Below are 55710 nucleotides of genomic sequence, written 5' to 3' on the forward strand. Positions count from 1 at the left end.
CCGGGTGACCGCTCCGATCGTGGTGGAGGCCGCGAACGCTGCCACCACGATGGATGCCGAGCTCGACCTCACCGCTCGCGGCATCGCCGTACTACCCGACTTCGTGGCCAACGCTGGCGCCGTGGCCTGGGCATGGTGGCTCATTCTCGGTGAAGTCGACGAACAGCCTGAGTCTTCTTTCCTGCGACTCAGCAGGGAGATGACGGCCAAGGTCGCAGATCTTCTCACCGGGTGGGTGCCCGCCGACGGCCCGCTGCGCTGGGCGGCTGACGTATCAGGCGTGGTCCGTCAGGTCCCTCCGATTACGGTTCCCTGACGGAGTCGTCAGCGGTCGAGCGGGGCCTCGGAATCGCCGTTCCCGCTCGCGATCGCGTTGTGCAGGCGTGCGCGCCGGGGCGAGTCGTCGGTGCCCAGGATGAGGTCGATGGTCATACCGAGCCGGGCGCTGACGTCTGCGGCCGTGGAGCGCCGGGTCAACCAGGAGACGAGGTTGGACATCCACACGTCCGAGATGACACGTGCGATCGACAGTTGCACCTCGTCGGGCTCGCCCTGGGCCATCGCGCGGGCGATCATGCGGTCCATGTAGAAGGCCACTTCTTCGACCTCGGTGGCCACGGACGCGTCGGCGAACATGAACGCGCGGGTCATGGCCTCGGTGAGGTTGGGCTGGCTCTGCATGGACTTGGTGATCATGTCCACCACGACCTTCATGCGTTCCTGGGCGGTGTCGCCGGGCGGGGCGCTGCGCTCGGTGCGCTGGTCCAGCCGACGGAACTCGCGGGCCAGGGCGGAGGTCAGCAGATGCACCTTGGAAGGGAAGTAGCGGTAGAGGGTGCCCACGGCGACCTCGGCCTTCTCTGCAACGGCGCGCATCTGTACGGCCTCGTACCCGCCCTTGGCGGCGAGGGCGAGCGTGGCGTCGAGGATCCGACGACGACGCTCCCGCTGTGACGACGTGGAAGGCTCGTCACCCCGGGTGGCGGGGCCCGACGGGGTGGGGTCGGAGCCGGTCTCGATCGAGCTCTTGGTCATCCAGAACCTTCTGCGCTGTCGGATCAGTGTGATGGTCTGTGTGTGGGGCCCGGGTATACAGGTTTGGCCCCGCTCGTGCATTCTAGAACACGTTTCCTAGAACAGGTTCTATTATGTCGAGGAGAGCGTGGACCGGAGTGTCCACGTAGGTCAGGTACACCACCCCAGTCGCGCCGAGGAGCACCCCGTGAGCATCGCCACCACCCCGGATCAGACCGAGATCCAGAACTCGATCAAGGCCTGGGCTAAGTCCGCCAATCCAGTGGACACGGTACGCGCCCAGGAGAACGACCCCGACGCCTGGAAGGCCTTGTGGTCCCAGCTGGCCGAGCTCGGCCTCTTCGGGGTGGCGGTGGCGGAGGAGTTCGGTGGTGCCGGTGCCGAGATCGTGGATCTCGCCTGCATGCTCGAGGCCGCGACGGCTCGCATGGCACCCGGCCCGGTTCTGTCGACGGCCGTGACCGGCGTGCTGGTCTCCCGCGCCGGCGGTGCGGTGGCCCAGGCGCTCGGGGAGAAGATCGCCGAAGGCGGCCTGCCCGTCGGCATCTGCCTGGGCATCGGCGTGGCAACTCTGGACGGATCTGGCGCGGTCACCGGTGACCCGGGCCTCGCCTACGGCGGCACCACGGGCGGCGGTCTGCTGCTTCCCGTCGAGATCGACGGCGGCACTCGCTGGGCGCTGCTCGATGCCGGAACCGAGGGTGTCAGCGTGACCGCGGCGACCCCGTTCGACATCTCCGCTTCTCTCGGTCACGTGAGCCTGGAGGGCGTGCAGGTCCCGGCAGACCGGATCCTCGAGGGGATCACCACGGACGACGTCCATCAGCTGTTCGTGACCCTCGCTGCCGCCGAAGCCGCCGGTGTGGCCGAGTACACGCTCACCACCTCGGTGGACTATGCCAAGATCCGCGAACAGTTCGGCCGCACCATCGGCTCCTTCCAGTCCATCAAGCACCTCGCCGCCGACATGCTGTGCCGGACCGAGCAGGTCCGAGCGCTCGCCTGGGATGCAGCCGTCGCGGCCGAGGACATGGGCACCGAGGACTCCGAGTTGGCCGTGGCCGCGTCGGTGGCCGGTGCGCTCGCTTTTGACAACGCCGTGCGTAACTCACAGGACTGCATCCAGATCCTCGGCGGCATCGGGTTCACGTTCGAGCACGATGCCCACTTCTACATGCGCCGGGCGAGCGCACTACGCCAGGCGATCGGTGGTGCATCCCGCTGGCGCCGCTCGCTCGCCGACCTCACGCTGGCGGGCAGGCGACGCCACCTGGACATCGATCTCTCCGAGATCGAGGGCATCGACGCCAAGCGCGAGGAGATCAAGGCCCTGGTGGCCAAGGTCGCCGCCGTGGACGGCGACGAGCGCAAGCAGGCTCTGGCCGACACCGGGCTGTTCATGCCCCACCTGCCCGAGCCGTGGGGCCTGGGTGCGTCGCCGGCCGAGCAGCTCATGATCGACGAGGAACTCGAGGCCGCGGGAGTGGCCCGCCACGACATCACCATCGGCGGCTGGGCCGTCCCGACGATCCTTCAGGCGGCTCCCGAGCACGCCGATCTCCTGGTCCGCGACACCATGGCCGGGAAGGTCAAGTGGTGCCAGCTGTTCTCGGAGCCCGGCGCCGGCTCAGACCTGGCCGCGCTGCGCGCCACCGCGGAGAAGGTCGACGGTGGTTGGAAGCTCAACGGTCAGAAGGTGTGGACCTCGCTGGCACGCGAGGCCGACTGGGCCATGTGCCTGGCGCGCACCGACAAGGACGCGCCCAAGCACAAGGGCATCACCTACTTCCTCGTGGACATGCGCTCCGAGGGCATCCGCACCTCGCCGCTGCGCGAGATCACAGGCGAGGCGCTGTTCAACGAGGTGTACCTCGAGGACCTCTTCGTGCCGGACGAATTCCAGGTGGGCACGGTCAACGAAGGGTGGAAGATCGCCCGCACCACGCTCGCCAACGAGCGCGTGGCCATGGGTGGCGGCTCGTCGCTCGGTGACGCGGCCGAGGAGATCATCGGCCTCATCGAGACCGCCGGGGTCGCCGGCGACGCACTGGTCTTGGACGAGCTCGGCAAGCACATCGCCGACGGCGTGGTGGGGAACCTGCTCGACCTGCGGACCGCCCTGCGCAGTCTCACCGGGTCCGGCCCGGGCGCGGAGTCCTCGGTCCGCAAGATCGTGGGCGTGCGCCACCGCCAGGACGTTGCGGAGTTCGGGCTCGAACTCACCGGAACCCGCGGCGTCGAGTTCACCGAGCAGGGGCGCAAGTTCCTCATGGTGCGTTGCCTCTCGATCGCCGGTGGCACCGAGCAGGTGCTGCTCAACGTCGTGGGCGAGCGCATCCTCGGCCTGCCGCGCGACTAGTTCGCCAACCTCTTACTGCACACCCCTCCCAGACCCGAACAGGACTGATCCCCCGTGGACTTCACCCGTACCGAGACCCAGGCAGCCGTCGCCGAGGCCGTGGCAGGCGCGCTCTCCACGGCCGCCCCGGCCGAGGAACTGCTCACCGCACTGCCCAGCCGCAGCGTCGAGGACGCGGGCTACGACGAGCGCCTGTGGACCGCGTTCGCCGAGTCAGGACTGCTGTCCCTGGGGCTGCCCGAGGCACTCGGTGGCGATGACCTCAACGCCGCCGATATCGCCGTGGTGCTGGAGGAGGTCGGCCGAGCCGGCGTCGTGATCCCCGCCCTGGAGACGCTGGGTTTCGGTGTCCTGCCGATCATCGCTCTGGGCTCGCCGGCGCAACAGGAGCGACTGCTGTCCGGGATCGAGGACGGGCGCATCATCACCGCGGCAGTCGCCGAGCCGGGTAGCCCGCTCCCGCTCGAGCCCACGGTGCGTCTGGACGGAGGGAAGCTCACGGGAACGGTCACCGCCGTGCGGTACGCGGCCCAGGCGAGTTCTGTGCTGGTTCCGGCGACAACGTCCGAGGGGACCGCCCTCGTCGTCGTCGCCCCGGACGCTCCGGGAGTCACCCTGACCCCCACCCTCGGCTCGCTGGGGGTGCCCGAGTACGCGATGCGGCTCGAGGCCACCCCGGTCGATGACGACGAGGTACTGCGCGGCGCGGGATCAGAGCCCGCCCTCGAGGTGTTCCGACGTCTCGTCCTGTCGGCCTGCATCGCGCACGGCGACGGGCTGATCGCCGGCGCGTTGGACATGACGGCGGGTTACCTCAAGGACCGGGTGCAGTTCGGTAAGCCGCTCGGATCGTTCCAGGCGGTCCAGCAGGAACTCGCGGACGTCTACATCATCTCGCAGACGCTGCACGTGATCGGACAGTCGGTGGCGTGGCGCGTCTCCGAGGGACTGGCCGGACCGGGTGACCGATACGAGACCGACCCGGCGATCGGTGCCTACTGGTTGGCGACCGAGGGGCCACGGGCGGTGCAGATCCTGCATCACCTCCACGGTGGGGTCGGGGTGGACGTCACCTACCCGATGTTCAAGTTCTCCTCCGCGGTCAAGGATTTGGCCAGGTTCGTCGGCGGCGCGCAGCTGCACCTCGACGCACTCGGTAAGGCGGTCGCCGCGGACCCGGTCGAGCAGGTGGCGCCCGCCGCCACCGACGCCGGCGCGGCCTCGGAGGGCGCGTTCATCGACCTGACGCCCGAGCAGCGGGCGCTCCAGGCGGAGCTGCGCGAATACTTCTCTACACTGATCTCGCCGCAGGAGGCGGCGGACATCGCCACCACCCGCCACGGTGACACCTATGCCGAGATCGTCAAGCGTATGGGCCGCGACGGCTGGCTGGGCGTCGGATGGCCCACCGAGTACGGCGGGAAGGGTTTCGGGCACATCGAGCAGCTGATCTTCACCAATGAGGCCACCCGCGCCGACATCCCGTTGCCCTCGGTGACGCTGCAGACGGTGGGACCGACGCTGCAGAACTACGGGACCCAGGCCCAGAAGGACAAGTTCCTGCCCGGGATCCTTTCCGGTGAGATCCACTTCGCGATCGGCTACTCCGAGCCCGATGCCGGCACCGACCTGGCCGCTCTGCGCACGACCGCGAAGCGCGACGAGGCCACCGGCGACTGGATCATCAACGGTCAGAAGATGTGGACGACCGGCGGGCACCACGCAGACTACGTCTGGCTGGCAGCCCGCACCGGCACCCCGGATTCCCGCCACCGCGGGCTGACGATCTTCATCGTGGACACCACCGACCCCGGCTTCTCGTTCACGCCGATCATCACCTGCGACGGCGCCCACCACGTCAACGCCACCTACTACACCGACGTGCGCGTCCCGGCGGACATGGTGGTGGGCGAGGTCGACGGTGGCTGGAAGATGCTCACCACCCAGCTCAACCATGAGCGCGTCATGCTGGCGCCGTCCGGTCGTCCGGGCGGGTACTACGACGCGCTGGCGTCCTGGGCCCGGGGCACCGGCCCGGACGGGGTGCGCTATCTGGACCGGCCCGAGGTTCGCGACGGCCTGGCCGAGATCTTCTCGATCGTGCGGCTCAACGAACTCGTCAACTGGCAGGTCTCCTCGGCCGGCGACGACCCCTCGATGGCCGACTCCGCAGCCTCCAAGGTGTTCTCGACGGAGCAGATCCAGCACCTGGGCCGGATCGTCGAGGAACTCATCGGGAGGTTCGGCGACCCGACCCATCCCCGCATCGCGGAACTGCAGCGTTACTTCGACATGATGAACAAGCGCAACGTCGTGATCACCTTTGGTGGCGGCGTCAACGAGGTCATGCGCGAACTGGTCTGTATGGGAGGTCTCGGCATGCCCCGCACCTCCCGCTAGACCCCCTCCCACAACCGAACGAGAAGGCACCCATGAGTGACGAGCAGGCCGGCCGCATACTCGCCGCGGCCGAGGAGGTCCGCGCCTCCGGCGGTAGCGCCCCCCGTGCGGGCCGCGACCCCATCAACATGCCGATGATCCGGAACTGGACCGAGGCGATCGGCGATGCCAACCCGATCTACGAGTCCGAGGACGCGGCCGTCGCGGCCGGTCACGGCGGACTCGTGGCGCCGCCCGCGATGGCGCAGGTGTGGACCATGCGCGGACTCGGCAAGACGCGCGAGTCCGACGACCCGCTCGGCCGGATGACGGACCTCCTCGACGCCGAGGGCTTCACATCCGTCGTGGCCACCAACTGCGATTCGACCTACCACCGCTACACGAGGCCCGGCGAGGAGGTGACGATCTCCTCGGAACTGACCGACGTCGTGGGTCCCAAGAAAACCGGCCTGGGGGAAGGCTGGTTCTTCACTACTCGCAATTACTGGAGTGTGGGCAACGAGGTGGTGGCCGAGATGGATTTCCGGATTCTCAAGTTCCGTCCGCCGGCCAAGGAAGCACAGACACCCGCGTCCGCCGCCGATCAGATCGTGGCGAGCTCCTGCTCGGCCACCGACGACCTAGTGGTGGGCAAGGTCATGCGCCCATCCGTCTCTCAGGACACCCGCTTCTTTTGGGACGGCGTTGCCGCTCATGAACTCCGCATCCAGAAGCGCGAGGACGGCTCGCTGCAGCACCCGCCCGTGCCAGCGCTGTGGAAGGACAAGACCGAGCAGACCGACTACGTCGTGGCCTCCGGTCGCGGCACGGTGTTCAGTTTCGTCACCCATCACGCCCCACGGGTCCCGGGCCGCACTCGGTTCCCATTCGTGATCGCTCTGGTGGAGCTGTCCGAGGGCGTACGGATGCTCGGCGAGCTGCGCGATGTCGACCCTGCCGAGGTCACGATCGGCATGGAGGTCGAGGTGGAGTTCCTCGACATGCCCGGAGACACCAGCGAGGACGCCGCGTTCGGCACCGAGCCGTGGACGCTGTACGCGTGGCGGCCCGCCGGGGCCCCGCCCATCGACCGTCAAATGCCCGAAGTCGCGGAAGGTGGCGCCAAGTGAGCGAGAACAGTGCTGTGACCGACGCGGTCTGCCCGGCCGAACCGCCGACCGTTGCGGTGGGGGACGCTCTCCCCGAACTGCAGGTCGAAGGCACCCCCACGTTCATCGTGGCGTCAGCCCTGGCGACGCGTGACTTCCAGGATGTTCACCACGATCGTGACCTGGCCCATCAGAAGGGCTCCAAGGACATCTTCGTCAACATCCTCACCGATACCGGCCTGGTGCAGCGGTACGTCACCGACTGGGCCGGACAGAAGGCGCGGATCACCTCCATCAAGCTCCGCCTCGGCGTGCCCTGGTACGCCTACGACACCCTCATCCTGACCGGCGAGGTCACGGAGATCGCGGCAGACGGCCTAGTCACTTTGAAGATCGTCGGCAATGACTCCCTGGGCGCACACGTCACCTCGACCGCGACCCTTTACATGAATGGAGACCCGCAGTGAGCACCCTTGCCGACAAGGCGGCGATCGTCGGTATCGGCGCCACCGACTTCTCCAAAAACTCCGGCCGCTCTGAGCTCCGATTGGCAGCGGAGGCCGTGCAGGCCGCAGTGGCTGACGCCGGGCTCAAGCCCTCGGACGTCGACGGCCTGGTGTCGTTCACCATGGACACCAACACCGAGATTGCCGTGGCCCGCGCCGCCGGCATCGGCCACCTCAACTTCTTCTCGCGAATCCATTACGGAGGCGGCGCGGCGTGCGCCACCGTGCAGCAGGCAGCCATGGCCGTTGCCACGGGCGTCGCGGAAGTGGTCGTCTGTTACCGCGCGTTCAACGAGCGCTCCGGAATGCGGTTCGGGCAGGTCAACTCGGCACTGGTGCAGCAGGTCAACTCCTCCGGCACCGACAACGCCTTCTCCTACCCGCACGGTCTGTCCACGCCCGCCGGGTTCGTTGCCATGGTGGCCCAGCGCTACATGCACGAGTACGGGGCTACCAGCGAAGACTTCGGCCGCGTTGCCGTGGTGGACCGCAAGCACGCCGCCGCCAATCCGGCCGCGTTCTTCTACGGCAAGCCCATCACGCTCGCCGACCACCAGAACTCCCGCTACATTGCGGAGCCGCTGCACCTGCTGGACTGCTGCCAGGAGTCGGACGGCGGCCAGGCGATAGTGGTGACTACTCCCGAGCGGGCCAGGGATCTGCCGCACAAGCCGGTCTCGATCGCCGCCGCGGCCTCGGGCTCGGGCCCGGATCAATACATCATGACCTCGTACTACCGGCCGGAGCTCGCGGGACTGCCCGAGATGGGCATCGTCGGCGACCAACTGTGGTCCCAGTCGGGCCTGCGTCCTGAAGATATGGACATGGCGGTCCTGTACGACCACTTCACGCCCTACGTCCTCATGCAGCTCGAAGAACTGGGCTTCTGCGGCCGCGGGGAGGCCAAGGACTTCGTCCGTGAGCCCGGTGCTCTTGAAGTGGGCGGTCGATTGCCACTGAACACGCACGGCGGCCAGCTGGGCGAGGCGTACATCCACGGCATGAACGGCATCGCCGAGGGGGTCCGGCAGCTGCGCGGTGAGTCGGTGAACCAGGTCGACGGCGCCGAGAGGCTCGTCGTGACCGCCGGTACGGGCGTGCCGACCTCGGGGCTGGTGCTCACCGTCTGAGTGGCTGCCGGGGCTGCCTGCGCGGTCAGCCGCGCAGGCAGCCGCGCACGAACGACCCGATGTCGCGCACCGCGAGCTTGGCCTCCGGGACCAACGGGTGGAACACCTGGAACACGTGGAACTGGTGAGGCCACAGCTGGAACTCGTGGATCACGTCGTGCTCGGCGAAGTTCTCGGCCATCGTCTCGATCCCGCCGCTGAAGATCTCCGCACCACCGCACTGGATGAGGAACGGCGGCCAGTCCGGCGAGGGCGTGTACTGGATCGGGGAGATGGCCGGATCTGCGGAGTCCACGCCCGGCGCGTACTGGGCGCGGCACAGCTCCGCGAGCCCGAGAGCCAGGAACGGGTCCTTCTTGGCCTTGTCGCGGGCGGTCATGTCGGTGAAGTCCAGGTCCACCCACGGGGAGAGGAGGACTACGCCGGCTGGCATGTCCCCTCCGGTTCTCTCGAGATGGGCCACCAGTTGAATGGCGAGGTTGCCGCCGGCCGAGTCGCCCGCCACCACGATGTTCTCCGCCGGGAAGCCCATGTCGATGAGCCACTCCCATCCGGCGACGGCGTCTTCCGTGGCCGCGGGGTGCGGGTTCTCGGGGGCGAGCCGGTAGTCGGGTAGGAAAACGGGGACGCCGGTCTCCGCAGCGATCCGCGAGGCCAAGGGCTTGTGCGACCACGGTGATCCGAACGTGAATCCGCCGCCGTGGAGGTGGTAGATCACCTTGTCCGAGTCGAAGAACCGCTTGCGGCCCACCCACAGTCCGGGCACCGGGCCGTCAGACGACCAGTCGTTGGTCGTCTCGAGCGCAGCGGCCCGGCCCGCGCCCGATGTCAGGGCACGTAATCTGTTCAGGGAGACATCAGTGGCGGGCATGCGGTCGAGGGCGGGTCGAACGAACAGTCGCAGGCCTCCGGCCAATCCACGCGAGCGCAGGGTGCCATGCTCGCCCGGGCCGCCCAGTGCGGGCTTCCGGTGGGACGGGCGGTCGGCCTCCCGGTCTGCTGCCCACTTGCCGTCCTGGGGAACGTCGCCGGATCCCGTCGACCGGGGTAGTTGCAGACCTCCGTCAGAAGACGTTCCGGCACGCCGGGACCGCGATCCACTCATGAGGGAAATGTAGGCGGTCGGGGAGAGGGGGGCGGGACGAATCGCCGGGGACCCCACCATTGGCCGTAGAACGTGTTTCTGTTATAAACGATTATCGCAGGCCAGATAGGCCGTGTAGACATGAGAACAAGTTCAGGTCACAATGTGAGAACAGCCACATCTCACCCCCTCGAAAAGGACTCTTCCCGATGACCGACGCCGTTGCCGATAAGTCGAACGACCCACTCGCCGGAACCAACCCGGACATGAACCAGGCCGCGGTGTTCGAGGCCGTTGTGGACAAGACCCCTGACAACCTGCTTCTCACCGTGGACGGGGTGGATCACACTTATCGACAGGTCGACGATCTGGCCAACCAGATGGGGCACATGCTCAAGGCGCACGGCGCCGAGCCGGGCAGCCATCTTGCGCTGTACATGAAGAACAGCACGACGCACATGGCCGCGATCATTGCCACCATGAAGATCCGGGTCGCGGGCATCAACGTGAACTATCGCTACACCCCGGCCGAGTTGGTCTATCTCTTCAACGACTCGCAGTCGTCCGGCGTCATGGTGGACGCCGAGTTCGCCGAAACGATGGCGGCCGCGGTGCCCAAGCTCGAGACCGTCCGGACGATCTACTCCGTGGGCGGAGTGCCCGAGGTCCTGGCCGCCGCGTGTGCAGAGCACGGTCTCGCGCTGGTCGACGTGGACGCCGAGATGCCCACCCATTCCACCGCGCGGGACTTCGAGCCCGCCCGGGGCGACGACAAGTGGATCGTCTACACCGGCGGCACCACCGGCTTCCCCAAGGGAGTGCAGTGGAACCACTCGGACTACTACTACGCATGCCTGTCCGGCGGTAACCCGTACGGCGACAAGCGCCACAGCCCGGCCGAGGTCGCAGAGCACGTATCGGCCGAAGGCGGTGGCCTCAAGGTGGTCGTCTCGGCGCCGCTCATGCACGGTGCCGGACTGTTCACCCTGCTCACGTTTGTCAACCTCGGTGGGCACCTGCTCATGTTCCGTGACTTCGACGCGGAGGAGATCGTCCGCACGGTCGCCGAACGTCAGGGACAGATCCTGGTGTTCGTGGGCGACGGCATGGCCGTACCCATCACCGACGCGATCGTGGCCAACAAAGACACGCTCGACTTCAGCTCACTGTTCATGGTCGCGTCGGGTGGCGGTATCTGGTCCAAGGCCACGCGTGACCGTCTCCTCGAGGTCCTGCCCAACATCATGACGCGCGACAACTTCGGTGCGTCGGAGTCGGGTAACGACGGCGAGCTGGCGATCACCGACAAGTCCGAGCTGACGATCCCGTCCAGCGCCAGGATCGGCCTGATCGACGAGTCGAACAACCCGATCAGGCCCGGCTCGGACGAGATCGGCTACATCGTGCGTCGCGGACACATCCCCGTGGGCTACTGGAATGATCCGGAGAAGACCGCCAAGACGTTCCCCGTGGTCGAGGGGCACCGCGTATCGGTGCTCGGTGACATGGGGCAGATCCGCGAGGACGGCACCATCGTGTTCCTCGGCCGCGGCTCGGGCACCATCAACACCGGTGGCGAGAAGGTGTTCCCGGAGGAGGTCGAGCAGGCGCTCAAGGCCCACCCGGCGGTCCACGATGCCCTGGTCGCCGGAGCTCCCGATGACCGCTACGGCCAGAAGGTCGCCGCCGTGGTGTCGTTCCGGGAGGGCCAGTCGGCCTCCGATGAGGAGCTCACCGAGTTCCTGCGCGGGTCGCTCGCCAATTACAAGGTCCCTAAGACGATCGTCGATGTGCCCGAGATTCGGCGTTCGCCCGCAGGTAAGGCCGACTACAAGTGGGCCAAGGAGCAGATCTCGTCCGAGTAGCTCGCTCGCCCGGCCAGGCGGTCCGGCGCAGTAGGATTCCGGGTATGCGGAGGTTCGACCCGGTGGGCACAGTGCGCGGCCTGGAGCGGTCGTACAGGGGGAGGCACGGCCGACGCGCGGCGGCGCTCGCGGCACTCCTGGACGGGGCCGACGACGAGGTGGTCATCCGCCCCTGGGAGGTGCGCCTTCCCCGGTTGGTCATCCTGGCGGCGGCCCGGAGCAGGGGACTGGAAGCCGTCGGAGGTCTCCAGTCCCTCGCGCTGCAGGGCCCGTGGGTCGAGCCCATGCACTTCAGGAGGCAGCAGTGAACGCGGGCTGGGTGCTCGTGGTCCTGGCGCTGCTGCCCCTGACGGCCTGGCTTGCCGCGTTCGCCGCGGTGGCTGTCCGCGGTGTACTGCGTCGCCGGGGCGACGAACAGACGCGTCGTCTGCGACTGATCAGGATGTTGGGACGTGCGGACCTCGTCGTCGTCCCCACCTCCGACGTCGATCTGCCCGAGCACACCGTCCGCGACGTGGCCGCCGAGGTGGGCTTCCGCCTTCTCGGATACGAGCGCACGGAGTCGCCACTGCGTCGTCGGGTCGGCGTGTTCGTGCGGGAAGGCGGCGCGGTCGACGCGGTGATCGAAGGAGCCCGGGCGCCCCGGTAGTGTCGACCACATGCGCATCGGAATGACCCTGAACTACAGCGGCGGCTTCGCCGAGACCGCGGCCGAGGCCGCCGACCTCGAGCGGGCGGGTCTGGACATCGCCTTTGTCCCCGAGGCCTATTCCTTTGACGCCGTGAGCCAGTTGGGCTATCTCGCGGCCCGCACCTCGACCATGGAACTAGCGTCGGGCATCCTGCAGATCTACACGCGGACGCCGACCCTCACCGCCATGACGGCCGCGGGGCTGGACTTCGTCTCCGACGGCCGCTTCACCCTTGGTCTGGGCGCTTCCGGTCCGCAGGTGGTGGAGGGCTTCCACGGCGTCAAGTACGACGCACCGCTGGCCCGCACTCGCGAGATCATCGAGATCTGCCGCAAGGTGTGGCGTCGCGAGAAGGTGGTCCACGACGGCGCGAAGTACCAGATCCCGTTACCCGCTGATCAGGGCACCGGCCTGGGCAAGCCGCTCAAGCTGATCAACCACCCAGTGCGGGAGAACATCCCCATCGTGCTGGCCGCGCTGGGTCCGAAGAACGTGGAGCTCGCCGCCGAGATCGCGGACGGCTGGCAGCCCATTTTCTACCATCCGGAGAAGGCGCACCTGGCGTGGGGCGACCCGCTGGCCAAGGGGCTCGCCAAGCGTGATCCGTCCCTCGGTGAGCTCGAGGTGTACGCCGGCCCGCCGTTGGCGATCTGCGAGGAGAACGAGGTGCCGGGGTACCTGGACTTCGTCCGCCCGCATCTGGCCCTCTACATCGGCGGTATGGGTGCGCGTGGCAAAAATTTCTACAACGAGCTCGCCTGCCGCTACGGCTACGAGGCCGAGGCCAAAGAAATCCAGGACCTCTTCCTGGACGGGAAGAAGGACGAGGCCGCGGCGGCTGTCCCCGACGAGTTGGTGCGCTCGGTCTCGCTCATCGGTCCCGCCTCGTATGTGGCGGAGCGGGTCGAGGCGTTCCGCGAGGCGGGAGCCACCACCCTCACCGTGGTCCCCATGGCCATGGATGCGCCGGGTCGCATCAAGCTGGTGGAGCAGTTCCGCGAGCTCTGCTGAACCAGCTCCGCAGCCGCCACCGGCGATGAACTCCCGCCGCCGCCGGGGCGCACGCGCGAGTTCATCGCCGGTGGCGGATAGCTGGCGCACACCCGAGCTGAGGGAGTGGCGCATCGAGACTGCGGAGCTTCCCAGTCGAGGAATACGACAACACCCCGCGACTCTGGGCCGCGGGGTGTTGATCGATGAGATTCGACGTTCAGGCGAGGTCGACCACTACGTTCTTGAGAACGGGGGCGTCGTCGCGCTCGACGACGGTCGCCGCCACGAGCAGGCGCGAGTCGTCTTCCCACACGCGGATACGCATGGTCTCGCCGGGGAAGAAGATGCCGCCGAAGGTCACGCCGTAGCCGCGGACCTTGTCGACGTCGCCGCCCAGCACGTTGTCGACGACCGCCCGCAGCACGAGCCCGTACGAGCAGAGACCGTGCAGGATCGGCCGCGGGAACCCGGCTGCCTCAGCGAACGCGGGATCGGAGTGCAGCGGGTTGCGGTCGCCGCACAGGCGGTAGAGAAGCGCCTGCTGCGGGAGGCTCGCCACCTCGATGGTGTGGTCGGCCTCGCGCTCCGGGTACTGGACCTTCTCGGAGGTTCCGCGTTCGCCCCCGAAGCCGCCCTCGTCACGGGCGAAGATGCCCGAGCGGGCCGTCCACAGCTTCTCACCCTCAGCGGAGACCGTCTCGGACTCCTGGATGATCACCGCAGCCGAACCCTTGTCCTGGATCTCGGCGATCCTGGTGGTAGTGGTGGCGGTCCCGGCGGCCGGGATCGGGCGGTGCAGCTGGACGTACTGGCTGCCGTGGACGACCTTCGCCAGATCGATCTCGACACCGGGGAACGAGACCCGCGGTGCCTCGGTGACGTTCATCGTGGCGGCGACGGTGGCGAACGAGGGCAGCACCTTGGGCGCGGAGTCGTCGATGTACGCCAGTCCGGCGGTGTCCATGGGGTCGGCGGCCGCGCCCACGCCGAGCGCGTACAGCGCCACGTCGGAGGCTGTCCAGGAGAACTCCTGCGACGGCAGTTCGGCGCCGAGGGCCTTGTTCAGGTCGATGGGCACGTCAGACTCCCGTCTTCTCGGTGGGGGTGGAGGCCAGCATGTTCTCGACGGCCAGGTAGCCGAACACGAGCGCGGGGCCGATGGTGGCCCCGGGGCCCGCGTAGGTGTGGCCCATGACCGGCGACGACGCGTTACCGGCGGCGTAGAGCCCCTCGATCACGGAGCCGTCCTCTCGCAGGACACGACCGTGTACGTCGGTGTTTGCGCCACCCTTGGTACCCAGGTCGCCCGGAACCATCTTGGCGGCGTAGTACGGCGCCTTGCGGACCGGGCCGAGGCTCGGGTTGGGCTTGTTGGTCGGGTCGCCGTAGTAGTGGTCGTACCCGGACTCGCCACGGCTGAAGTCCTCGTCAACGCCCCGTGCTGCAAAGTCGTTGAATCGCGCGGTTGTCTTCTCCAGCGCTTCCGCCGGCACGTCGATCAGCGCAGCCAGTTCGGCGAGGGTGTCTGCCTTGTGGAAGTTCTCCGACTCGAGCCACTTCTTGGGCAGCGGCTGCTTGGCCTGGAGTCCGGCGAAGAGGTACCGGTTCTTGTACTCCTGGTCAAACACGATCCAGGCCGGGACGTTCTCTCCGGGGCCCTCGCCCTGACCGAACTCGCCGCCGTACATTCTGTGGCCGGCCTCGACGTAGGGCAGGGACTCGTTCATGAACCGCTCGCCACGTCCATTGACCATGAAGGAACATGGCAGTGACCGCTCGGCCAACGCGAACCACGGTCCGCGCGGCATGACGATGGTCGGGCCCCACCAGGAGTCCTCCATGAAGGACAGGGCGGCGCCGGTCTTCTCCATGTACTCGATGCCCTCACCGGTGTTGGCGGCGGCGCCGACCGACCACGAGGTGGGGATGGGCTGACGCTGGTACTTGTCGCGCATCTCCTGGTTGTGCTCGAAACCACCCGAGCCCATGACCACACCGCGACGGGCGCGGAGGATGACCTCTTCGCCGTTCCGGGTGACGGTAATGCCGACGACCCGCTCGTCGTTACCAGAGCCCTCCGTGACCAGCCCGGTCATCGGCGTCTCGAGCCACACCGGCACGCCGACGTCGAGAAGACCCTTGCGCATGGCGGCGATGAGCGCACGGCCCATGCCCACCGAGTTCTGGCGGCGGGCCTTGGCGAGGAACATCCGCGCGGCGACCCGGATCGAGCGCCGGATGCCCTTGGTGTGCGGCCGCTGGAGGAGGTTCAGCCAGCGGTAGTCGGACTGCATGATGACCATGTTGACCGGTGCCTTGGCGTAACCCGGCTCCAGCTTGTCCGCTTCCGAACCGAGCTGGTTCAGGTCGAAGGGCTTGGGCTCGACCGAGCGGCCACCGAGACGACCGCCGGGGGCCTCCGGGTAGTAGTCGGAGTAGTCCTTGACCCACTCGAGCTGCAGCGGACTGTTGGCGAGGATGAAGTCGAGAACCTCGGGCCCGCGGTCGATGTAGGTGTCGATCCGTTCGGGTGCCACGACGTCCCCGATGATCGACCGGAGGTAGGTCCGTGCGGCCTCCGGGGTGTCCAAGACGCCATCGCGTTGGAGCACCGAGTTGCCCGGGATCCACACGCCGCCACCGGAGCGGGCTGTAGACCCTCCATAGTGGGGTGCCTTCTCCACGAGGACCACGCTGAGGCCCTTCTTTGCTGCCGCGAGGGCGGCCGTCATGCCTGCTCCACCGCTGCCCACGACGACGACGTCGAATTCCTGGTCTGCCATGTAGAACACGTTATAGAACCGAGGGCTTTCGCGCCAGACTGGGCAGGTAGAATCCCTCTCATGCTAAACGATGAGACCCGCGCTGCTCTCGCACAACGCCTCTGGGACGCCGAAGCAGACGTCGCTCCGATCGCGCCGCTGACCGACGATCATCCGGATCTGACCCCGGACGACGCCTTTGAGATCCAGCTGGTCAATATTCGCCGCAAGCTCAACGACGGCGCCGTGGTCACGGGCCACAAGGTCGGCCTGGCCTCCAAGGCGATGCAGGAGATGATGGGCGTCGACGAGCCCGACTACGGCCACCTCCTCGACACCATGGAGTACCCGGAAGGCACCCCGATCGAGGCCGCGCGTTTCTGCTTTCCCCGCGTCGAGGTGGAGGTGGGCTTCATCCTGGGCGCGGACATTCCGCCGGAAGGCTGTTCCCAGGAGGAGGCAGCCGCCGCGATCGAGTGGGTGGTTCCGTCGATCGAGCTGATCGATTCCCGAATCCGGGACTGGAAGATCACGCTGGGAGACACGATCGCGGACAACGCCTCGTCCTGCGGTTACGTGGTGGGCAGCAATCGGGTGCGGCTGGCGGATATCGACGTCGCAGCCATCGACGCGACCCTCTACAAGAATGGCGAATTCCTCGCATCCGGCCGGTCCGACGCAGTTCTGGGCAACCCGCTCAACTCGGTGGGCTGGTTGGCTTCGACGGTCGCCAAGTTCGGCGTGCGTTTGCGCAAGGGCGACGTGATCCTGCCCGGTACCGCTATCCGCGCCATGGACGCGACACCGGGTGACAGCTTCCGCGCCGAGTTCGCCGGTCTGGGCGACGTGAGTACGGAATTTCGCTAGCGGTCACGCATGCGGACAGTGCAGGCCTGCGGTGAGGTGAACGCGAACAGTTCAACGGTCGTCTGACCGCCGGCGCGGTCGGCGTCGGCTAGTCCGTCCAGCATCCCCGCGTGGAGTGCGCAGACCAGATTGTCTCGTGAATCGACGAGTTCGCGGAACGGGCAGTTCCGAAGTTCCAGCACACTCCCGTTTGGATCGAGGCCCGCCGTGTTCGCAGCATCTGTAGTCGGCTCGAAGCCCAGCTCGTCCAGAACGGCGACGATTCGCTCACTGGGTTCCTGGGCTTGCCGTCCGTTCGCGATCTTCCGACCCCAGGTTCGACCGACGCGTCGGGCTTCGCCGGTCGCCTCGCTGCCGGCCCGACCTAGTTCGGAAAGCAGTAGCGAGGCGAGCAGCTGGTAGTCGCGTCGGCCGGTCCATGCGCCGCTAGAGGTGGTGCGATAGGTGACCTGCGGTCGGCCGCGCCCTCCACCCGCGCGATTTTCCTGGACGATCATCCCCGCATCTTTGAGCGCGGCGGCGTGCAGCCGCACCGAGTTGGGGTGCAGTCCGAGCGAGTCGGAGATCTCTCGCACCGTTGGCGGGGTCGGGGCCGTGCGGATCGCCGCGAGCACGTTCTCGTGGATAATTCCAGAATCGTCGTCGTCCATCGTCGCCTCTTTTCCGCTGTCAACGCAATTGATCACAAGTATACTGTGATCTAATAGGGTCAGTCGCAATCGAAGGGATCCGACATGAACGATTTGCCCGTTACGGACGTTTCCGCTGGCTCCGAGCCCTCCAGTGGTCATGGCCTTCCTGAGCTCGACGCCCGCGTCATACCCCATGCGATTCGTCACGGTGCCGTGATCGGCGCTTTCGGCCAGGTCCGCCCCGGGAAGGCGATGGTTTTGGTCGCGCCGCACAACCCGGTGCCGCTGCTGAACCAGCTCGCGGAAATCGAGGGCGACTCGCTGGACGTCTCCTACTTGGAGGAGGGGCCGGAGGCATGGCGGTTGCGGCTCGCGCGAAAGTAGCGGATCGATGACCGTCGGACAGCGGCTCGAACACGACCACCGCCGCATTGATGAGGGGTTCGCGCGATTCTCAGCGTCGCTCGCCGGGGTCGCTGCCGACAGGCCGGCGTTCGACGCTGCCGCCGAGGCGCTGCGCCACCACATCTACGTCGAGGAAGTGCTCCATTTCCCGGTGGTGAGGGCTTCTGGCCTCATGGCCGCGGTGTTGGTGATGTTGCGGGAGCACGGGGAAATCTGGGACCTGTTGGACGCGATCACCGAGGCTCTCGACGGCGGCGACCATGCCACCGCCGGCCTCCTCTGGCCCCGACTGTCCGCCGTGCTGGATCAGCACAATATGAAGGAAGAGCGGATCATCTATCCGGCGGGTGACGACACGCTCCCAGCCGAGGCCGCCGACGCGATCACTGACGAGCTCGGGCGCGGGACCACGCCGGCGGGTTGGTCCTGCCAGATGGCGGGACGTGGAACGCCGGTTGGCCCCTAGCGGTCTTCGGCCAAGGCGCGTCCAGCCGCCGCGGCGACCCGTGCCACCAGCGGTTCCAGTCGGGCCAGGGCGCTCTCGTCCGACGCGCTGGCGGAGAGTGCTGCCACTGCTCGGGTCTCGCCGCCGCCGCCCTCGTCGTCGTCAAAAACCGGTGCCGCCACGCAGTACAGGCCGGGCGTGAGCTCGGCGCGATCCAGCGCGCGTCGCCTTCGCCGGATGTCGGCCAGTTCCATCGCCAGCTCGGCCGCCGAGGTGACCGTGGTATCGGTCCAGGCGACCATCGGACCCAGTGCGACGCGGCTGGCAGCCTCCTCGTCGAACGCCAGCATGGCTTTTCCCACGCCGGTGCAGTAGGCGGGCAATCCACCGCCGATCCGTGACGGCGACGGGATCGGCCGCGGGCCGTGCAGCTTGTTGAGGTAGACCACCTCGTCCCGGTGCATCGTTGCCAGATGCACCGTCGCGCGGGTGGCCTCGAAGAGGTGAGCGAGGAAGGGAGTGAGTACCCGCCGGATCCGTTCGTACGCCGGAGACGCCGGGATCGGGTCCAGTTCGTGGACAAGGGGTCCCAGACGGTAACGCTGACCAATGCGTGTCACCGCCCCATTTCGCTCCAGCGATACGAGTAGCCGCAACGTCGTGGATTTGGCGAGCCGCGTCTCGCGCGAGATCTCACTGAGCGTGAGTCCGTTTCCCGCCGCCGTTACTCGCAACACGTCGAAAGCCCTGTCGACGGGGGAGGCGGGGGGTTCGGTCATGCGCCCAGTCTAACCGGGAAGAGCGGTTCGCGCGATCGTTAGTTCGAACTATTGTGCGAGCGTTTTTGTTGCGGTAGTATCGTACGTACATTCGATCCCGATGCGAGCTGGGGGAGTGCTTTGATGACGACGACGACTTCGCTGTTCGACCTTCCCGCATCTCTGGGCGTGGTGGACGTAGACGCGGTCAGCGAGGCGGCTCGGTCGGCGACGTTGGCGCAGAATATGGCCGCTGCCACCCGTCTGGAGGCCGCGCACGTCCTTGTGGATCAGATAGCTCGCGGTGCTGAATCAGGGAGTGAATCCCCTGGCGGGGCCGTGAAACGTCCCGCATATGCGCGACTTGATCCGGAGTCCCGGGCTCGGGATCATCTGGTGGCGGCGTGTCAGCTCTCGTGCTGGCATGCGGCACGCTTGGTGACGGCCGGGCGGCAGATTCACACCCGGCTCCCTCGATTGAGGTCGGCGGTGGCGCGCGGGTTGTGGCCGGAGCAATTGGCGATCGAGGCCGCGTGCCGTTTGTCCGAAGTGCCGGATGCAATCGTGGCGTCCGTGGAGCGCGACGTCGTCGGCGAGATCACCGAGGATCTCAATGGAGGCCACCGCCCTACCCGAGCTTCGCTGGACGGACTGATCGACCGGGCTGTCGAGCGTCACGATCCCGCGGCGGCGGAGGACGCGGTTGATGCGGCCGCTAAATCGCGCGGGGTGCGGTTCCGGATGGGGCGGAACGGGATGGCGTCGATGTGGGCGCATCTGCCGGTGGCGGACGCGGAACTGCTGCGTCAGCGGATCGAGGCTGAAGCGCGCGTCGCTGCTGAGGATGGCGTACCGCGGACGACGGACCAGCTGAGGGCTGATGCGTTGGTGTCGTTGGCCGTCGTCTCCGGCGCAGGCGCTGCCCCGAGCCCTCACTCGAGCGATGAGTCCGACGTCGGGATCGAGCTCGGTGAAGTCCGCGTGGGCTCCGACCTGCCCCGACCCTCGCTCGGCAATGCCGCAGCGGCAGGACTGCCGATCCGCATCAGTGTGATCGCCGCCGCCTCGCGAGGAGTTCCGAACAGGGTGGAGTTCGTCCACGGCGCGTACAGCAGCTTCGACTGGCTCTGCCGAGAACTGCTGGAAGGCGATGATGCGACGGTTCGCTTCGAGGTCATAGACCCGACGCCGGGTGTGTCAGATTCTCCGGACCGCGCGTTGCGGTACATGATCCCGCAAGTCCTGGCCGAGCGGGTTCGGCTGCGCGATGGCACATGCCGGCATCCGGGGTGTGCGGTGCCGGCCGAAGACTGCGACGTAGATCATGTGATCGCCTTTGATCACACGGCTCCCGATCTGGGTGGGCCGACCAGCGAGTGGAATCTGATGTGCCTGTGTCGCAAGCATCATCGGGAGAAAACGTTCGGAACCAACTCGTACCGCCCGGGCCCGTTGGGTGAGCTGATCATTTTTACCGATACCGGGCACGAGCATCGGACCAGGCCCCGCGGCCCACTGTCGCGGGCGCGGGACGAGATCCGGGAGCGGGCGTGGGACGTTCATCTGGAGCGGTTGATCGACGAGGACTGGCTGCTCACCAATCCGCCGGGGACGGAAAAGCCCGGCTCGCGCAACACTCAAACCTGACCGGTGCCGCCGCTGTTCCGTTAGATGGCACAGCTGATTGTGGTGTGGGTTCAGTGTCGCGACACTGTCCCTATGACGGAGAAGAAGAAACTCAGTGCCGCGATCGTGGGGTCCGGCAACATCGGCACCGACCTCATGTACAAGCTCGAACGCAGCGAGTACATCGAACCCAAGTGGATGATCGGCATCGACGCCGAGTCCGAGGGAATGAAGCGCGCCGCAGACCACGGGCTCACGTGTATGTCCGGTGGGGCTGACGAGTTGCTCGCCTCGATCGAAGCCGGTGGAGAAAAGCCGGACCTGCTGTTCGAGGCCACCAGCGCGTACGTGCACAAGGAGTATGCGCCCAAGTACGAGGCCGCCGGCATCATCGCTATCGACCTCACGCCGGCCGCGGTGGGCCCGATGGTCATCCCGCCGGCGAACCTGCACGAGCACGTCGACGCGCCGAACCACAACATGGTCACCTGCGGTGGTCAGGCCACCATTCCGATGGTGCACGCAGTGTCGGAGGTCGTCCCGGTCGAGTACGCCGAGATCGTCGCCTCCGTCTCCTCGGAATCGGCGGGCCCGGGCACGCGTGCCAACATCGACGAGTTCACCGAGACCACCAAGATGGCCATCGAGAAGGTCGGCGGCGCCAAGCGCGGCAAGGCCATCATCATCCTCAACCCGGCAGAGCCGCCCATGATCATGCGCGACACGATCTTCTGCGCAATCCCTGAGGACGCGGACCAGGACCTCATCACCACTGCCATCCGCAAGCGGGAGAAAGAAATCCAGCAGTACGTGCCCGGATACCGCCTCCTGCAGGAGCCGCAGTTCGACCCGCCCACCGAGATCACCGGCGGCATGGCCCGCGTCGCGATCTTCGTCGAGGTCGAAGGCGCAGGAGACTTCCTGCCGCCGTACGCGGGCAACCTCGACATCATGACCGCCGCCGCCACCAAGGTCGGCGAGGACATCGCCAAGACCAAGCTCGGAGTGTGACAGACATGGATATGACAAACCCCTACAACGCCGATACCCGCGCGTACAGCTCCGAACTCGACATCCGGATCACCGACTCGTCACTGCGTGACGGCTCGCATCACAAGCGCCACCAGTTCTCTGTTGACGATGTACGCAACGTCGTCGCAGCCCTGGACGGCGCCGGTGTCCCCGTCATCGAGGTCACCCACGGTGACGGTCTCGGCGGCGCGTCGTTCAACTACGGCTTCGCCAAGTCCTACGACCAGGAACTCATCAAGGTCGCGGCGGAGACGGCCAAGCAGGCAAAGATCGCGTTCCTCACCCTCCCGGGGCTCGGGATCAAAGACGACATCCTCGCTGCACGCGATAACGGTGGCTCCATCTGCCGCATCGCGACCCACTGCACCGAGGCGGACGTCTCCATCCAGCACTTCGGCTACGCCCGCGAGCTCGGCCTCGAGACCGTCGGCTTCCTGATGATGAGCCATACCCAGACCCCCGAGGTATTGGCCAAGCAGGCGCGCATCATGGCTGACGCCGGCTGCCAGTGTGTCTACATCGTCGACTCCGCCGGTGCGCTCGTCATGGACCAGGTCTCGGACCGCGTCGCCGCGGTGGTAGCCGAATTGGGTAACGACGCGCAGGTGGGCTTCCACGGACACGAGAACCTCGACGTGGGCGTGGGCAACTCCATCATGGCCATCCGTGCGGGCGCGCAGCAGATCGACGGCTCGACCCGCCGCTTCGGCGCAGGCGCCGGCAATACGCCCGTTGAGGCACTGGTCGGTGTGTGCGACAAGCTCGGCATCACCACCGGAGTCGACTTCTTCAAGATCGCCGACGCCGCCGAGGACGTGGTTCGTCCACTGATGCCCTCTGAGTGCGTCGTGGACCGCTCGGCGCTCATGCTGGGCTACGCTGGCTGCTACTCATCGTTCCTCAAGCACGCTGAGGGCCACGCTGATCGCTACGGTGTCCCGTCGTCGGAGATTCTTATCCGCGCCGGCGAGCGCCGCCTTGTCGGTGGACAAGAAGACCAGCTCATCGACATCGCGCTGGAGATCCAAAAGGAGCAGGCTAACGCCTGAGGCCAGTTCCGGCACCACCGCGCCACAGAAAAACCGCGCCCCCGAAATCGGCCGCACCGGATGAATCCCGGGCGGATGATTTTGGGGGCGCGGCGCGTCAGCTCACTCGGAGTACGAGACCTCTACATGGTCGGACTTGGGGAGCAGCTGACAGCTCAGCACGTAGCCCTCTTCGACCTCCTCAGGGTCGAGGATGCCGTTGTGGATCATCTCCACCTCGCCGGACTTGAGGATGCATGCGCAGGCTGAGCACTCGCCCTTACGGCACGAGAACGGCGCCTGGATGCCTTTGGAGAGCAGCACGTCGAGAAGTGGGGTGTTACGGGGCCACTCGACCTCGTGGACTTCGTCGTCCAGCTCGACGGTCGCGGTGGCGGGCCCCGAGCCGTCCTCTGCCGGGGTGTCATCGATGACGATCTCGGCGAACGGGTCACCCTCGATGGAAGAGAACACCTCGGTGTGGATGAGATGCATGTCGGCGCCTGAGCGGCGCAGTCCGTCCTTCACGGTCTCCATGAACGGGGCCGGGCCACAGATGTAGGAGTGCCGCTTGGCGGCCACCGGCTGGAGGAGGTTGCCGATCATCTCCGCGGTGGGAATGCCGGCGACTGACTCCAGCCAGTGCAGGACGGTGAGACGCCTGGGATTCTCCCGCGCGAGTTTTTGCAGCTCGTCCTTGAATATGACCGACTTCTCGTCGCGGTTGGCGTACACCATAACGATGTGGCCGGTGCCCTGCGCGAGAGCTGACCGGAGGATGGACATCACCGGGGTGATGCCCGAGCCGGCTGCCAGGAGGATGAAGTCCTGGTCCAGGTTCTTGGGCGTGAAGATGCCGGACGGAGCCAGGACGTGCATGGCCATGCCGGCTTCGGCGTTGTCGCAGAGCCAGTTGGAGCCGTACCCGTCGACCGTTCTCTTTACGGTGACCTTGAGCTTGGTGTCCTCGGTGGGGGAGCTCGACAGGGAGTAGCAGCGCGCCACGGAACCGGTCTGGTCACTGGGGATGCGCAGGGTGAGAAATTGTCCGGGGGTGTACCGGAAGTCGTTCTCGCCGCCGGCCGGGATGTCGAAGACTATCGACTTCGCGTCGGCGGTCTCCTCGATCACGTCCGCGATCGTGAGTTCACGCACGAAGGAGCCCAGCTCGGGGGTGTCAGTCATGGGGAAAGCCTATCGGGTCGAAAAGGGCGCGGGAACGACGAGTTCCGCGGAACGGGATTAAGCCGTTCCGCGGAACTCGTCATTGGTCACTCCGGGGTAAAGAACGGATTGACCATGTGCTCGGGGTCGACGGGGTCGACGCCCTCAGCGAGCGTGATCAGGCCCTCCGCGTAGGCGTAGCGGATGCTCGCGAGCATGTTCGGGCAGGTGTCCTCCCCGTCGGGAATCTCCTCACCGGAGCGCCACATGCTGAACACGGGGCAGTTCTGGTCACTACCGTCCCGCCACTGGATGGAGGTGTGCTTCTCGCTGTTCTTACGGACGTACGCGCGGGTCCCACAATTGTTGCAGTCGACGGGTTGGAAACCGGCGCGCGTGTACGTCTCACGGTCCAGCGCGGTGTGGGCGTGGAGTTGCTCCGCCCGCGCCGGATCGGTGTCGTCCCAGGTGGGCGCGCGCCGTGCGTCGTTCTGCTTGAACATCACTTGTCGGACCGGGAGGCGCCGGCCTCTTCAGCGACCTCTGCGATACCGGTGTACTGGGTCTGCTCCTGGGTGCCCTCGGCTTCGTCGCCGGACTCGCGCTGACGCATGTTCTCGGCCACCTCCTTCTCCCAGTACACATTGGCGGCGGTGGTGTCGACCTCGAACTCGAAGCGCTCTTGCATGTCCGGCTCGACCTTGTCGCGGTCCACGTAGAACTGCTCGTACCAGCGACGCAGCTGGTAGACGGGGCCGTCCTCCTCGCACAGCAGTGGGTTGGCGATGGACGACTTGCGCTGCCAGATGCGGACGTCCTGGAGGAAGCCCTCACCGAAGAAGCCGCCGATCTTGTGGGCCATCTTGGTGGCGTTCTCGTCGTCGAAGCCCTGGGGCTTCTTGACCATGAGCCCGTACATGAGGACGAACGAGTTCTGATCCACGGGGTAGTGACAGTTGATCAGGATGACGTCGGACTCGAAGTCGCCGTACTTCTGCTTGAGCGGGTTGATCATGAACGACGGTCCGTAGTAGGAGGCCACTGACTCCAGCAGGGTGTCGCCGTACTTACCACCCGAGGGGTCGTGGTCCTGCCGGCCCTTGGTGTTGAGGTACTGGGTGGCGGTCTGTCCCTCGAAGACGTTCTTGAAGTACGTCGGGAACGCATAGTGGATGTAGAAGAAGTGCGCCATGTCGACGACGTTGTCGACGATCTCCATGCAGTTCGAGCCGGAGATCTCGAGGCGGTTCCACACCCAGTCGGTCCACTCGCCGGTGTCGTACTCGGCGAGCGCGGGGATCGCGTCCTCGTCGCGGGGCGGGTTGCCCTCGTGGTCGTGCCACACAAAGACGAGCCCGTTCTGCGTCATGGTGGTCCAAGCACGGGTCTTAGCGCGGAGGGGGACGCGCTTGGCGTAGGGGATGCCCTTGCACTTGCCGTCGCCGCCCCAACGCCAGTCGTGGAACGGGCACGCGATGTTGCCGTCCTTGATGCTGCCGTCGGAGAGGTCTCCGCCGAGGTGGCGGCAGTAGCCGTCGAGAACCTGGATGCCGTCGTCGTTAGCCCACACGACGAGTTTGGTGCCGAATGCGTGGATGGAATGGGGCTTTCCGTCGGAGAACTCCTGGACGGTGCCGATGCAATGCCAACCGCGCGCGTATCGTTCCCGGGCCTTGCCGGTGTCGATCTCGCGGACGGCTCCGGGGGCCGAGCCTGCTGCGGTCATGATCTTCCTCCTGAGGGGCGGGTCTGATGAGAACAGGTTATAGAATTGCGGTGCGGGCTACAACCAAAGTGCGTTGATGCTGGCACGGGGTGTCATAGCATGACGTCCGTGAGATGCAGCCTGGTGCAAAACTGGAACGTGTTCTAGTCTAGTCATAGCACCCCCAACGAGCGCCAGAGAGGTTCACATGAGCGAGCACGCCAATCACGAGGTCATCGATCGGATCAAGGCACTGCTGCCAGGGTTCGCCGAGCGCGCGCAGGAGACCGAAGATCTGCGCAAGGTCCACCCGCAGAACATCGCTGAGTTGGACGAGGCCGGTTTCTTCAAGCTCTGCCAGCCGGCTCGGTGGGGCGGCTACGAGGCCGACATGGAGACGTTCTACACCGCTGTCCGGCACATCGCATCGGCGTGCCCGTCGACCGGGTGGTGCTCGAGCATCCTCGGAATCCACAACTGGCACCTGGCGCTGTTCTCCGAGCAGGCACAGAACGACGTCTGGGGTGAGGACAGCACCGTCCGCATCTCGTCGTCGTACGCGCCGATGGGGGCCGCCAAGCGGACCGCTGACGGCCTGGTCCTCAACGGCAAGTGGTCCTGGTCCTCGGGCTGCCAGCACGCTGACTGGGTCTTTGTCGGCGGTCCCGTCATGGACGAGAACGACAAGATGGTCGACTTCTGCACGTTCCTCGTGGAGAAGTCCCAGTACGAAATCCTTGATGTGTGGCACGTCGCCGGCCTCAAGGGGACCGGATCCAACGACATCCTCATCAAGGACGCCGTCATCCCGGAGCACCGCGTGCTCTCCTTCGGCCTGATGGCCGCCACCAAGAGCCCCGGCCTCGAGCTCAACACCAACCCGATCTACAAGATGCCGTGGGGCACCATTCACCCCACGACCATCTCGGCTCCGATCGTCGGTATGGCGTTCGGTTGCTACGACGTCCACGTCGAACACCAGCGTGAGCGCGTCCGCGCCGCCTTCGGCACCAAGGTCAAGGACGACGTCTTTGCCAAGGTCCGGCTCGCGGAGGCCGCCGGCGACATCGACGCCTCCTGGCTCCAGCTCATGCGCAATGTGCGCGAGGAGATGGATCTGATCGAGGCGGGGGGCTACCCGGGGATGGATATCCGCACCCGTGCCCGTCGTGACCAGGTCCGCGCCACGCAGCGGTCCATCGATGCCATCGGTCTGCTTTTCCAGAACTCGGGTGCGCGTGCGCTCGAGGACACCTCGCCGATCCAGCGCTTCTGGCGAGATGCCAACGCCGGCCGTGTCCACGCAGCCAACGAGGCCACAAAGGCGTACATCATGTTCGGGCAGAACGAGTTCGGCGAGAAGGTCACCGACTCGATGGTCTGATCCGCCTCGGCGAATCAGAAAGGACTGGCAACTATGGCGATCAGTAATTTCGGTTACGTGCGCATCCACGCCACGGATATGGACGCATGGCGTGACTACGGCACGAAGGTGCTGGGGTTCGTCGTCGGTTCCGGTGACGACCCGGACGCACTCTACTTCCGTATGGACGACCACCCGCACCGGTGGATCATCGTTCCCGGCGAGGAGGACAAGCTCGCCCAGGTGGGCTGGGAGTGCGCCAACGAGGGCGAGTTCGAGGACGTCAAGAGGCGTCTCGAGGGCGCCGGTGTCGCCTGGGAAGAGGCCCCGGACGAGGTCAAGCACGACCGCAAGGTCCGAGGTCTGATCACCTGCCAGGACCCGGCCGGGTTCACGCTGGAGATCTACCACACGATCGCGCTACAGCACCGTCGCATCCCGACACCGTATGGTCACGAGTTCGTGACCGGTGACCAGGGCGCGGGCCACATCGTGCTCTCGACCCCGGACGAGGTGGCCGCGCTGGAGTTCTACCGCGACGTTCTCGGCTTCTCGCTGCGTGACTCGATGAGTCTGCCGGCGGAGATCGTGGGGCGGCCCGCGGACGGCGACCCCGCGTGGCTGCGCTTCCTGGGCTGCAACCCGCGTCACCACTCGCTCGCATTCACACCGTTCCCCAACCCCACAGGGATCATCCACCTGATGGTCGAGGTGGGCTCGGCGGACGACGTGGGGCTGGCGCTCGACCGCGCGGAGCGCAAGAAGGTCAAGATGTCGGCGTCGCTCGGCCGGCACGTCAACGACAAGATGATGAGCTTCTACATGAAGACGCCCGGCGGCTTCGACTGCGAGTACGGCTGCGAGGGCATGCAGGTCACCGACGACGAGAAGTGGGTGGCCCGTGAGTCCACCGCCGTGAGCCTGTGGGGTCACGACTTCTCCGTGGGCTTCAAGTAGACAGCGGATTCGCATAGACGCCTAGGCTGGGCCGTACATACGTGCGGCCCAGCCGCCGCGGTACAAGCAGACGAGCAACGTCCATGGGAGGACCTACCCGATGAGCAGCACCCAGGAAAGCCCCGAGGCACAGAATTTCTCGAGCCGGGAGCTGCGCGACGCGCTCGGTCAGTTCTGCACCGGGATCACCGTCATCGCGGCGGTGCAGGACGACAAGCCGGTGGGATTTGCCTGTCAGTCCTTCTCCGCATTGTCGCTCGAGCCGCCGCTGGTCCTGTTCTGCCCCATGAAGACCTCGGGGTCGTGGAAGGGCATCGAGAAGGCCGGCAAGTTCTCGGTGAACATCCTGTCGGAGGACCAGGAGGACGTCTCCTCCGTCTTCGGCCGTCGCGGCGACGACAAGTTCGCCGAGATCGACTGGGAGCCCAGCCCGCTGGGGTCTCCGGTCATCAAGGGCGTCATGGCGTGGCTCGACTGCGAGATCGAGCAGGTTCTCGACGGCGGCGACCACTGGATCGTCCTGGGCCGGGTTCACGACCTCGGACCCACGAAACGCGACATCCGGCCGCTGCTGTTCTACCGCGGTGCCTACCTCAGTATCGAGGAAGACGTCGTCGACCCCACTCCCGAGCAGGAGGAGCTGGCCAACTTCATCACCTCCGCCGACTCCTACACCTGGTTGTGAGGGCGACATGAGCGAATACGCCGCGCGCGCAACCGCACCACTGGCAGCCGCTTTGGCGGAGGCCGAAGAGATCATTCGCTCGGCGCCCCACGTGCGCACCGAGGCCGACGTGGCCGAGGGGCTCGACTACCTGCTCGGCACGATTCGCGGGGCCATCGAGACGGGCCAGCACCGCGGTCGTACCCATCCACAATTGTTCGAGGCCACCGGTCCGTACACCAAGATGGGCCTCGACAACCCGGATACCCTGTACTTCTACGCCAACCTCGCGGACGGCGCCGAGTACGTGATCGAGGGCCGTCGCGGCACTACCGCCGACCTGTCGTTCCAGGTCATGGCCGGGAACTACTCGGCCGATGAACGCGCCGCGTCGCACGCAGCGTTTGACGACCGCGCACTGGAGATCCACGAAGACGGCCGGTTCTCGTTCCGGATGGGCCCGGCGAGGAACGACGACGACGAGGGCGATCGCGGTTACGTGGTTCTCCACCCCGGTTCGTCAATGATCGCGGTCCGCGAGGTGTTCTCCGACTGGAAGACGGAGGAGGCGGGGTTCGTCACGCTACGCCGTGTCGACGCCGCCGGCACCGCGCCCGAACCGCTCACGGTCGCCGGCCAGGAGAAGTTCTTCGCCAAACTCGCCGAGGCGCTCATCGGTCGACTACGGACGTGGTTGGCGTTCCCGGGCTGGTTCTTCGGAGACCAGGAACGCAACACCCTCTACGAGCCGCGGAGCACTCCCGGCGGGCTCACCACCCAGTTCTCTTCGGCGGGCATCTTCGAACTCGAGCCGGATCAGGCCATGGTCATCTCGGTGCCCGTCGCGGATGTGCCTTACCAGGGTTTTCAGTTGGGCAGTATGTGGTACGCCTCGCTCGAGTACGTGCACCACCAGACCAGCCTCACCACGGATCAGGCGCACGTCACGGAGGACGGAATGGTCCACCTCGTGGTCTCGGACCGCGACCCCGGACTGGCCAACTGGATTGAGACGCTCGGCCACCGCGAAGGAATAATGCAGTTCCGCTGGCAGCGCGTGGATTCGCCCATCACTGCGGATCAGGGGCCGACGTTGAAGATCGTGCCGTTCGACTCGCTGGCCGACGAGGTCCCCGGATACTCCCAGCAGCGGGTGACCCCCGAGCAGTGGCGGGAGCGGATCGCCGCCCGGCAGCAGGCGTTCGCGCGTCGGAGGCTGACATGAGCAACACCGATATGAGCAACACCGATCGCGTGAACGTGGGGACGGTCGAGGACCTACACGCCAGTGCCTCGCGCGCTGTGGGACTCGAGGACTTTGACGATGGCGAGGACGGCCACCGCGAAGCACTGGGCGTCCTGCTGGATTCTCTGCACTCCGACGCCGGCCTGACGCCCGCCGGGAGCAAGTACTGGCGCTCGGTGACCAAGAGCGCGCTCACCGCGAGGCTGATCTCCACGGCCGGTTCCGCCGCCCTCGCGGGAGCGGAGGTGGAGATCGAGCGACCCGTCGTCGTCACCGGGTTGCCCCGGACCGGGACCACGGCGTTGCACCGGCTCCTGGGCGCCGACCCCGCTAACCAGGGGCTGGAGCTCTGGCTCACCGAAGTGCCGCAGCCCCGGCCGCCGCGCGAGAAGTGGGAGGACGACCCGGCCTACGTGGGCCTGCGCGACATGTACGCCGGGTTCATGTCCGAGAATCCCGACTACGGCGGAGTGCACTACATTTCCGCCGACGACCTCGAGGAGTGCTGGCAGCTGCTGCGGCAGTCGCTGACCTCGGTGTCGTACGAGTGCCTCGCGCGTCTCGACGGCTATTCGCGGTGGCTGCAGGGCATCGACTGGGTGCCCGCGTACCGGCGGCACAAGCGCAATTTGCAGCTGATCGGTGCCAATGACCTTGGGCGGCGCTGGGTGCTCAAGAACCCGAGCCATCTGTTCACGCTCGACGCGCTGCTCGAGGTGTACCCGGACGCGGTGGTGGTGCAGACACACCGGGATCCGCGTAAGTCGATGGCGTCCATGTGTTCGTTGGCCCACCGGACAGCGTCCGACTGGTCCACGCGGTTCACGCCCGAGTACATCGGCTCCTCGCAGTTGGATCTGTGGGCCCGGGGCGTGAAGACGTTTGACGAGGTCCGAGCACGGCACGAGGCGGATCCGGCGTCGGCGGCGACGTTCCTCGACGTGGACCATCACGAACTGCTGAACGACCCCGCGGGCGTGGTGGAGCGCGTCTACGCCGCCGCGGGCACGAGCCTCAGCGGCGACGTTCGCTCGGCCATCGAAACCGAGAACGCCCGTAGCCTCTCAGGCGACCGGGCTCCCGCGCACCGCTACACGCTCGCCGATTACGGACTTAGCGAGGAACTGATCGCGGAGCGGTTCGCCGGGTACCGCGGCCTGGAGGCCTGACCCGCGCGTCTGGCGTCAGAGGTACTTCGCCACCGCGTCGATGATGCGGTCGGCGAACTCCGGCTTGCACACGAGGAGGTCCGGGAACTCGATTTCCTCGACGTTGTAGTGGATTTCTGTACCGTCGAGGTGGCTGGCGTGCAGGCCGCGCTGGCGCACCACGCCGTAGGTGGCGGCCGAGTCCCACTGGTGGTGGCCGCTGGTGTGGATGTAGACGTCGCACTCGTCCTCGACGACGGTCGCGGTCTTGCCACCGCCGGACCCGAGGCTGGTCAATGTCGCGTCGAGCTCGGCGGCCAGGTCCTCCGCGAATGTCGGCGGATTGGTCTCGGAGACGGCGATGCGCAGGCGATCGTCCTCTCGCGGTGGCACCAGCGGCCCGGGCCGGGGGCCGCGAATGATCGAGATCGGCTGATAGGTGGTGGCACCGCGCCCGGTGAGCACTCGCCCGTACGCGGGCATGGCGATCGCGCAGGCGGTGATCCCGCCGACGCCTTCCGGATCCTTTTCCCACAGCGCAACGTGAACGGCCCAGTCGGGGCGTCCTTCGATCGCATACGATCGCACTCCGTCGAGGGGGTCGACGAACCACACCCGATCGGCATCCAGGCGGTCCCGCGAGCCGGGGTTCCACTCGCCAAACACGATGTCGTCGGGCCTCGCCACGGCGAGGCGGTCCACGATGACGGATTGCGCCTCGCCCTCGGCGAACGCGCCCAGGTCCTCCGGTGCCACCTTGGGCACTCGCAGGCTGGCGAGCAGGCGTCCCGCCTGGGCAGCGAGATCCTCGGCAAGGCGTTGGTCGTTGGTACGTCCGTGCTCGGGGAAGGGACTCATACGGCCGATTCTAGAGGCCGGCGGCGACCTCGAGGGCGGAGAGTATCTCGTGGGGCTGGCCCAGGAGCTGAGCGGTGCCATGGGCGCGCTTGAAGTACAGGTGCGAGTCGTACTCCCACGTGATGCCCACGCCACCGTGGAGCTGGATGGACTCGCCGGTGATCCACTGCAGCGCCTCGGAGCAGTACACCTTGGCGGCGGCGGCCTCGATCTCGGCGGCGTAGGCGGCCGCGTCGGCCTCCGGCCCGTCGCCGAGCGCCTGGGCCTCGGCCACCAGCGCGGCTGCGGAGTACGACAGTGACCGTGCGGTCTCGGCCTTGACGTACATGTCGGCCATACGGTGCTTGAGCGCCTGGAACGAACCGATCACGCGGCCGAACTGCTTACGCTCTTGCGTGTATTGCACAGTCGCGTCGAGTACGGCACGCGCGGCGCCGACCTGCTCGGCGGAGATGGCAGCCCACGCCGCGGCGCGCAACCGCGACAGGAAACTGTCGCGAGTGCCTATCGCGGTGGCGGTGACGCCATCGAACTCCACGCGCGACAGGGTGCGCGTGGGGTCCATGACGGGTACGCGGGTCACGGTGACGCCGGCGGCGTCGGCGGGCACGTCGTAAAGGGCCACGGTCTCGCCCGCGACGGCCACGACCAGCAGAGTGGAAGCGGTGTCCGCGCCGAGGACGTGATGTGCGGTGCCGGTGAGGGTGGTGCCCTCCGCGCGGACGCCCGGCACGGCCCACCCGTCGAGGCCGGCCCAGCACAGCGCGATTTGCTCACCGGCGGCGATGCCGGGCAGGAGCCGTGCCGCGGCGTCGGCGTCACCACTGGCCAGCACGGCCTGCGCGGCCAGTACCGCCGACCCGAGCATCGGTGACGGGGTGAGTCCCCGACCCAGTTCCTCGCACACGAGGTGCGTCTCCACCCAGGTGGCGCCGGCACCGTCGTGCTTCTCGGGAATGGACAGGGCGGCGGCGCCGATCTGCTCCACGAGGGTCGACCAGAGGGCCGGGTCGTAACCGTCCGCCGAGTTCATCGCCGCCCGGACAGCCTCGGAGTCGGACTTCTTGGCCAGTAGCGAGGCGACCGACTGCCGAAGGGCACTCTGCTCCTCGGTGTCGACCCCGGGGGAGGAGGCCGGCGTGGTGGGCGCGGTCATCGGGCGGCCTCCGCGGTGTCCGCACCGGCTGCGCGCAGGGCGTCGAGAACGCGGCCGCGGTGGTAGCTCTGCGTGCCCCAGGCGGTCTGCAGGGCGCGGGTTTTGGTGAGCCACAGCCCCAGGTCGTGCTCCAGGGTGTAGCCGATCGCGCCGTGGATCTGGAGGGCCGTGCGGGCCGAGAGGTACGCGGCGTCGGCCACGGCCACGCGGGCGGCGGAGACATCGCGGACGGCGGCCTCGGGGGAGTCCGGGTTCTCGGCGATCGCCAGGGCGCCCGCCCACAGCAGGGGACGGGCCATCTCGAGTGCGATCGCCACGTCGGCCAGCTGGTGCTTGAGCGCCTGGTACTCGCCGATGAGCTTGCCGTATTGCTTGCGCTGCTTGGCGTAGTCGACGCTCATGTCGAGCATCGCCTGCCCGAGGCCCATGAGCTGCGCCGCCGTGCCCAGCGCGCCGTGGTTCACCAGATCAACCGTGCTCGCGGCGGCTACCCGGCCACCGCGGGTCGGGGTGGTGACGGTACGTGCCCGGTCCACTGACCGGCGCGATTCGCCGGCGTCGGCGGAGAACACCTCGTCGTCGGCGACAACCCACAGGTACTGCGCGACATGGGCGTCGGGCGCGAAGGGAGAGACCCCTGGGGCGGCCACGGAGGCGAGGGTGCCGACGGCGAGCTCGCCGGCTACGTCACCGGCATCGGAGTCGCCACCCAGCGCGGCGGCGATACGGGGTGCCACCATGACCGACTCGACGACGGGGCCCGGGACCGCGTGGCGGCCCATGACCTCGAGTGCAGTGACGGTCTCTACGGCTGTGGCGCCGGCCCCTCCGGCTTCCTCCGGGATGAGGAGTGCGGCGGCGCCGGTCTCGGCGATGCGCCCCCACACCGCAGTGCCAGGCGCGGTGTCACCCGCGGCCCAGGAGCGGATGACCGACGGCATGTCCGACTTGGACAGCAGCGAGTCGATGCTCGCCGCGAAGTCGGTGATGTCGGGATCGATTGCGAAATCCATGGTGTCCCCCGTTATCCGCGCGGAAGGCCGAGAAGGCGCTCGGCGATGATGTTCTTCTGAACCTCGTTGGTGCCCGCGTAGATGGGCCCCGAGAGGGCGAACAGGTAGCCGTCCATCCACTGCTCACCGGCTAGTTCGCTAGCGGTGTCGAGGACGTCCAGTGCGGTCTCGTGGGTCGCGATGTCCCATTTCGACCAGAAGACCTTGTTGATGGAGGACTCGAAGCCCAGGTTGGCGCCGCCGGTGAGCTTGGTGACCGTGTTCCAGGTGCTCAGCTCGTAGGCGCGGGAGCCGATCCAGGCGTCCACCACGCGGTCGGCCAACGAGCCGCGGGTGCGGTCGTCCAGCTCGGCCTCGGCACCGTCCCACAGTTCCAGGAGGCGGTCGGTCGTGGCGAGGAACCGGCCCGGCGACCGCAGCGACAGGCCACGCTCGTTGTTGGCGGTGGACATCGCCACCTTCCACCCCTGGTTGACCTCGCCGATCACGCCGGACTCACCGGGGTTCGCCGGGTCGTCGGGGACGAACACGTCCTCGAGGAACAGTTCGGCAAAGCCCGGCAGCCCGTCCAGCTGGTCGATGGGGCGCACGGTGACGCCCTCGGCCCGCAGGTCGAACATGAAGTAGGTCAGCCCCTTGTGGCGGGGCTCGTCCGGGTCGGTGCGGAACAGTCCGAAGCCCTTGTCGGCGAAGGAGGCGCGGGTGGACCACACCTTTTGGCCGCCCAGGACCCAGCCGCCGTCGACCCGCTTGGCGGTCGAGCGCAGGGATGCGAGGTCGGAACCGGCCTCCGGCTCGGACCAGGCCTGGGCCCAGATGTCGTCGGCGCGGGCCATGCGCGGCATAATCCTCTGGAGCTGCTCGGGGGAGGCGTGGTCGAAGAGGGTGGGGGCCAGCAGGAAGATGCCGTTCTGGCTCACGCGCAACGGCGCGCCGGCGCGGAAGTACTCCTCCTCAAACACCACCCAGTTGACCAACCCGCAGTCACGGCCTCCGAACTCCTCCGGCCACGAGACCACAGACATGCGGGCGTCGGCCATGGTGCGCTCCCACTCGCGGTGGGCCTCGAAGCCCTCACGGGTGTCCATGTGGGGCAGCGGCTCGGTGGGGACGTTCTCGGCCAGCCACTGCCGGACCTCGAGGCGGAACTCCTCGGTGGCGGCGTCCAGGTGCAGATCCACGGCTCAGCCCTCCTTCTTCTCGGTGGTGCCCTTGTTGGCGCCGTCGCGCATCGAGCGGGCGTCCATCCCGCCGAGGGAGGCGGAAAAGGAATCCGTGTCGTCGGGCTCGGCGTTGGCCGAGTGGGCGAACATGTGCCAGCCAAACGCGGTGTCCAGATTGGTCTGCAGACCCATCTGGTCCTCGGCCATGTTCACGGCTTTCTTGGTGAGGGTCAGGCCGAACGCCGGCATCGCCTTGATCTCGTCGGCGATCGAGTCGACCTTGGACTGGAGCTCGTCGCGCGGGACGACGTGGTTGAGCATCCCCCAGTCCAGCGCCTCGGCGGCACCGAACCTGCGACCGGTGTAGAGGATCTCCTTGGCGCGGCGCGGGCCCAGCACGAAGGCGTGGGCGAAGTACTCGACACCCGGGATGCCCATTTTCACCACGGGGTCAGAGAAGAACGCGTCGTCGGAGGCCACGATGAAGTCGCAGACCCACGCGAGCATCAGTCCACCGGCGATGCAGGCGCCGTGCACCTGGGCGATCATCGGCTTGGGGATCTCGCGCCAGCGACGGCACATCTGGACGTAGACCTCGGTCTCACGGGCGAGACGCCGGTCTCCGCCGCCGCGGGTGGTGTGGTCCCACCAGATCGAGGCGCGGTTGGTGTACTCCACGTGATGGTCGCGCTCGACCGTGCCGATGTCGTGTCCGGCGGAGAAGTGCTTGCCTGCGGCACGGAGGACGATCACCTTGACCGAGTCGTCCTCGACGGCCTTGATGAACGCATTGTCCAGCGAGTACGTCATGACCGAGTTCTGCGCGTTGCGGAAGTCCGGCCGGTTGAGGGTCACGTACGCGGTGCCGTCGGACACCTCGTAGGCAACCGGCTGCGTGTCCGGTCCGAGGTCGCTGACCTCGAGGACCGGGGGGATGGGTGCATCGGTCATGAGCTGGGGTTCTCCTTACCTAGCAAGTGCTTGGTTGGTACTGTACCCGACACCCTCCCGCGCGTCAGGCTCAGACGCCGTAGCCGCCGTCCACGTCCAGCTTCTGTCCGGAGATGAACCCGGCGCGGTCGGAGGCCAGGAAGGCCACGGCTTCCGCGATATCGCCGGCGGTGCCGAAACGGCGCAGCGGGATGTTGCCGCGCGTGATATCCAGCGCGCGCTCGTCCAGATCGCCGGAGGAGATCAGCCGCTCGGCCATCCCGTCGGTGAGCATCCCCGGGCCCACGCAGTTCACGCGCACCCCGAACCGGCCCTCCTCCGCTGCGAGGCCCCGGACGAGCTGCTCGACGGCGCCCTTGGGGGCGGCCGACAGTCCGTCGCGGACCGGGTAGCGGGTGGTGGCGGCCGTGGTGACGACGACGACGTTGCCCGCCACCGCACGCAGGTGCTCGAGCGCGGGGCGCACCAGGGCGAAGAATCCGCCGGCGTCGTCGTCCAGCTGGCGGCGGAAGTCGGCCGGGGATATCCGCGACAGGTGCACCATCGGCACGTGCGGGCCGGCGCAGTGGGCCAGTACGCGGATTCCGCCGTGGCGGACGCCGATATCGTTGATCGTCTGCGCGACCTCGTCGTCGTCGGACCCGTCACGCCCCGGTGTCAGGCGCACGGACTCGGCAACTAGCTCGCGCGCCAGGTCGACCGGCTCAGTGGAGCGGTAGCCGAGCACCACGGGTGCGTCGGGGAACTCGGCGGCCAGGCGGCGCGCGACGGCCGACCCGATCCCACCCGAGGCGCCGGTGACCAGGAGGGCGCCGCTCATCGCAGTTCGGTCTTGACGACCTTGCCCGAGGCGTTGCGGGGGAAGGACTCCACGAACTCGACCGAGCGCGGTCGCTTGAAGTTGGCCAGGTGCTCGGCCGCGTAGTCCAGGACGTCCTGCTCGGTGATCGCAGAGTCGGCGCGGCGGACGATGAACGCCTTGCCGACCTCGCCCATGCGCTCGTCCGGCACGCCGATCACCGCAGATTCCACCACGCCGTCGAGTCGGGCCAGGGTCTGCTCGATCTCCGCCGGATACACGTTGAACCCGCCCGTGATGTACATGTCCTTGAGGCGGTCAGTGATGCGGAGGTTGCCGTTCTCGTCGATCTCGCCCACGTCACCGGTACGCAGCCAGCCCTCGGGGTCGATGGCCTTGGTGGTGTTCTCCGGATCGTCGAGGTAGCCCTGCATGACCATCTCGCCGCGCGTGAGGATCTCGCCCTGCTCGCCGATCCGGATCTCCATGCCCGGGTAGGCGCGACCACACGTGGTGGCCACGGTGACCGCGTCGTCGGTGGGGCGGCACGTGGTGATGAAGCCCATGGTCTCCGTCTGCCCGTAGGCAGTCACCACGGTCTCCAGACCCAGGTCGGATTGCATGCGCTCGACCAGCACCACGGGCACCACCGAGGCGCCGGTGACCGCCAGGCGCAGTGAGGACAGGTCGTACTCGCTGCGGTCGGGATCGTCCAGAAGCGTCTGGAAGATGGTCGGCGCGCCTGGAAGGACCGTTGCGCGCTCGTCCTGGATCAGCCGCATCGTCTCGCCGGTCGAGTAGACGGCCAGCGGGATGACGGTCGCGCCAGACAGGACGCAGACCAGGAATCCGGCCTTATAGCCGAACGAGTGGAAGAACGGGTTGACGATCAGGTAGCGGTCGTTCTCCGTGAGTTCGCCGCTCGTGCCCCAGGCGTGGGCGCCCGCGATGGTCTGGCGGTGCAGGGCCACCACCCCTTTACTCTTGCCGGTCGTGCCCGAGGTGAACAGGATGTCTGCCACATGGTCGCCGGTCACTGCGTCCGCGCGGGCGTCGGCCTCGTCGAGCAGGGCGTCGGTGGCCAGGGCTGAGACGTCGTCGAACCCCAGCACCTCGACGTCGGCGGTGGCCGTCTCTTCGCCGCCGAGCGGGATCCGGACGATCGTGCGCAGGGAGGTGGTCCCGGCGAGGGACCCTCCGGCCGCCGAGGCCAGGTCGGCGACGCGTTCGGAGCCCAGGAACGCGCCGGCCACGACCGCGGCCACGGCGTTCGTGCGCTGGATCAGCTCGAGGGTCTCGCTGCCGGTGTATCTGGTGTTGGCCGGCACCACGGTTGCGCCGACGTACTGGGTGGCCAACGCGGCGACCATCCAATGACGGGTGTTGGGTGCCCACACCACCACCCTGTCGCCCTCGGCCACACCCCGCGCCACGAGGCCGGCGGCGAAGTGGCGCACCTGATCGAGCAGTTCTGACCACGTCCAGCGGGTGTCGTGCCCCGGCTGCACGTCGGCCACGGCCTCGCGGTCCGGCCAGGTCTCGGCTGCGCGGCGGAGCGCTGCGGGGGTGGTCTCGGGTGTCGGGTTCATGGGGACTCCTCGGACTCGAGAGTGGGGGCTGCCGGTGTGGCGCACACAACCCTACCTAGCAAGTGCTTGGTCGGATATGCGCGGTGCGCGCGTTCAGTACCTGAGCGCCCCACGGTCGACCGGGACCTGGACGCCGGACAGCGAACGCGAGCCGTCGCCGGCGAGGTAGGAGACGATCTCTGACACCTCCTCGGGGGGCATGAAGTCGGCCAGGGTGCTCACGCCGCCGACCTGTGCGTCCTTGAGTGGCATGGGCGAGAAGCTGTGGAGGAACGACGGGAACCGGCCAAAGACCTCGGCCATGCCCTCGGGGTCGATCATCGGCGTCTGCACCGAGTAGGGGTGGATGGAGTTGACGCGGATACCGAACTCGCCCGCCTCCAGCGCGAGGGCGTTGGTCAGGGCGACGAGGCCAGCCTTCGAGGCGGAGTAGTGTCCGTTTCCGGGCGTGGCCTTGAGGCCCGCCGACGAGCTGACGATGATGATCGACCCGCCGTTGCCCGCCTCGATCATTGCCGGGACCACCGCCCGGATCGTCCGCCATGTGCCGCTGAGGTTGACGCCGATGACCGTGTCCCAGTCGTCCTCCGGCATCTCCCACAGTCGGCCCCAGCTCAGGACCGCGGCGTTGGCGACCAGGACGTCCAGCCGCCCGAAGGTGTCGATGGTGCGGGCGACCAGGTCCTGCAGCGCGCCGAGGTCCCGGATGTCGAGGACGGCGGAGAGCGCGCGGCGGCCGGTCTGCTCGACCAGGCGCACGGTCTCGGCCAGGTCGTCCGGCGTGGGGGCGGGGTAGGTGGCCGAGGTGGCGACCGGGGCGCACACGTCGGAGACCACCACGTCGGCGCCTTCCGAGGCGAGGCGGACTGCGTGGGCCCGGCCCTGGGCTCTGGCGGCGCCGGTGATGAAGGCGACCTTGCCCGCGAGGGGCATCGAGGGGGAATTCATGGGGTCCATCCAAACCGACGCGGGCGCGGCCGGAGGCCGGATCCAACAAACCAAGCAAGTGCTTGGTAGTGTGTGGCCATGACCGAGAACACCAGGCCCGCGTCGGAGATGGACGACGACGAGTTCGCCGCGGAGTTCCGCGACTGGCTCGACACCAACCTCGTCGGCGAGTTCGCCGAGATCAAGGGCACCGGCGGTCCGGGCAGTGAGCATGAGTTCTTCCCCCAACGCCTGGCCTGGGAGCGGCACATGGCCGAGGCCGGATGGACCTGCGTCGGCTGGCCCGTCGAGCACGGTGGGCGCGGCGCCTCGCTGAGTCAGCAGGTCCGCTTCCACGAGGAGTACGCCAAGGCCGACGCCCCGGCCCGCGTCTCCCACCTCGGCGAGACCCTGCTCGGACCCACGCTCATCGCCCACGGAACGCAGGAGCAGAAGGAGCGCTTCCTGCCCCGGATCATCGATGTGACCGAACTATGGGCCCAGGGCTACTCCGAGCCGAACGCCGGCTCCGACCTGGCCAACGTCGCCACCACCGCGCGCCTCGGCGAGGACGGGAAATGGCATATCGACGGGCAGAAGGTCTGGACCTCGCTCGCGCACCTGAGCCAGTGGGTCTTTGTGGTCGCCCGCACTGAGGAGGGCACGGCCAGGCACAAGGGGCTGAGTTTCCTGCTGGTGCCGCTGGACCAGCCGGGTGTGGAGATTCGCCCCATCCAGCAGCTCACCGGCACCTCCGAGTTCAACGAGGTCTTCTTTGACGACGCGGTGACCGATGCCGCGATGATCGTGGGGGAGCGGGGCGAGGGCTGGAAGGTCGCCATGACACTGCTCGAGTTCGAGCGTGGCGTGTCCACCCTCGGCCAGCAGGTCGGCTTTGCCCGCGAACTCGACCAAATCGTGGAGATGGCCCGCGCTAACGGCAGTGCCGAGGACCCCGCAGTGCGTGAGCGCATCACCCGAGCCTGGGTTGGGCTCCGCGTGATCCGGGCGCACGCTCTGCGCACTCTGGCCGACCGCGACGCCACCGGCGGCAACGCCTCCGCCGCCAAGCTCCTGTGGGCCACCTGGCACCGGGACCTCGGCGAACTGGCCATGCTGGTGCAGGGGGCGGAATCACTCACCGGACCCACCCACACGTCAGAGGGGGCCGCCAACGACATCCGGGATCCCCAGAATCTCGAGCTCGCCGAATGGCAGCGACTCTTCCTGTTCACCCGCTCCGACACCATCTACGGCGGGTCCAACGAGATCCAGCGCAACATCATCTCCGAGCGCGTGCTCGGACTACCCCGAGAGGCCAGGCCGTCATGACCGAGCAGAAGTCCCCCCTCGCAATCGTCCCCGAAGAGACGCCGGGCCACGGCCTGCTCAAGGGTAAGAAAGTCGTGGTGACGGCCGCCGCCGGCACCGGCATCGGCTTCTCGTCCGCCCGCCGCGCCGCACTTGAGGGCGCCGACGTGCTGGTCTCCGACTTCCACGAGCGTCGCCTCGGCGAAGCACGTGACTCGCTGGCCGCGGAGTTCCCGGACCAGCAGTTCGAGGCGATCGTCTGCAACGTCCAGTCCACCTCCGATGTGGACGCGCTCATCACCGGCGCCGCCGAGAAGCTCGGCCGGATCGACGTGCTGATCAACAACGCGGGCTTCGGCGGCGAGGCCGAACTCGTGGACATGACCGACGAGGACTGGGACCGCGTCCTGGACATCACGCTGAACGGGACCTTCCGCGCCACTCGCGCCGCGCTGCGTTACTTCCGGGATGTGGAGCACAACGGCGTGATCGTCAACAACGCCTCGGTACTCGGCTGGCGCGCACAGCGGGCGCAGGCCCACTACGCCGCCGCCAAGGCCGGCGTGATGGCGCTGACCCGCAGCTCGGCCATCGAGGGCGCCGATTTCGGCGTGCGGATCAACGCCGTGGCCCCGTCGCTGGCCCGCCACAAGTTCCTCGAGAAGTCCGCCTCCGCGGAGCTGCTGGATGAGCTCGCCTCCAAAGAGGCCTTCGGCCGCGCCGCCGACGTGTGGGAGGTCGCGGCCACCATCGCCATGCTGGCCAGCGACTACACCACCTACCTCACCGGCGAGGTCATCTCCATCTCGTCCCAGCGGGCCTGACCCGGCTGGCAGCCGAGGGGTCCGTCAGGCGGCGCGGACCTTCTCGGCCTGCTTGACGAACGCGTCCATCGCGGCGTTCCGGGCCTCCTCGGAGACCTCGCCCGTGCCACTGGTCACCGTCACTGTGACCCCCAGGTCGCGGACGGTGCCCGTGATGAGAACGGTGCCCGTGATGAGAACGGTGCCCGTGCGGACCTCTTGGCCCATCATGTCCATCGAGCTGTCCTGGGATACGGCCGAGAAGTCCTTGACCCCGTCCGGGGCGTCGAGGTCCAGTGGGGTGTTCACTGTCCGGGTGGTGAGCTCCTGCCCCTCGACAGGAAACACCACGGTCATCTCGGGGCATTCCTCGATCAGCCGGTCGCGCTCGGCCATCTCGTCGGTCACCCGGGTCAGCGCCACCGCGTACGAGGTGTCACCGACCAATCCCGACTGGATTGCCAGCGCGCCGGGCTCCGACTGCTCCAGCAGCGAATCCTGGTTGATGTCCGCGCAGCGCTCCGGCTCCACGCGCATGCCCTCCGTGAGATCACCGATCGCGCTCATCCCGCCGGAGATCTCCTCCGCAGAAACGGGTTGCAGGCCCAGGTCGGGTGCGTCCGCGGAGTTGAGCACCAGCTGGTCCAGCGGAGCCTCAGGGGCCCCGTCCCGGGTCTCTGAATCCTCCACCGATTCCGCGGACCCGGCCTCGGAGGTGGACGAGGTGACGGTGGCCTCGTCGTCGTTCTCGGTTTGACCGATCGTGCAGGCGCCGAGGCTCAGGGCGAGGCCGAGAGCGGCAGTCGCCGCGAACACACGACTACTGCTGCGGGACGGGGACAGGATGGTAGGGCGCATAAAGCGAATTCTAGGCGTCAGTCCGGTTGGTCCACGGGACCCACACGGATCCCGCAGCGGGGTTGTACCTAGCAAGTGCTTGGTTGGTACCCTCGGGGTATGACCAGCACCACGAGACGCGAGGAGCTCCTGTCCATCGCGGCAGGCCTCTTCGCCGAGCGCGGCCTGCGTGCGACTACCGTCCGCGACATCGCGGATTCCGCCGGCATCCTCTCGGGGAGTCTTTACCATCACTTCTCCTCCAAGGAGGCGATCGTCGACGAGATCCTGCGAGGCTTCCTCAACTCGCTCTTCGGGGAGTACCGACGGATCGTCGACGCCGGACTCGGCCCCCGGGAGACCCTCGAAGGCTTGGTGCGCGCGTCCTTCGAGGCCATCCATCGGCATCGCGACGAGGTGGCCATCTACCAGGATGAGCTCAAGCATCTCCGCAGCAACCCGATGTTCGATTACTTGCGTGAGCGCAACACCGAGTTCCGCGAGATGTGGACCGACGTGCTGCGCCGGGGCATGGCCTCCGGGGAGTTCCGCAGCGACCTCGACGTGCGCCTGACGTACCGGTTCCTGCGCGACACCGTGTGGGTGGCCGTGCGCTGGTACAGACCCGACGACGACAACGACCACGCCGCAATCGCGGACCAGTATCTCAACATCGTGCTCGACGGCCTGGCCGTCAGCTGACCACTTCAACCCCTCGAGGAGAAACATGACCAGCGTGAACAGCCGTGAGGCATACGTCATCGACGCCGTCCGGACCCCCGTCGGCAAGCGCGGCGGCAGCCTGTCCGGGCAGCACCCCGCCGACCTCGGCGCGCACGTCATCAAGGCCGTCGTCGAGCGCACCGGTATCGACCCGGAGGTCGTCGACGACGTGATCTTCGGCTGCGTCGACGCCATCGGCCCCCAGGCAGGCAACATCGCCCGCTCGGCGTGGCTCGCCGCGGGCATGCCGCTGGGCGTCCCCGGCACAACGGTCGACCGCCAGTGCGGCTCCAGCCAGCAGGCCATCCACTTCGGTGCCCAGGCCATCATGTCCGGCACTCAGGACGTCATCCTGTTCGGCGGTGTGCAGAACATGAGCGCCCTGCCCATCTCGTCGGCAATGCTCGCCGGCCGCGAATACGGGTTCGACGATCCGTTCACCGGCTCCACCGGCTGGGTCGAGCGCTTCGGCGACCAGGAAATCTCCCAGTTCAACGGCGCCCAGATGATGGCCGACAAGTGGGACATCTCGCGGCAGGAGATGGAAGAGTGGGCGTTGCAGTCTCACAACCGTGCCCGTGCCGCCATCGCCGAGGGGCGCTTCGCCGCCGAGTACGTGCCGCTTGCTGGCCTCGAGGCTGACGAGACGCCGCGGGAGACCACCCTGGAGAAGATGGCCTCGCTGCCCGTCCTCGCCGAGGGCGGTTCTTTGACAGCGGCCGTGGCGTCGCAGATTTGCGACGGCGCGTCCGGAGGCCTGCTCGCCTCCGCCGAGGCAGTGGAGAAGTACGGACTCAAGCCCCGTGCACGCATCCACCACCTCACGGTGCGCGGTGACGACCCGGTGATGATGCTCTCCGCACCGATCCCGGCCACCAAGCACGCGCTGGCCAAGACCGGCCTGTCGATCGGCGACATCGACGTGGTGGAGATCAACGAGGCCTTTGCCCCGGTTGTGTTGGCCTGGCTGAAGGAGATCGGCGCCGACCCGGCCCGTGTCAACCCTAACGGCGGCGGCATCGCGCTGGGCCACCCGCTGGGTGCGACCGGCGCCAAGCTGTTCGCCACCATGCTCAACGAGCTCGAGCGCACGGGCGACCGCTACGGGTTGCAGACCATGTGCGAGGGCGGCGGCACGGCCAACGTCACGATCATCGAGCGACTCGACAGCTGACACTGCTCGGCTGCGGGACGGCTCGTATGATCTAAGCGGACCCGCCACCCAACTGGGTGGCGGGTCCGCTTTCATGCACTCGGGTAAGGGCGGGCTACTCGCCCTCTCCGGCGCTGCCGGTCTCGCCCAGGCCGCCGCCGAGGATGGCGCCGATGTCGGAACCCGAGTCTGCGTCGCCGGCGCCTCCGAGCAGTGCGGAGGCGGTGTCGAGTCCACCGTTAGCGCTGCCCATCTCCAGCGAGCCCATGACGGCCTCCATCGGATCGCCCACGAGGAGGAATGGGTTGACCTCCGGGTTCGAGGGGTCGGAACCGCAGACGCTTACCAGCGCGTACACATTCGACGGGACGTTCTGAGCGGTCACCTTGCCGGTCGGGTTGACTAGGCTGAGGGGGGCCGTGGGCAAGACGCCGTTCTTGAGCACGATCACGTTCTCGTTGGTGAGCAGCGCCGCGATGAGGACCTCGAGGTCGCCATCGGCGAGCTGAGCGGCAAGGTCTCCTGCGGCGGCCGTCGGGGTGAGGACGGCGGCGCAGGAGTCGACCAACTCGCCAGCCTCGAGGGTGAACGTCACGGAGACGTCATTGCCTTCAGTGGCGTTGGTGTGCGTGGTGGCCATCGCCGCGCCGGCACCGGCAACGGTCAGTGCGGCTGCGGCGCCCAGCGCTGCGGTGGTGCGGGCGGCGTTACGAACTGTGAACAAGGGTGCTCCTCGGGGTGGGGGACGCGGGCTGAGGGGCCCGGTGACTATCAGTCGCTTCTCAGGTTATGGCATAGATCACCCGGAGCGAGCCGAACCTGTAGAGATGCCAGACGCCGCCCCATCCGGGTGTGGAGGGGCGGCGTCGGTGTACTACTGGGCTCTGGTCAGCCGAGGCGTCCCAGATCCGCCAGGCGCTCGTGCGCCTGCGTCATGATCCGCTGGATTAGTCCGTCGCAGCTGGGAAGGTCGTCGATCATTCCGACAACCTGACCGGAGGCCAGCACGCCGGCCTCGGTGTTGCCCTCGACCAGTCCGGCCTTGAGCAACATCGGGGTGTTGGCAGCCATGACGATCTGCTGCCAGGTGCGGTCGGACGCCTTCTTCATGTTCAGGCCGTCCTTGGCGAGCTGCTGCCACTTCATGCCCGTCATGGACTTGAACTTGTTGGCGTTCTGAACTGCGGCAGCGATGCCCTTGAGCGGGCTGCCGGACTCAAGCGCGTTCACCAGACCGGTCCGCAGGACGCGGTGGGGCATGCCGTCGACGCGGGTGGAGACGACCGTGTCCTGGAGGCCACGCTCGAGGTACTGCTTCTTCACCGCGTCGGGGACCTGCGAGTCGGTGGTGAGCAGGAAGCGTGTCCCCATGGCCACCCCCGAGGCTCCGTAGGCCAGCGCCGCGACAAGGCCGCGCCCGTCGAAGAACCCACCCGCAGCTACCACCGGGATAGAGGTGTTCCCCGCGCCGCCGAGTGCATCGATCACGCTGGGGAGCAGCAGTGTGGTGGCAACAGGCCCGGTGTGTCCGCCGCCCTCGCCGCCCTGGACGATCACCGCGTCGGCGCCCCAGGAGGCCACCTTGACGGCGTGCTTCGCGGCACCGATGGACGGGATGACGACGAGGCCGTTCTCCTTCAGGCGCGCGATCAACTCGGGCTTGGGCGCGAGGGCGAACGACGCGACCTTCACGCCGTGACGGATCATCAGCTCACACCGCTCGGCGGCGTCGTCGGCATCCGCCCGCAGGTTGACGCCGAACGGCTTCGAGGTGAGCTCCTTGGTCCGGATGATAGCGGCCTCGAGTTCCGCATACGTCATGGTGGCCGAGGCGATGATGCCCAGCCCTCCGGCGTTCGCGGTGGCGGCCGTCAGCTCGGGCCCGGAGACCCAGCCCATGCCCGTCTGGACGATCGGGTACTCCACGCCGACGAGACGGGTGAAGTCCGTCGACAGCGTAGCCGCGCGGGTGGCGTCGGCCTTGTCGTCGCCGTCTGTGGTCGGACCGGTCACTTCGTCGCCTCCGAGGGAACCTCACGGTTGCGAATGCCACGCGGGTCGATGACCTCGCGGATCAGGCGCAGTTCCTCGTCGGACGGATCACGCGTCACGCCGGCCTCGGCCAGGCCCGCGATCTCGAAGCTCGTGTTCTCCGCGACCTCCTCAGCGGTGACGCCCGGGTGCAGGGTCAGCGCGCGCATGGTCCGGCCGGGGCCGCCGAAGTCGAACACACCGAGGTTGGTGACGATCTTGGGGATGTGGTGGAAGCGGAAGGCGGGGTCGCCCTCTTCGTAGCGGTCGTAACCGATGCCACACACGATGTCGACCTTCTCCGGGAACGCGCGCGTGCTGTGCTTGCCGACCCAGTAACTTGTGGCGTGAGCGATCGAGTTGCCGGGAGCGCCGCGCAGGCCGAACATCTGGCGCTTGGGCTTCTGGACGTCGTCGCCGAAGGCCGACAGGTTCTGGTTGCCGTACTTGTCGATCTGGTTGGCGCCCATCACCACGTGGCGGGTGCCGGCCTGCAGCACGTCGAATACCCGCGGGAACGGGATGTAGCCCTCGAAGTCGATGAGCTTGCCCAGTGGCGGGGTCTGGCCCAGGAAGCGGTACTCGCCATCGGTGATGAGCAGGTCCGGCTCCGTGGTCATCCGCGCGAGACGGGCTCCGACGGTGGCCATCGGCGTCATGGGGGAGGCGAAGATCTCCCCGGCGCCGGCGAAGATCTCCGCACAGGCGATCGCGCAGTACTCGGCGCGTGTGATGTTCTCGCTCACTTGGAGCCCTCCTTCTCGGCCGCGATCTTGGCGGCGAAATTCTTGACGGCCTCCTGGTACGCGGCCTCGTCGCCGGACAGGAACTCCTCGACGAATGCAGCCCAGGACGCCTCGTCCTTGGCGGATGCCGCGTAGTGCTTCTGAAACGCCTCGTCGCGGCCGTAACCGCCGGCGAAGGTGAAGTGCGCACCGTTTGGCGCCTCCGAGACGGTGTCGACGAACATGCGGCTCAGCAGCATGCGCTGCGGGCCGACCTCGTTCATCAGCGCGTCGGCGGAATCCACGACCTCGTCGACCTCGAGGAGGACGGTGTCGGCGGCCATGGCGTACAGGTCGTCAAAGTATCCGTCGGCGCCGGTGAACGCGGCGTTGCCGTGCTTGTCGGCCTTGTCGAGGTGGATCAGCGCGGCGTCCATGCGCAGCGCGGGCATGGCGACCAGGGTCTCGGTCTTGCCCTCGAAGTCATAGGGGGAATCGACGGTCTTGAGTTCGTCGCCCCAGAAGCGGAAGACGTCCGAGCCCAGGCCGGCACGCGTGGGTAGGAACGGCAGGCGCTGCGCCGCGGCGGTGAGACCGGCGCGGACCATGCCCTCGTCCATCTCGCGGGAGATGATCGCGCCCTCCGTGCGGCGCTTGGCGAACCACGGGTCGTAGAACGGCGCCGAGTCAAGGGTGACGAAGCCGTAGTACGCCTTGGAGACCTTGCCCGCGGAGCAGAGAAGTCCCAGATCCGGTCCGCCGTAACTGACGATGGTCAGGTCCGTGAGGTCCTCGCGTCGGAGGATGGCGCGGACGAGGGCCATCGGCTTACGCCGCGAGCCCCAGCCGCCGATGCCGATGGTCATGCCGCTCTCGAGGCGCCCGACGGCCTCGTCGAGACTGGTGCGCTTGTCGCGCGGGGTGGGGGTCGTCGTCACTTGTTCTCGCCCGTCCTCTCGGATCGCTTGTCTAGGTTCTTGCCGCTCTTCACGAACTCTTCACGATGCTCGTCGGCCACACCGGCGAGGTTGAGTTCGAACGTGAATCCCTGCTCGATGCGGTACGAGGTCTTCACGTCGATCGGATCGATGTGGTTGATCGCCTCCTTCGCGGCCCGGATCACCCGGGTGTCCTTGGCCGCGATGGTCTCCGCCAGGGCGCGGGCCGCTGCGTCGAGCTGATCCCGCGGGACCACCTCGTACACCGTCCCCCAGTTGTGCAGCTGCTGCGCGGTGACGTTGCGGGAGGTGAAGTACAGCGTGCGCATCATGTGCGGTGGCACCATGCGGGCCAGGTGTGTGGCAGCGCCCAGCGCTCCACGGTCCACCTCCGGCAGGCCGAAAACCGCGTCGTCGGAGGCGACGATGCAGTCAGCGTTGCCCACGAGACCGATACCGCCGCCCACGCAGAAGCCGTTGACGGCGGCGATCACGGGGACCGCACACTCGTAGACGGCGTTGAAGGCCACGTAGCAGCCGCGGTTGGCGGCTAGTAGGTGATCGAACCCCTCGAAGTCCTGCATCTCCTTGATGTCTACGCCGGCGTTGAATCCCCGCCCTTCGGCCCGGAGGATCACAACGTGGACCTCTGGGTCGCGGCCGGCGGCGAGGATCTGCTCGCCCAGTTCGAACCAGCCCGCTGACGGGATGGCGTTGACGGGGGGATAGTCGACGGTGACGGTCGCGATGCCGTCTGCGCCCTTGTCGACGGTGATACCCATGGTGCTCCCTTCGCACGCCACCGCCGCCCGAGGCGGTCCGGTGACTAACCAAACGCTTGCTTGGTAGGCTAGCACGCATGACGAACATCGATCTGGGTCTGGCGGGGAAGGTCGTCCTCGTCACGGGCGGCGTACGAGGAGTGGGGGCCGGGATCAGCCGGGTCTTCCGAGACGCCGGCGCAGTGGTCGTGACCTGCGCACGACGGCCCGCCGACGAGGGCACCGATGTGGCGGATCTGGAATTTCACTCCGTTGACCTACGTGACCCGGAAGCGGTCCGCGCGATGGTCGAAGCGATCGTCGACAAGCACGGTCGGCTCGACGTGGTGGTCAACAACGCCGGAGGCGCACCGTTCGCGCTCGCGGCCGACGCCAGCGCCAACTTCCACTCCAAGATCATCGCGCTCAACCTGCTCTCCGCGCTCACCGTGGCGCAGGAGGCCCACCGAGTCATGCAGCCGGCCGGCGGCTCGATCGTCAACATCTCGTCGGTGTCCGGCCACCGCCCCTCGCCAGGCACCGCATCGTACGGCGCCGCCAAGGCCGGCATCGACTCGCTCACCCAGTCTCTGGCCGTCGAGTGGGCCCCGGCGGTGCGCGTGAACTCTGTCGTGGTGGGCCCGGTCAAGACCGAGCTCGCCGAGATGCACTACGGCGACGCCGAGGGCGTGGCCGCCGTCGACGCCACCATCCCCATGGGCCGCATGGCCGAGCCCGCCGACGTCGGCCAGGCTGCCGCGTTCCTGGCCTCGCCACTCGCCGCGTACATCACCGGCGCCGAACTGCTGGTGCACGGCGGCGGCGAGAAGCCCGCATTCCTCTCGGCGTCCACCGCCGAGAACAAGCACTGACCAACACAATCAAGGAGACACACATGGGAATCTGCGACGGACGCGTCGTCATCGTCACCGGTGCCGGCCGCGGCATCGGCCGCGAGCACGCCCTGGCCTTCGCCGCCGAGGGCGCCAAGGTCGTGGTTAATGACCTCGGAGCCGGCATCGACGGATCGAACGTCGGGGAGTCCCCGGCCGAGCAGGTAGTTGCGGAGATCAAGGCCGCCGGTGGCGACGCCGTGGTCAACGGCAATGACATCTCCTCGTGGGAAGGCGCCAAGGAGCTCATCCAGCAGGCGATCGACACGTTCGGTGCCCTCGACGTGCTGGTGAACAACGCCGGCTTCCTGCGCGACAAGATGCTTGTCGGAATGAGCGAGTCCGACTGGGACAATGTCATCAACGTGCATCTCAAGGGCCACTACGCGCCGCTGCGTCATGCCGCCGAGTACTGGCGCGCGGAGTCCAAGGCTGGCCGGCCCCGCTCCGCGCGCGTCATCAACACGACCTCGGGCGCCGGACTGTTCGGCTCGGTCGGACAGGGCAACTACGCGACCGCCAAGGCCGGAATCGCCCTGCTGACCATTCAGACAGCCTCGGAGATGAAGGGCTACGGGGTCACCGCTAACGCGATCGCTCCCGCCGCCCGCACCCGCATGACGACCTCGGCGGGCGAGGGGATGGCCTCGCAGATGGCAGCTCCCGAGGACGGATCGTTCGACGCGATGGACCCTGCCAACATCTCGCCCCTCGTGGTGTGGCTGGGCTCTGAGCAGTCCGGCGACGTCACCGGACGCGTCTTTGAGGTCGAGGGCGGCAAGGTGACCGTCTGTGACGGATGGCAGCGCGCTGCCTCGGAGGACAAGGGCGCCAAGTGGGATCCGGCGGAGCTCGGCTCGGTGGTCCCGCGCCTGGTTTCCGAGTCCCCTGCGCCGGTCCCGGTCTACGGCGCTCGCTGACCCGGTAACCGCAGCGGCCGCAGCAATTCGACAACAGGAGCCCCGCACCGTATCGATCGGTGCGGGGCTCCTTCGGTCGTTCCGGCGAACGTCGCCGTCAGCCCCTGCCGTTGTCCGGCAGATTCTGCTGCGCCATGGCCGGCATCGGCGTCATCGCGGGCAGGAAGGGGAGGGGCGGCAACATGATCGTCCCGTTGGCCACGCCCGCGGCGAGAGCCGCGGCGCCGGCGGAGGCCGTCAGCGCGATCACGGGCATCAGGCTGCCGGCGCCGGTCCCGCCCAGGCTCGCCAGCGCTTCGAGGGACGTCTCCGCCCCCATCTCGGACCCAAGGTTGGTCGAGAGCGTGCCCATCATGGAGCCGTTCTCGAGCGAACCGGTGAGGGCGGTGACCGAGCCGTTGACCGCCGTGAGCTGGCTCAGGGAGCCCAGAAGGACGTCAGAGCTGCCACCCGTGGAGCCGCTCTCCCCTGTGAGGGAACCGGACGTCCCGGTGATCGAGCCCGAGACCGCCTCACAGATTCCGCACTCTGCGACGGAGCCCACGACGGTCTCCGCCGAACCATTGGTCAGCGAGCCGGCGATACCCTCACCGATCGTCTCCGCGGAGCCACCGATGCCCGCGGTCGAACCGTCCGGGAAGTTGGACGAGAGCGCCGGCAGCTCAGCCGAACCTCCGAGCAGGTTAAGTTCGGTGGACAGGGGCATCATCCCGGCTGAACCCATGCCTTCGGATCCGGTGAGTGGGGCGAGGTCGGAGGACTGGAACGCGGCCGAGCCGCCGAGCAGGTTGGTCGACAGCGGAGCCATACCCGTGGAACCGATATCGGAAGAGCCTCCGAGGAGTTCACTGCTGCCAGGAAGAGCCGCAGAGCCACCGAGGGGCTCGAGGGACAGCGCGGGCAGGGCGGACGAGCCACCGAGGGGGTCACTGGACAGCGTGGGCAGCTCTGACGACTGGGGGAGCACCGATGAGCCGTTGAGCGGGTTGAGGTTGCCGGAGCCGCCGGCCAGGTCCGCACCCGAACCGGCAGCGTTGCCGGCGGACCCCGTGACGGCGTTGATGAGCGGTCCGACGGGCGAGTTGTTCCCGAGCCAGTCGGTGACGCTGCCTAGGCTGACGCCGCCCGGCAGCGAGCTGCCGCTGCTGCCGTCGGCGGCACTGGCAGGGCCGACAGCGGTGCTCATGGCGAGAGCAACGGCGGCGGCAACTGCCGCGGCCCTGGTCGTGTTCTTCATCGGAGGAATTCCCTTCGGCTTACGGGGTCACCGTTGTGGCCCGTACTGCATGAGAATCCACTGAAGATGAATGTTTGTCAATAGTTTTGCGGACTAACGCAGCGATTTGATGTTCACACCGGTCATCGCTTCTGACGTGCAGAAAGTTGGACGATCTACCAACTCAGTTGCCACGCGTGGCCGCTGCGGGCTCGCATATCACTACCGGAATGACCCGGCTGGTGTTTGCCTGATACTCAGAAAAGTCGGCGTACCGGTTGACGAGCTTCGGCCACAACTCGGCACGCTCGGACGGGGAGGCCTTCCTCGCCGTCATCGATCTGACCCGTCGGCCCACCTGAACCGTCACAGCCGGATTCGCCAGAATGTTGCGATACCACTGGGGGTGCTTCGGGAGCCCGCCCTGCGACGCGACCAGCAGTACGCGGTCCCCTTCGGGAAGGTGAAGCAGCGGCACAGTCCGCGGCTGGCCGGACTTGCGCCCCGTCGTCGTCACCAGACAAACGGGAATCGGCGCCCGCAGTGCCGAACCCACACGCCAGTTGCCGCCCACGCGCCCGCCGGTGCGTTGGTAGAGCCAGGTGTTGGCACGCGACATCACCTTGACAACGCCGACGACCCACGGCGCACTGCGCCGTGGGTCGTCGATGCCCGTCTCCGGGGTCGGGGAGTGGTCCGCGCTCACTTCCCCGCCAACGGGGCGCGCACGATCACGTGCTTGCCGGGGAAGAACGCCGCCAGTTCCCGACGGCTCTCCTTGAGCGCGCTCAGGCCGTAACCGCGCTTGCGCTCTTCCGGGCGGATCCAGATGGCTACGTCCACGTCGCCGTCGTTGACCTGTTCACCGAACACCAGTCCGAGCAGGGAATCCCGCGAGGTGTCGACGGCGACGAACCACATCGCGGACTCTGCGTCGATACGCTTGAGGCCCGCCTGGCGCTCCGCCTCGGTCTTCTCCTCGTCCCACTCGCCGGCGGTGGCCGATGTCGCATCCGAGGAGCGGGAGTGGAACAGATGCTTGTGCTCGTCTGAGTCACGGAACGGGTGCAGAGTGAACCCGCCCGTGGACTTCGCGGCGGAACTCTCCGAGGTTCCGGGCACAAAGGCGTCAAGTGGCGCGCGGAGCACGTCAGCGGCCTCGTCGGTGCTCACGGAGAGGAGATGGGCGATCGCCTTGGTTGCGTCCTCAGAGTTGCTGGCGGAGGCGATGGCGGCGAAAACCTCGCGCCGGCGACCCGCTGCTGCTTCGATCACATTGCTGCTCATGTCAGATCCTCTCGATGATGCTTGCCGAGGCCTGGGCGCCGCCCGCGCACATCGTGATGAGTGCGCGTTCGCCGTCTGTGCGCTCGAGCTCGTGCAGGGCGGTGGTGATGAGCCGCGCCCCGGTGCTGCCGACGGGGTGGCCGATGGCGATGGCGCCCCCGTTGACGTTGACCTTGTCCATGTCGGGGCCGTGCACCTGCGCCCAGCTTAGAAGGACGGAGGCGAACGCCTCGTTGCATTCGAACAGATCGAAGTCGGCGATCGACATGCCGGAGCGGTCGAGCACGCGCTGGGTGGCCTGGACCGGGCCGTCGAGGTGGTACTCGGGCTCGCCGCCGACCAGGGCCTGATGCACGATGCGTGCACGGGGCTTGAGGCCGTGAGCCTTGGCCACGTCCTCGTCCATTAGCAGGACCGCGGAGCTGCCATCGGACATCTGGCTGGACGTGCCCGCGGTGTGTAGACCGCCTTCGAGGACGGGCTTGAGACCGGCCAGCGCCTCTGCCGTGGTCTCGCGCAGGCCCTGGTCGCGGGTGACCGTCACGGTCTCGCCGGTGTAGGAGCCGTCCTTGAGTCGCTCGGGGGCGTCGACGGCGAAGGTCTCGCGATCGAAACGGCCCTCGTCCCACGCGCGCTTCGCGTTGGCCTGCGAACGTACGCCCAGCTCCTCGAGATCGGCGCGGCTGATGCCCCGGCGCTTGGCGATCCGGTCGGCGGCGGTGAACTGATCCGGGAGGTCGACGCCCCAGTCGTCCGGACGCGGCATGCCGTTCTCTCCGTCGCCCACGGCGGCGCGCAACGCGATCCAGCTCATGGACTCAACGCCACACGCGATGCCGACGTCCATGGCGCCGGCGTGGATGAGGTTCGCGATGAAGTGGTTGGCCTGCTGGGCGGACGAGCACTGGCAGTCGATGGTCGTGCACGCGGTCTGCCACGGCAGTCCCGAGGCGAGCCAGGCGCCACGGGTGACGTTGTTTGCCTGGGCGCCGGCCTGGGTGACACAGCCGCCGACGACCTGCTCGACCAGCGCCGCGTCGATGCCGGCCCGTCGGATGACCTCCTTTTGGGAGGCGCCTAGCAGGTGGGCGGGGTGCAGGCCGGACAGTGCGCCGCGAGCCTTGCCGATGGGAGTGCGCACGGCCTCGACGATGACGGGGTTACCCATGACTGTCCTTTCGTGTATGGCGGGCCTCCAAGACTGTGGCCCGCCGCGAACGTGTTCTAGTATGGTGCGTAGAACGTGTTCTAGATTACCTTTCGGGTGGCGGGTCTGCAGACTCCGCCGTCGTGCATCGGTCGTGGAGCACGAGACGCATCCGACGCGGTCAAGGAGAACCAGTGCAGCCAGTCACCATCCCGGAGGGTTTCGACTTCACGGATCCGGAGCTTTACGAGAAGCGGCTCCCTCACCCCGAGTGGGCACAACTCCGAAAGGCGGAGCACGTCCACTGGGTTCAGAAGGAGGACCCTTCCGCCGACGGTTTCGGTGACGCCGGCTACTGGGTCGTCTCGAAGCACGCTGACGTCAAGGAGGTGTCCCGGCGCACTAATGAGGTCTTCTCCGCCTGGGAGAACACCGCCGTTCCGCGCTTCTCGCCCGGCATGGACCGCGGCATCATTGAGATGCTGCGCTTCCTCATCCTCAACCAGGACGGCGAGGAGCATAAGAAGCACCGCCGAATCATCTCCAAGGGCTTCACCCCGCGGAATGTTGAGAAGCTCCGCGACACTCTCGCGGCGCGCGCCAAGAAGATCGTGACCGACGCCGCGGCCAAGGGGTCGGGCGACTTCATCATCGAGGTCGCCTCGGAACTGCCGCTGCAGGCGATCGCTGAGTTGCTGGGCGTCCCACAGGAAGACCGGCACCAGCTTTTCGAGTGGTCGAACCTGATGACCAGCTATGACGTTCCGGAACTCGCCGACGCTTCGACTATGGCGTCCGCTCAGCTCCTCGAGTACGCGCAGAAGCTGGCAGCCGATCGCGAGGAGAATCCTCAGGACGATCTCATCACCAAGCTAATCCAGGCCGATATCGACGGAGAGCAGCTCTCGGCCGATGACTTCGGCTGGTTCGTCATCCTGCTGGCCGTGGCCGGCAACGAGACGACCCGCAACGCCACCACGCACGGCATGATCGCGATGCTCGACAACCCGGAGCAGTGGGAGCTGTTCAAGGCCGAGCGCCCCGAGACGGCCTACGATGAGATCCTTCGCTGGGCCTCGCCGATCACCTCGTTCCAGCGCACCGCGACCGAGGATCTGGAGCTGGGCGGCAAGCAGATCAAGAAGGGCGATCGCCTCGCCCTCATGTACGGTTCGGCGAACTTCGACGAGGAGGTCTTCGAGGACCCGTTCACGTTCGACATCCGTCGCGATCCGAACCCGCACCTGACCTTCGGTGGGCAGGGCCCGCACTACTGCATCGGTGCGAACCTGGCCAAGCTGCAGATCGAGCTGATCTTCAATGCGATCGCTGACCACATGCCCAACCTGGAGTCGCTCGGCGAGTCCAAGCGCATCCGGTCAGGGTGGCTCAACGGCATCACCGAGTGGCCCGTCGACTTCAAGTGTCCGGTCGCGCACTGAACTGACGTCTAAGGCCCCGGCGGCCGCCCACGTGGCGTTCCGCCGGGGCCTTCGCGATTTCGACGACCCGGGTCGACAAATTGGTTGATTCGCCCCCGTGAAAGTCTGCTGAA

55 protein-coding genes and 1 pseudogene (1 of these 56 cut by a window edge) are annotated in these 55710 nt (G+C 67.4%); 29 read left to right on the forward strand and 27 right to left on the reverse strand.

What is annotated here, in order from left to right; translation table 11 throughout:
- On the forward strand, nucleotides 1–316 hold the 3' end of the coding sequence (locus ON04_RS03505; RefSeq protein ID WP_010540199.1) for a Glu/Leu/Phe/Val family dehydrogenase. It extends 914 nt beyond the left edge of the window; only the last 316 of its 1230 coding nucleotides appear in the window; its start codon lies beyond the left edge, outside the window; its stop codon occupies nucleotides 314–316.
- An 8-nt stretch (nucleotides 317–324) separates the two neighbouring features.
- Here the strand turns inward: ON04_RS03505 and kstR are convergent, their stop codons facing one another.
- Nucleotides 325–1035, reverse strand: coding sequence for a cholesterol catabolism transcriptional regulator KstR (gene kstR / locus ON04_RS03510; protein ID WP_010540200.1), 711 nt, complete (start codon nucleotides 1033–1035; stop codon nucleotides 325–327).
- A 187-nt stretch (nucleotides 1036–1222) separates the two neighbouring features.
- On the opposite strand from kstR, the gene ON04_RS03515 reads away from it, so the two are divergent.
- The 6 genes and pseudogenes from ON04_RS03515 to ON04_RS03535 all read left to right on the forward strand — a co-directional run bounded on the left by ON04_RS03515 (nucleotide 1223) and on the right by ON04_RS03535 (nucleotide 8518).
- The gene (locus tag ON04_RS03515; protein ID WP_010540201.1) at nucleotides 1223–3394 is read left to right on the forward strand and encodes an acyl-CoA dehydrogenase family protein; all 2172 of its coding nucleotides are present in this window, start codon (nucleotides 1223–1225) and stop codon (nucleotides 3392–3394) included.
- Between the two features lie 99 nt (nucleotides 3395–3493).
- A pseudogene (locus tag ON04_RS17265) lies at nucleotides 3494–4528 on the forward strand (acyl-CoA dehydrogenase family protein); the annotation flags it as partial.
- Nucleotides 4529–4582: 54 nt separating this feature from the next.
- Nucleotides 4583–5794 (forward strand): acyl-CoA dehydrogenase family protein, encoded by a 1212-nt coding sequence (locus ON04_RS17270; protein ID WP_337998983.1) that lies wholly within the window; start codon nucleotides 4583–4585, stop codon nucleotides 5792–5794.
- Between the two features lie 32 nt (nucleotides 5795–5826).
- Entirely contained in the window at nucleotides 5827–6903 is a 1077-nt protein-coding gene (locus tag ON04_RS03525) for a bifunctional MaoC family dehydratase N-terminal/OB-fold nucleic acid binding domain-containing protein (RefSeq protein ID WP_010540203.1), read from the forward strand.
- Complete coding sequence (locus ON04_RS03530) at nucleotides 6900–7349, forward strand: MaoC family dehydratase (RefSeq protein ID WP_010540204.1); 450 nt, start codon at nucleotides 6900–6902, stop codon at nucleotides 7347–7349. Before ON04_RS03525 ends, ON04_RS03530 begins: the two co-directional genes overlap by 4 nt.
- Entirely contained in the window at nucleotides 7346–8518 is a 1173-nt protein-coding gene (locus ON04_RS03535) for a lipid-transfer protein (protein WP_010540205.1), read from the forward strand. The genes ON04_RS03530 and ON04_RS03535 overlap by 4 nt, the downstream gene beginning before the upstream one ends.
- A 25-nt stretch (nucleotides 8519–8543) precedes the next feature.
- Here the strand turns inward: ON04_RS03535 and ON04_RS03540 are convergent, their stop codons facing one another.
- Complete coding sequence (locus tag ON04_RS03540; RefSeq protein WP_033444043.1) at nucleotides 8544–9623, reverse strand: alpha/beta hydrolase; 1080 nt, start codon at nucleotides 9621–9623, stop codon at nucleotides 8544–8546.
- A gap of 188 nt (nucleotides 9624–9811) precedes the next feature.
- Here ON04_RS03540 and ON04_RS03545 point away from each other — a divergent pair, with 188 nt between their 5' ends.
- The 4 genes from ON04_RS03545 to ON04_RS03560 are packed head-to-tail and all read left to right on the forward strand — an operon-like array spanning nucleotide 9812 to nucleotide 13170.
- Nucleotides 9812–11467 (forward strand): AMP-binding protein, encoded by a 1656-nt coding sequence (locus ON04_RS03545; protein WP_010540207.1) that lies wholly within the window; start codon nucleotides 9812–9814, stop codon nucleotides 11465–11467.
- 44 nt (nucleotides 11468–11511) lie between these two features.
- Nucleotides 11512–11775, forward strand: coding sequence for a hypothetical protein (locus ON04_RS03550; RefSeq protein ID WP_010540208.1), 264 nt, complete (start codon nucleotides 11512–11514; stop codon nucleotides 11773–11775).
- Nucleotides 11772–12116 carry a hypothetical protein gene (locus ON04_RS03555; RefSeq protein WP_010540209.1) on the forward strand — a complete coding sequence of 115 codons (345 nt, stop codon included), beginning with the start codon at nucleotides 11772–11774 and terminating at the stop codon, nucleotides 12114–12116. The genes ON04_RS03550 and ON04_RS03555 overlap by 4 nt, the downstream gene beginning before the upstream one ends.
- Before the next feature lie 10 nt (nucleotides 12117–12126).
- Entirely contained in the window at nucleotides 12127–13170 is a 1044-nt protein-coding gene (locus ON04_RS03560; RefSeq protein ID WP_010540210.1) for an LLM class F420-dependent oxidoreductase, read from the forward strand.
- A gap of 199 nt (nucleotides 13171–13369) precedes the next feature.
- On the opposite strand, the gene ON04_RS03565 is transcribed toward ON04_RS03560, so the two are convergent.
- Together ON04_RS03565 and kstD are read right to left on the reverse strand one after the other, a co-directional pair.
- A complete protein-coding gene (locus ON04_RS03565; RefSeq protein ID WP_010540211.1) occupies nucleotides 13370–14230 on the reverse strand; it encodes a MaoC/PaaZ C-terminal domain-containing protein in 861 nt (286 codons plus the stop codon).
- A gap of 1 nt (nucleotide 14231) precedes the next feature.
- Nucleotides 14232–15944: a 3-oxosteroid 1-dehydrogenase gene (kstD, locus tag ON04_RS03570; RefSeq protein ID WP_010540212.1), complete on the reverse strand. Its 1713-nt coding sequence runs from the start codon at nucleotides 15942–15944 to the stop codon at nucleotides 14232–14234.
- Nucleotides 15945–15995: 51 nt separating this feature from the next.
- Between kstD and ON04_RS03575 the strand changes: the two genes are divergently transcribed.
- Nucleotides 15996–16781, forward strand: coding sequence for a 2-keto-4-pentenoate hydratase (locus tag ON04_RS03575; protein WP_010540213.1), 786 nt, complete (start codon nucleotides 15996–15998; stop codon nucleotides 16779–16781).
- On the opposite strand, the gene ON04_RS03580 is transcribed toward ON04_RS03575, so the two are convergent.
- A complete protein-coding gene (locus tag ON04_RS03580; RefSeq protein ID WP_010540214.1) occupies nucleotides 16778–17431 on the reverse strand; it encodes a helix-turn-helix transcriptional regulator in 654 nt (217 codons plus the stop codon). The genes ON04_RS03575 and ON04_RS03580 overlap by 4 nt on opposite strands.
- An 84-nt stretch (nucleotides 17432–17515) precedes the next feature.
- Here ON04_RS03580 and ON04_RS03585 point away from each other — a divergent pair, with 84 nt between their 5' ends.
- Complete coding sequence (locus ON04_RS03585) at nucleotides 17516–17797, forward strand: DUF2249 domain-containing protein (protein ID WP_010540215.1); 282 nt, start codon at nucleotides 17516–17518, stop codon at nucleotides 17795–17797.
- Nucleotides 17798–17804: 7 nt separating this feature from the next.
- Nucleotides 17805–18284, forward strand: coding sequence for a hemerythrin domain-containing protein (locus ON04_RS03590; protein ID WP_010540216.1), 480 nt, complete (start codon nucleotides 17805–17807; stop codon nucleotides 18282–18284).
- Here the strand turns inward: ON04_RS03590 and ON04_RS03595 are convergent.
- Nucleotides 18281–19042, reverse strand: coding sequence for an IclR family transcriptional regulator (locus tag ON04_RS03595; RefSeq protein ID WP_010540217.1), 762 nt, complete (start codon nucleotides 19040–19042; stop codon nucleotides 18281–18283). The genes ON04_RS03590 and ON04_RS03595 overlap by 4 nt on opposite strands.
- A gap of 123 nt (nucleotides 19043–19165) precedes the next feature.
- On the opposite strand from ON04_RS03595, the gene ON04_RS03600 reads away from it, so the two are divergent.
- The 3 genes from ON04_RS03600 to dmpG all read left to right on the forward strand — a co-directional run bounded on the left by ON04_RS03600 (nucleotide 19166) and on the right by dmpG (nucleotide 22728).
- Entirely contained in the window at nucleotides 19166–20668 is a 1503-nt protein-coding gene (locus ON04_RS03600) for an HNH endonuclease signature motif containing protein (protein WP_050815246.1), read from the forward strand.
- Nucleotides 20669–20740: 72 nt separating this feature from the next.
- Nucleotides 20741–21658, forward strand: a complete 918-nt coding sequence (locus ON04_RS03605) for an acetaldehyde dehydrogenase (acetylating) (protein ID WP_010540219.1) — start codon at nucleotides 20741–20743, stop codon at nucleotides 21656–21658.
- Between the two features lie 5 nt (nucleotides 21659–21663).
- Nucleotides 21664–22728, forward strand: a complete 1065-nt coding sequence (gene dmpG / locus ON04_RS03610) for a 4-hydroxy-2-oxovalerate aldolase (RefSeq protein ID WP_010540220.1) — start codon at nucleotides 21664–21666, stop codon at nucleotides 22726–22728.
- A 102-nt stretch (nucleotides 22729–22830) separates the two neighbouring features.
- On the opposite strand, the gene ON04_RS03615 is transcribed toward dmpG, so the two are convergent.
- From ON04_RS03615 to ON04_RS03625, 3 genes are all read right to left on the reverse strand, one after another.
- Nucleotides 22831–23892, reverse strand: a complete 1062-nt coding sequence (locus ON04_RS03615; protein WP_010540221.1) for a ferredoxin--NADP reductase — start codon at nucleotides 23890–23892, stop codon at nucleotides 22831–22833.
- 86 nt (nucleotides 23893–23978) lie between these two features.
- Complete coding sequence (locus tag ON04_RS03620) at nucleotides 23979–24374, reverse strand: hypothetical protein (protein ID WP_033444046.1); 396 nt, start codon at nucleotides 24372–24374, stop codon at nucleotides 23979–23981.
- On the reverse strand, nucleotides 24374–25597 hold the full coding sequence (locus ON04_RS03625; RefSeq protein ID WP_010540223.1) for a 3-ketosteroid-9-alpha-monooxygenase, oxygenase component: 1224 nt from the start codon (nucleotides 25595–25597) through the stop codon (nucleotides 24374–24376). The genes ON04_RS03620 and ON04_RS03625 overlap by 1 nt, the downstream gene beginning before the upstream one ends.
- A gap of 187 nt (nucleotides 25598–25784) precedes the next feature.
- Between ON04_RS03625 and hsaA the strand changes: the two genes are divergently transcribed.
- From hsaA to ON04_RS03650, 5 genes are all read left to right on the forward strand, one after another.
- Entirely contained in the window at nucleotides 25785–26960 is a 1176-nt protein-coding gene (gene hsaA / locus ON04_RS03630) for a 3-hydroxy-9,10-secoandrosta-1,3,5(10)-triene-9,17-dione monooxygenase oxygenase subunit (protein ID WP_010540224.1), read from the forward strand.
- A 33-nt stretch (nucleotides 26961–26993) separates the two neighbouring features.
- Nucleotides 26994–27896: an iron-dependent extradiol dioxygenase HsaC gene (gene hsaC / locus ON04_RS03635; protein ID WP_010540225.1), complete on the forward strand. Its 903-nt coding sequence runs from the start codon at nucleotides 26994–26996 to the stop codon at nucleotides 27894–27896.
- A gap of 100 nt (nucleotides 27897–27996) precedes the next feature.
- Nucleotides 27997–28581, forward strand: coding sequence for a 3-hydroxy-9,10-secoandrosta-1,3,5(10)-triene-9,17-dione monooxygenase reductase subunit (hsaB, locus tag ON04_RS03640; RefSeq protein ID WP_010540226.1), 585 nt, complete (start codon nucleotides 27997–27999; stop codon nucleotides 28579–28581).
- A 7-nt stretch (nucleotides 28582–28588) separates the two neighbouring features.
- Complete coding sequence (locus ON04_RS03645; RefSeq protein ID WP_010540227.1) at nucleotides 28589–29785, forward strand: hypothetical protein; 1197 nt, start codon at nucleotides 28589–28591, stop codon at nucleotides 29783–29785.
- Complete coding sequence (locus ON04_RS03650) at nucleotides 29782–30975, forward strand: sulfotransferase family protein (RefSeq protein ID WP_010540228.1); 1194 nt, start codon at nucleotides 29782–29784, stop codon at nucleotides 30973–30975. The genes ON04_RS03645 and ON04_RS03650 overlap by 4 nt, the downstream gene beginning before the upstream one ends.
- Before the next feature lie 15 nt (nucleotides 30976–30990).
- On the opposite strand, the gene ON04_RS03655 is transcribed toward ON04_RS03650, so the two are convergent.
- From ON04_RS03655 to ON04_RS03690, 8 genes are all read right to left on the reverse strand, one after another.
- Nucleotides 30991–31812, reverse strand: a complete 822-nt coding sequence (locus tag ON04_RS03655) for an inositol monophosphatase family protein (protein WP_010540229.1) — start codon at nucleotides 31810–31812, stop codon at nucleotides 30991–30993.
- A 10-nt stretch (nucleotides 31813–31822) separates the two neighbouring features.
- Nucleotides 31823–32968, reverse strand: a complete 1146-nt coding sequence (locus ON04_RS03660; RefSeq protein ID WP_010540230.1) for an acyl-CoA dehydrogenase family protein — start codon at nucleotides 32966–32968, stop codon at nucleotides 31823–31825.
- Nucleotides 32965–33981, reverse strand: coding sequence for an acyl-CoA dehydrogenase family protein (locus tag ON04_RS03665; RefSeq protein WP_010540231.1), 1017 nt, complete (start codon nucleotides 33979–33981; stop codon nucleotides 32965–32967). The genes ON04_RS03660 and ON04_RS03665 overlap by 4 nt, the downstream gene beginning before the upstream one ends.
- Before the next feature lie 11 nt (nucleotides 33982–33992).
- Entirely contained in the window at nucleotides 33993–35162 is a 1170-nt protein-coding gene (locus ON04_RS03670; RefSeq protein ID WP_010540232.1) for an acyl-CoA dehydrogenase family protein, read from the reverse strand.
- A gap of 3 nt (nucleotides 35163–35165) precedes the next feature.
- A complete protein-coding gene (locus ON04_RS03675; protein WP_010540233.1) occupies nucleotides 35166–36095 on the reverse strand; it encodes an enoyl-CoA hydratase in 930 nt (309 codons plus the stop codon).
- Nucleotides 36096–36165: 70 nt separating this feature from the next.
- Nucleotides 36166–36915, reverse strand: a complete 750-nt coding sequence (locus ON04_RS03680; RefSeq protein ID WP_010540234.1) for an SDR family NAD(P)-dependent oxidoreductase — start codon at nucleotides 36913–36915, stop codon at nucleotides 36166–36168.
- Nucleotides 36912–38483 carry a FadD3 family acyl-CoA ligase gene (locus tag ON04_RS03685; protein WP_010540235.1) on the reverse strand — a complete coding sequence of 524 codons (1572 nt, stop codon included), beginning with the start codon at nucleotides 38481–38483 and terminating at the stop codon, nucleotides 36912–36914. Before ON04_RS03685 ends, ON04_RS03680 begins: the two co-directional genes overlap by 4 nt.
- A gap of 93 nt (nucleotides 38484–38576) precedes the next feature.
- Complete coding sequence (locus tag ON04_RS03690) at nucleotides 38577–39431, reverse strand: mycofactocin-coupled SDR family oxidoreductase (RefSeq protein ID WP_010540236.1); 855 nt, start codon at nucleotides 39429–39431, stop codon at nucleotides 38577–38579.
- Nucleotides 39432–39509: 78 nt separating this feature from the next.
- Here ON04_RS03690 and ON04_RS03695 point away from each other — a divergent pair, with 78 nt between their 5' ends.
- Nucleotides 39510–40742 (forward strand): acyl-CoA dehydrogenase family protein, encoded by a 1233-nt coding sequence (locus ON04_RS03695; RefSeq protein ID WP_010540237.1) that lies wholly within the window; start codon nucleotides 39510–39512, stop codon nucleotides 40740–40742.
- Complete coding sequence (locus ON04_RS03700) at nucleotides 40739–41545, forward strand: SDR family oxidoreductase (protein ID WP_010540238.1); 807 nt, start codon at nucleotides 40739–40741, stop codon at nucleotides 41543–41545. Before ON04_RS03695 ends, ON04_RS03700 begins: the two co-directional genes overlap by 4 nt.
- Nucleotides 41546–41569: 24 nt before the next feature.
- Here ON04_RS03700 and ON04_RS03705 read toward each other — a convergent pair whose 3' ends face one another.
- A complete protein-coding gene (locus tag ON04_RS03705) occupies nucleotides 41570–42382 on the reverse strand; it encodes a hypothetical protein (protein WP_081477113.1) in 813 nt (270 codons plus the stop codon).
- 99 nt (nucleotides 42383–42481) lie between these two features.
- Here ON04_RS03705 and ON04_RS03710 point away from each other — a divergent pair, with 99 nt between their 5' ends.
- Together ON04_RS03710 and ON04_RS03715 are read left to right on the forward strand one after the other, a co-directional pair.
- Nucleotides 42482–43063 (forward strand): TetR/AcrR family transcriptional regulator, encoded by a 582-nt coding sequence (locus ON04_RS03710; RefSeq protein ID WP_010540240.1) that lies wholly within the window; start codon nucleotides 42482–42484, stop codon nucleotides 43061–43063.
- Nucleotides 43064–43088: 25 nt separating this feature from the next.
- Complete coding sequence (locus tag ON04_RS03715; protein ID WP_010540241.1) at nucleotides 43089–44258, forward strand: acetyl-CoA C-acetyltransferase; 1170 nt, start codon at nucleotides 43089–43091, stop codon at nucleotides 44256–44258.
- Nucleotides 44259–44352: 94 nt separating this feature from the next.
- Here ON04_RS03715 and ON04_RS03720 read toward each other — a convergent pair whose 3' ends face one another.
- The 5 genes from ON04_RS03720 to ON04_RS03740 all read right to left on the reverse strand — a co-directional run bounded on the left by ON04_RS03720 (nucleotide 44353) and on the right by ON04_RS03740 (nucleotide 48713).
- Complete coding sequence (locus ON04_RS03720; protein ID WP_010540242.1) at nucleotides 44353–44961, reverse strand: hypothetical protein; 609 nt, start codon at nucleotides 44959–44961, stop codon at nucleotides 44353–44355.
- Nucleotides 44962–45125: 164 nt separating this feature from the next.
- Nucleotides 45126–46250 carry an NAD(P)H-dependent flavin oxidoreductase gene (locus tag ON04_RS03725; RefSeq protein ID WP_010540243.1) on the reverse strand — a complete coding sequence of 375 codons (1125 nt, stop codon included), beginning with the start codon at nucleotides 46248–46250 and terminating at the stop codon, nucleotides 45126–45128.
- A complete protein-coding gene (locus ON04_RS03730; protein WP_010540244.1) occupies nucleotides 46247–47014 on the reverse strand; it encodes a CoA-transferase in 768 nt (255 codons plus the stop codon). Before ON04_RS03730 ends, ON04_RS03725 begins: the two co-directional genes overlap by 4 nt.
- Nucleotides 47011–47859, reverse strand: coding sequence for a CoA transferase subunit A (locus ON04_RS03735; RefSeq protein WP_420795322.1), 849 nt, complete (start codon nucleotides 47857–47859; stop codon nucleotides 47011–47013). Before ON04_RS03735 ends, ON04_RS03730 begins: the two co-directional genes overlap by 4 nt.
- A 68-nt stretch (nucleotides 47860–47927) precedes the next feature.
- The gene (locus tag ON04_RS03740; RefSeq protein ID WP_010540246.1) at nucleotides 47928–48713 is read right to left on the reverse strand and encodes an enoyl-CoA hydratase family protein; all 786 of its coding nucleotides are present in this window, start codon (nucleotides 48711–48713) and stop codon (nucleotides 47928–47930) included.
- 77 nt (nucleotides 48714–48790) lie between these two features.
- On the opposite strand from ON04_RS03740, the gene ON04_RS03745 reads away from it, so the two are divergent.
- A complete protein-coding gene (locus tag ON04_RS03745) occupies nucleotides 48791–49564 on the forward strand; it encodes an SDR family oxidoreductase (protein ID WP_010540247.1) in 774 nt (257 codons plus the stop codon).
- 23 nt (nucleotides 49565–49587) lie between these two features.
- Nucleotides 49588–50505, forward strand: a complete 918-nt coding sequence (locus ON04_RS03750; protein WP_010540248.1) for an SDR family oxidoreductase — start codon at nucleotides 49588–49590, stop codon at nucleotides 50503–50505.
- Nucleotides 50506–50602: 97 nt separating this feature from the next.
- On the opposite strand, the gene ON04_RS03755 is transcribed toward ON04_RS03750, so the two are convergent.
- The 4 genes from ON04_RS03755 to ON04_RS03770 form a co-directional block, all read right to left on the reverse strand.
- On the reverse strand, nucleotides 50603–51742 hold the full coding sequence (locus tag ON04_RS03755; protein ID WP_010540249.1) for a hypothetical protein: 1140 nt from the start codon (nucleotides 51740–51742) through the stop codon (nucleotides 50603–50605).
- 163 nt (nucleotides 51743–51905) lie between these two features.
- The gene (locus ON04_RS03760) at nucleotides 51906–52340 is read right to left on the reverse strand and encodes a nitroreductase family deazaflavin-dependent oxidoreductase (protein ID WP_081477122.1); all 435 of its coding nucleotides are present in this window, start codon (nucleotides 52338–52340) and stop codon (nucleotides 51906–51908) included.
- A gap of 83 nt (nucleotides 52341–52423) precedes the next feature.
- Entirely contained in the window at nucleotides 52424–53008 is a 585-nt protein-coding gene (locus ON04_RS03765; protein WP_010540251.1) for a GNAT family N-acetyltransferase, read from the reverse strand.
- 1 nt (nucleotide 53009) lies between these two features.
- Nucleotides 53010–54176 (reverse strand): steroid 3-ketoacyl-CoA thiolase, encoded by a 1167-nt coding sequence (locus ON04_RS03770; protein WP_010540252.1) that lies wholly within the window; start codon nucleotides 54174–54176, stop codon nucleotides 53010–53012.
- A 173-nt stretch (nucleotides 54177–54349) separates the two neighbouring features.
- Between ON04_RS03770 and ON04_RS03775 the strand changes: the two genes are divergently transcribed.
- Nucleotides 54350–55597: a cytochrome P450 gene (locus tag ON04_RS03775; protein ID WP_010540253.1), complete on the forward strand. Its 1248-nt coding sequence runs from the start codon at nucleotides 54350–54352 to the stop codon at nucleotides 55595–55597.
- Nucleotides 55598–55710 lie beyond the last annotated feature (113 nt).

Source organism: Dietzia alimentaria 72 (assembly GCF_000226215.1).
GTDB lineage: Bacteria > Actinomycetota > Actinomycetes > Mycobacteriales > Mycobacteriaceae > Dietzia > Dietzia alimentaria.

Excerpts from the sequence above, each read along its gene's own strand:
- ON04_RS03765 (WP_010540251.1), bottom strand. The coding sequence starts at position 53,008 with ATGAGCAGCAATGTGATCGAAGCAGCAGCGGGTCGCCGGCGCGAGGTT.
- ON04_RS03660 (WP_010540230.1), bottom strand. The coding sequence starts at position 32,968 with ATGACCGCGCCCACCACGCCGGCCTCCTCCCCCGGGGTCGACACCGAG.
- ON04_RS03575 (WP_010540213.1), top strand. The coding sequence starts at position 15,996 with ATGCTAAACGATGAGACCCGCGCTGCTCTCGCACAACGCCTCTGGGAC.
- ON04_RS03580 (WP_010540214.1), bottom strand. The coding sequence starts at position 17,431 with ATGGACGACGACGATTCTGGAATTATCCACGAGAACGTGCTCGCGGCG.
- hsaC (WP_010540225.1), top strand. The coding sequence starts at position 26,994 with ATGGCGATCAGTAATTTCGGTTACGTGCGCATCCACGCCACGGATATG.
- kstR (WP_010540200.1), bottom strand. The coding sequence starts at position 1,035 with ATGACCAAGAGCTCGATCGAGACCGGCTCCGACCCCACCCCGTCGGGC.
- ON04_RS03605 (WP_010540219.1), top strand. The coding sequence starts at position 20,741 with ATGACGGAGAAGAAGAAACTCAGTGCCGCGATCGTGGGGTCCGGCAAC.
- ON04_RS03645 (WP_010540227.1), top strand. The coding sequence starts at position 28,589 with ATGAGCGAATACGCCGCGCGCGCAACCGCACCACTGGCAGCCGCTTTG.
- ON04_RS03735 (WP_420795322.1), bottom strand. The coding sequence starts at position 47,859 with ATGACCATCGGCATCGGCGGCTGGGGCTCGCGGCGTAAGCCGATGGCC.
- ON04_RS03545 (WP_010540207.1), top strand. The coding sequence starts at position 9,812 with ATGACCGACGCCGTTGCCGATAAGTCGAACGACCCACTCGCCGGAACC.
- ON04_RS03550 (WP_010540208.1), top strand. The coding sequence starts at position 11,512 with ATGCGGAGGTTCGACCCGGTGGGCACAGTGCGCGGCCTGGAGCGGTCG.
- hsaA (WP_010540224.1), top strand. The coding sequence starts at position 25,785 with ATGAGCGAGCACGCCAATCACGAGGTCATCGATCGGATCAAGGCACTG.
- ON04_RS03680 (WP_010540234.1), bottom strand. The coding sequence starts at position 36,915 with ATGAGCGGCGCCCTCCTGGTCACCGGCGCCTCGGGTGGGATCGGGTCG.
- ON04_RS03600 (WP_050815246.1), top strand. The coding sequence starts at position 19,166 with ATGACGACGACGACTTCGCTGTTCGACCTTCCCGCATCTCTGGGCGTG.
- hsaB (WP_010540226.1), top strand. The coding sequence starts at position 27,997 with ATGAGCAGCACCCAGGAAAGCCCCGAGGCACAGAATTTCTCGAGCCGG.
- ON04_RS03665 (WP_010540231.1), bottom strand. The coding sequence starts at position 33,981 with ATGGATTTCGCAATCGATCCCGACATCACCGACTTCGCGGCGAGCATC.
- ON04_RS03755 (WP_010540249.1), bottom strand. The coding sequence starts at position 51,742 with ATGAAGAACACGACCAGGGCCGCGGCAGTTGCCGCCGCCGTTGCTCTC.
- ON04_RS03590 (WP_010540216.1), top strand. The coding sequence starts at position 17,805 with ATGACCGTCGGACAGCGGCTCGAACACGACCACCGCCGCATTGATGAG.
- ON04_RS03760 (WP_081477122.1), bottom strand. The coding sequence starts at position 52,340 with ATGTCGCGTGCCAACACCTGGCTCTACCAACGCACCGGCGGGCGCGTG.
- ON04_RS03750 (WP_010540248.1), top strand. The coding sequence starts at position 49,588 with ATGGGAATCTGCGACGGACGCGTCGTCATCGTCACCGGTGCCGGCCGC.
- ON04_RS03625 (WP_010540223.1), bottom strand. The coding sequence starts at position 25,597 with ATGACCGCAGCAGGCTCGGCCCCCGGAGCCGTCCGCGAGATCGACACC.
- ON04_RS03595 (WP_010540217.1), bottom strand. The coding sequence starts at position 19,042 with ATGACCGAACCCCCCGCCTCCCCCGTCGACAGGGCTTTCGACGTGTTG.
- ON04_RS03695 (WP_010540237.1), top strand. The coding sequence starts at position 39,510 with ATGACCGAGAACACCAGGCCCGCGTCGGAGATGGACGACGACGAGTTC.
- ON04_RS03585 (WP_010540215.1), top strand. The coding sequence starts at position 17,516 with ATGAACGATTTGCCCGTTACGGACGTTTCCGCTGGCTCCGAGCCCTCC.
- ON04_RS03675 (WP_010540233.1), bottom strand. The coding sequence starts at position 36,095 with ATGACCGATGCACCCATCCCCCCGGTCCTCGAGGTCAGCGACCTCGGA.
- ON04_RS03525 (WP_010540203.1), top strand. The coding sequence starts at position 5,827 with ATGAGTGACGAGCAGGCCGGCCGCATACTCGCCGCGGCCGAGGAGGTC.
- ON04_RS03650 (WP_010540228.1), top strand. The coding sequence starts at position 29,782 with ATGAGCAACACCGATATGAGCAACACCGATCGCGTGAACGTGGGGACG.
- ON04_RS03745 (WP_010540247.1), top strand. The coding sequence starts at position 48,791 with ATGACGAACATCGATCTGGGTCTGGCGGGGAAGGTCGTCCTCGTCACG.
- ON04_RS03740 (WP_010540246.1), bottom strand. The coding sequence starts at position 48,713 with ATGGGTATCACCGTCGACAAGGGCGCAGACGGCATCGCGACCGTCACC.
- ON04_RS03655 (WP_010540229.1), bottom strand. The coding sequence starts at position 31,812 with ATGAGTCCCTTCCCCGAGCACGGACGTACCAACGACCAACGCCTTGCC.
- dmpG (WP_010540220.1), top strand. The coding sequence starts at position 21,664 with ATGGATATGACAAACCCCTACAACGCCGATACCCGCGCGTACAGCTCC.
- ON04_RS03615 (WP_010540221.1), bottom strand. The coding sequence starts at position 23,892 with ATGACTGACACCCCCGAGCTGGGCTCCTTCGTGCGTGAACTCACGATC.
- ON04_RS03710 (WP_010540240.1), top strand. The coding sequence starts at position 42,482 with ATGACCAGCACCACGAGACGCGAGGAGCTCCTGTCCATCGCGGCAGGC.
- ON04_RS03705 (WP_081477113.1), bottom strand. The coding sequence starts at position 42,382 with ATGCGCCCTACCATCCTGTCCCCGTCCCGCAGCAGTAGTCGTGTGTTC.
- ON04_RS03690 (WP_010540236.1), bottom strand. The coding sequence starts at position 39,431 with ATGAATTCCCCCTCGATGCCCCTCGCGGGCAAGGTCGCCTTCATCACC.
- ON04_RS03620 (WP_033444046.1), bottom strand. The coding sequence starts at position 24,374 with ATGTTCAAGCAGAACGACGCACGGCGCGCGCCCACCTGGGACGACACC.
- ON04_RS03560 (WP_010540210.1), top strand. The coding sequence starts at position 12,127 with ATGCGCATCGGAATGACCCTGAACTACAGCGGCGGCTTCGCCGAGACC.
- ON04_RS03770 (WP_010540252.1), bottom strand. The coding sequence starts at position 54,176 with ATGGGTAACCCCGTCATCGTCGAGGCCGTGCGCACTCCCATCGGCAAG.
- ON04_RS03715 (WP_010540241.1), top strand. The coding sequence starts at position 43,089 with ATGACCAGCGTGAACAGCCGTGAGGCATACGTCATCGACGCCGTCCGG.
- ON04_RS03700 (WP_010540238.1), top strand. The coding sequence starts at position 40,739 with ATGACCGAGCAGAAGTCCCCCCTCGCAATCGTCCCCGAAGAGACGCCG.
- ON04_RS03685 (WP_010540235.1), bottom strand. The coding sequence starts at position 38,483 with ATGAACCCGACACCCGAGACCACCCCCGCAGCGCTCCGCCGCGCAGCC.
- ON04_RS03540 (WP_033444043.1), bottom strand. The coding sequence starts at position 9,623 with ATGAGTGGATCGCGGTCCCGGCGTGCCGGAACGTCTTCTGACGGAGGT.